General features: G+C 71.7%; 48 protein-coding genes and 1 pseudogene. 21 read left to right on the forward strand and 28 right to left on the reverse strand.

Annotation, left to right across the window (positions count from 1 at the left end; all coding sequences use genetic code 11):
• Positions 1–249 precede the first annotated feature (249 nt).
• The 6 genes from ACZ7GX_RS12915 (at position 250) to ACZ7GX_RS12940 (ending at position 6,532) form a co-directional block, all read left to right on the forward strand.
• Entirely contained in the window at positions 250–2,430 is a 2,181-nt protein-coding gene (locus tag ACZ7GX_RS12915; RefSeq protein ID WP_498776017.1) for an MMPL family transporter, read from the forward strand.
• 193 nt (positions 2,431–2,623) lie between these two features.
• A complete protein-coding gene (locus ACZ7GX_RS12920; protein WP_498776019.1) occupies positions 2,624–2,827 on the forward strand; it encodes an MbtH family protein in 204 nt (67 codons plus the stop codon).
• 1 nt (position 2,828) lies between these two features.
• Positions 2,829–3,773: an ATP-binding cassette domain-containing protein gene (locus tag ACZ7GX_RS12925; RefSeq protein WP_498776021.1), complete on the forward strand. Its 945-nt coding sequence runs from the start codon at positions 2,829–2,831 to the stop codon at positions 3,771–3,773.
• Positions 3,774–4,101: 328 nt separating this feature from the next.
• On the forward strand, positions 4,102–5,352 hold the full coding sequence (locus ACZ7GX_RS12930; RefSeq protein WP_498776024.1) for a cation:proton antiporter: 1,251 nt from the start codon (positions 4,102–4,104) through the stop codon (positions 5,350–5,352).
• Positions 5,349–5,858, forward strand: a complete 510-nt coding sequence (locus ACZ7GX_RS12935) for a flavin reductase family protein (protein ID WP_498776028.1) — start codon at positions 5,349–5,351, stop codon at positions 5,856–5,858. Before ACZ7GX_RS12930 ends, ACZ7GX_RS12935 begins: the two co-directional genes overlap by 4 nt.
• Positions 5,859–5,941: 83 nt before the next feature.
• Positions 5,942–6,532, forward strand: coding sequence for a hypothetical protein (locus tag ACZ7GX_RS12940; protein ID WP_498776031.1), 591 nt, complete (start codon positions 5,942–5,944; stop codon positions 6,530–6,532).
• Positions 6,533–6,546: 14 nt separating this feature from the next.
• On the opposite strand, the gene ACZ7GX_RS12945 is transcribed toward ACZ7GX_RS12940, so the two are convergent.
• The 5 genes from ACZ7GX_RS12945 to ACZ7GX_RS12965 all read right to left on the reverse strand — a co-directional run bounded on the left by ACZ7GX_RS12945 (position 6,547) and on the right by ACZ7GX_RS12965 (position 11,254).
• Entirely contained in the window at positions 6,547–7,440 is an 894-nt protein-coding gene (locus tag ACZ7GX_RS12945) for a hypothetical protein (protein WP_498776034.1), read from the reverse strand.
• A 235-nt stretch (positions 7,441–7,675) separates the two neighbouring features.
• Complete coding sequence (locus ACZ7GX_RS12950) at positions 7,676–8,752, reverse strand: LCP family protein (RefSeq protein WP_498776038.1); 1,077 nt, start codon at positions 8,750–8,752, stop codon at positions 7,676–7,678.
• A complete protein-coding gene (locus ACZ7GX_RS12955) occupies positions 8,749–9,252 on the reverse strand; it encodes a SigE family RNA polymerase sigma factor (protein WP_498776039.1) in 504 nt (167 codons plus the stop codon). Before ACZ7GX_RS12955 ends, ACZ7GX_RS12950 begins: the two co-directional genes overlap by 4 nt.
• Positions 9,253–10,016: 764 nt before the next feature.
• Positions 10,017–10,571, reverse strand: a complete 555-nt coding sequence (locus ACZ7GX_RS12960; protein ID WP_498776041.1) for a DUF6315 family protein — start codon at positions 10,569–10,571, stop codon at positions 10,017–10,019.
• A 2-nt stretch (positions 10,572–10,573) separates the two neighbouring features.
• Positions 10,574–11,254, reverse strand: a complete 681-nt coding sequence (locus tag ACZ7GX_RS12965; protein WP_498776043.1) for a hypothetical protein — start codon at positions 11,252–11,254, stop codon at positions 10,574–10,576.
• A gap of 163 nt (positions 11,255–11,417) precedes the next feature.
• Here ACZ7GX_RS12965 and ACZ7GX_RS12970 point away from each other — a divergent pair, with 163 nt between their 5' ends.
• Positions 11,418–12,362, forward strand: coding sequence for a hypothetical protein (locus tag ACZ7GX_RS12970; protein WP_498776045.1), 945 nt, complete (start codon positions 11,418–11,420; stop codon positions 12,360–12,362).
• Positions 12,363–12,680: 318 nt separating this feature from the next.
• Here the strand turns inward: ACZ7GX_RS12970 and ACZ7GX_RS12975 are convergent, their stop codons facing one another.
• The gene (locus ACZ7GX_RS12975) at positions 12,681–12,941 is read right to left on the reverse strand and encodes a hypothetical protein (RefSeq protein WP_498776047.1); all 261 of its coding nucleotides are present in this window, start codon (positions 12,939–12,941) and stop codon (positions 12,681–12,683) included.
• Between the two features lie 1,256 nt (positions 12,942–14,197).
• Here ACZ7GX_RS12975 and ACZ7GX_RS12980 point away from each other — a divergent pair.
• Positions 14,198–15,154 (forward strand): hypothetical protein, encoded by a 957-nt coding sequence (locus ACZ7GX_RS12980; protein ID WP_498776049.1) that lies wholly within the window; start codon positions 14,198–14,200, stop codon positions 15,152–15,154.
• On the forward strand, positions 15,154–15,696 hold the full coding sequence (locus ACZ7GX_RS12985) for a hypothetical protein (RefSeq protein ID WP_498776051.1): 543 nt from the start codon (positions 15,154–15,156) through the stop codon (positions 15,694–15,696). The genes ACZ7GX_RS12980 and ACZ7GX_RS12985 overlap by 1 nt, the downstream gene beginning before the upstream one ends.
• 116 nt (positions 15,697–15,812) lie before the next feature.
• Here ACZ7GX_RS12985 and ACZ7GX_RS12990 read toward each other — a convergent pair whose 3' ends face one another.
• The 3 genes from ACZ7GX_RS12990 to ACZ7GX_RS13000 all read right to left on the reverse strand — a co-directional run bounded on the left by ACZ7GX_RS12990 (position 15,813) and on the right by ACZ7GX_RS13000 (position 21,665).
• Positions 15,813–18,761, reverse strand: coding sequence for a tetratricopeptide repeat protein (locus tag ACZ7GX_RS12990; RefSeq protein WP_498776053.1), 2,949 nt, complete (start codon positions 18,759–18,761; stop codon positions 15,813–15,815).
• 343 nt (positions 18,762–19,104) lie between these two features.
• Complete coding sequence (locus tag ACZ7GX_RS12995) at positions 19,105–20,367, reverse strand: glycosyltransferase 87 family protein (protein ID WP_498776055.1); 1,263 nt, start codon at positions 20,365–20,367, stop codon at positions 19,105–19,107.
• A complete protein-coding gene (locus ACZ7GX_RS13000) occupies positions 20,364–21,665 on the reverse strand; it encodes a bifunctional glycosyltransferase family 2/GtrA family protein (protein WP_498776057.1) in 1,302 nt (433 codons plus the stop codon). Before ACZ7GX_RS13000 ends, ACZ7GX_RS12995 begins: the two co-directional genes overlap by 4 nt.
• 592 nt (positions 21,666–22,257) lie before the next feature.
• Between ACZ7GX_RS13000 and ACZ7GX_RS13005 the strand changes: the two genes are divergently transcribed.
• On the forward strand, positions 22,258–22,407 hold the full coding sequence (locus tag ACZ7GX_RS13005) for a hypothetical protein (RefSeq protein WP_498776139.1): 150 nt from the start codon (positions 22,258–22,260) through the stop codon (positions 22,405–22,407).
• A 97-nt stretch (positions 22,408–22,504) separates the two neighbouring features.
• Here the strand turns inward: ACZ7GX_RS13005 and ACZ7GX_RS13010 are convergent, their stop codons facing one another.
• From ACZ7GX_RS13010 to ACZ7GX_RS13025, 4 genes are all read right to left on the reverse strand, one after another.
• The gene (locus tag ACZ7GX_RS13010) at positions 22,505–22,903 is read right to left on the reverse strand and encodes a hypothetical protein (protein WP_498776059.1); all 399 of its coding nucleotides are present in this window, start codon (positions 22,901–22,903) and stop codon (positions 22,505–22,507) included.
• A gap of 272 nt (positions 22,904–23,175) precedes the next feature.
• Positions 23,176–24,513 carry a HEAT repeat domain-containing protein gene (locus ACZ7GX_RS13015; protein ID WP_498776061.1) on the reverse strand — a complete coding sequence of 446 codons (1,338 nt, stop codon included), beginning with the start codon at positions 24,511–24,513 and terminating at the stop codon, positions 23,176–23,178.
• A gap of 192 nt (positions 24,514–24,705) precedes the next feature.
• Positions 24,706–25,503: a hypothetical protein gene (locus ACZ7GX_RS13020; protein WP_498776063.1), complete on the reverse strand. Its 798-nt coding sequence runs from the start codon at positions 25,501–25,503 to the stop codon at positions 24,706–24,708.
• Complete coding sequence (locus tag ACZ7GX_RS13025; protein WP_498776065.1) at positions 25,500–25,841, reverse strand: hypothetical protein; 342 nt, start codon at positions 25,839–25,841, stop codon at positions 25,500–25,502. Before ACZ7GX_RS13025 ends, ACZ7GX_RS13020 begins: the two co-directional genes overlap by 4 nt.
• A gap of 66 nt (positions 25,842–25,907) precedes the next feature.
• Between ACZ7GX_RS13025 and ACZ7GX_RS13030 the strand changes: the two genes are divergently transcribed.
• Positions 25,908–29,825 (forward strand): CHAT domain-containing protein, encoded by a 3,918-nt coding sequence (locus ACZ7GX_RS13030; protein ID WP_498776067.1) that lies wholly within the window; start codon positions 25,908–25,910, stop codon positions 29,823–29,825.
• Between the two features lie 466 nt (positions 29,826–30,291).
• Positions 30,292–30,477 carry a hypothetical protein gene (locus tag ACZ7GX_RS13035; protein WP_498776069.1) on the forward strand — a complete coding sequence of 62 codons (186 nt, stop codon included), beginning with the start codon at positions 30,292–30,294 and terminating at the stop codon, positions 30,475–30,477.
• A 28-nt stretch (positions 30,478–30,505) separates the two neighbouring features.
• Here the strand turns inward: ACZ7GX_RS13035 and ACZ7GX_RS13040 are convergent, their stop codons facing one another.
• The 8 genes from ACZ7GX_RS13040 to ACZ7GX_RS13075 all read right to left on the reverse strand — a co-directional run bounded on the left by ACZ7GX_RS13040 (position 30,506) and on the right by ACZ7GX_RS13075 (position 38,027).
• Positions 30,506–31,831, reverse strand: a complete 1,326-nt coding sequence (locus ACZ7GX_RS13040) for an LLM class flavin-dependent oxidoreductase (protein ID WP_498776071.1) — start codon at positions 31,829–31,831, stop codon at positions 30,506–30,508.
• Positions 31,832–31,833: 2 nt separating this feature from the next.
• Positions 31,834–33,009: an ROK family protein gene (locus tag ACZ7GX_RS13045; protein ID WP_498776073.1), complete on the reverse strand. Its 1,176-nt coding sequence runs from the start codon at positions 33,007–33,009 to the stop codon at positions 31,834–31,836.
• A complete protein-coding gene (locus tag ACZ7GX_RS13050) occupies positions 33,006–33,359 on the reverse strand; it encodes a 4Fe-4S dicluster domain-containing protein (protein ID WP_498776076.1) in 354 nt (117 codons plus the stop codon). Before ACZ7GX_RS13050 ends, ACZ7GX_RS13045 begins: the two co-directional genes overlap by 4 nt.
• Positions 33,356–34,918, reverse strand: a complete 1,563-nt coding sequence (locus ACZ7GX_RS13055) for an FAD-binding protein (protein ID WP_498776078.1) — start codon at positions 34,916–34,918, stop codon at positions 33,356–33,358. The genes ACZ7GX_RS13050 and ACZ7GX_RS13055 overlap by 4 nt, the downstream gene beginning before the upstream one ends.
• A 28-nt stretch (positions 34,919–34,946) precedes the next feature.
• Positions 34,947–35,798: an ABC transporter permease gene (locus ACZ7GX_RS13060; protein ID WP_498776080.1), complete on the reverse strand. Its 852-nt coding sequence runs from the start codon at positions 35,796–35,798 to the stop codon at positions 34,947–34,949.
• On the reverse strand, positions 35,795–36,616 hold the full coding sequence (locus ACZ7GX_RS13065) for an ABC transporter ATP-binding protein (RefSeq protein ID WP_498776083.1): 822 nt from the start codon (positions 36,614–36,616) through the stop codon (positions 35,795–35,797). The genes ACZ7GX_RS13060 and ACZ7GX_RS13065 overlap by 4 nt, the downstream gene beginning before the upstream one ends.
• Positions 36,613–37,620 (reverse strand): ABC transporter substrate-binding protein, encoded by a 1,008-nt coding sequence (locus ACZ7GX_RS13070; protein ID WP_498776086.1) that lies wholly within the window; start codon positions 37,618–37,620, stop codon positions 36,613–36,615. Before ACZ7GX_RS13070 ends, ACZ7GX_RS13065 begins: the two co-directional genes overlap by 4 nt.
• Before the next feature lie 74 nt (positions 37,621–37,694).
• The gene (locus ACZ7GX_RS13075; protein ID WP_498776088.1) at positions 37,695–38,027 is read right to left on the reverse strand and encodes a putative leader peptide; all 333 of its coding nucleotides are present in this window, start codon (positions 38,025–38,027) and stop codon (positions 37,695–37,697) included.
• 5 nt (positions 38,028–38,032) lie between these two features.
• Between ACZ7GX_RS13075 and ACZ7GX_RS13080 the strand changes: the two genes are divergently transcribed.
• Positions 38,033–38,950, forward strand: a complete 918-nt coding sequence (locus ACZ7GX_RS13080; RefSeq protein WP_498776090.1) for a TauD/TfdA dioxygenase family protein — start codon at positions 38,033–38,035, stop codon at positions 38,948–38,950.
• A 54-nt stretch (positions 38,951–39,004) separates the two neighbouring features.
• Here the strand turns inward: ACZ7GX_RS13080 and ACZ7GX_RS13085 are convergent, their stop codons facing one another.
• Positions 39,005–40,357 (reverse strand): erythromycin esterase family protein, encoded by a 1,353-nt coding sequence (locus ACZ7GX_RS13085; protein ID WP_498776092.1) that lies wholly within the window; start codon positions 40,355–40,357, stop codon positions 39,005–39,007.
• A gap of 60 nt (positions 40,358–40,417) precedes the next feature.
• Here ACZ7GX_RS13085 and ACZ7GX_RS13090 point away from each other — a divergent pair, with 60 nt between their 5' ends.
• From ACZ7GX_RS13090 to ACZ7GX_RS13115, 6 genes and pseudogenes are all read left to right on the forward strand, one after another.
• Positions 40,418–40,981 carry a helix-turn-helix domain-containing protein gene (locus tag ACZ7GX_RS13090; protein ID WP_498776095.1) on the forward strand — a complete coding sequence of 188 codons (564 nt, stop codon included), beginning with the start codon at positions 40,418–40,420 and terminating at the stop codon, positions 40,979–40,981.
• Between the two features lie 238 nt (positions 40,982–41,219).
• Positions 41,220–41,321, forward strand: coding sequence for a potassium-transporting ATPase subunit F (locus ACZ7GX_RS13095; protein ID WP_498776097.1), 102 nt, complete (start codon positions 41,220–41,222; stop codon positions 41,319–41,321).
• Complete coding sequence (gene kdpA / locus ACZ7GX_RS13100; protein WP_498776099.1) at positions 41,321–42,943, forward strand: potassium-transporting ATPase subunit KdpA; 1,623 nt, start codon at positions 41,321–41,323, stop codon at positions 42,941–42,943. Before ACZ7GX_RS13095 ends, kdpA begins: the two co-directional genes overlap by 1 nt.
• A complete protein-coding gene (gene kdpB, locus ACZ7GX_RS13105; protein WP_498776101.1) occupies positions 42,940–44,994 on the forward strand; it encodes a potassium-transporting ATPase subunit KdpB in 2,055 nt (684 codons plus the stop codon). Before kdpA ends, kdpB begins: the two co-directional genes overlap by 4 nt.
• An 8-nt stretch (positions 44,995–45,002) precedes the next feature.
• Complete coding sequence (locus ACZ7GX_RS13110) at positions 45,003–45,545, forward strand: potassium-transporting ATPase subunit C (RefSeq protein WP_498776103.1); 543 nt, start codon at positions 45,003–45,005, stop codon at positions 45,543–45,545.
• A gap of 76 nt (positions 45,546–45,621) precedes the next feature.
• Positions 45,622–48,179, forward strand: a pseudogene (locus tag ACZ7GX_RS13115) (DUF4118 domain-containing protein).
• Positions 48,180–48,530: 351 nt separating this feature from the next.
• On the opposite strand, the gene ACZ7GX_RS13120 reads toward ACZ7GX_RS13115, so the two are convergent.
• The 6 genes from ACZ7GX_RS13120 to ACZ7GX_RS13145 form a co-directional block, all read right to left on the reverse strand.
• A complete protein-coding gene (locus ACZ7GX_RS13120; RefSeq protein ID WP_498776106.1) occupies positions 48,531–48,803 on the reverse strand; it encodes a GlsB/YeaQ/YmgE family stress response membrane protein in 273 nt (90 codons plus the stop codon).
• A 205-nt stretch (positions 48,804–49,008) separates the two neighbouring features.
• Positions 49,009–50,217: a PP2C family protein-serine/threonine phosphatase gene (locus ACZ7GX_RS13125; RefSeq protein WP_498776108.1), complete on the reverse strand. Its 1,209-nt coding sequence runs from the start codon at positions 50,215–50,217 to the stop codon at positions 49,009–49,011.
• A 304-nt stretch (positions 50,218–50,521) separates the two neighbouring features.
• Complete coding sequence (locus ACZ7GX_RS13130; RefSeq protein WP_498776110.1) at positions 50,522–50,938, reverse strand: DUF6892 domain-containing protein; 417 nt, start codon at positions 50,936–50,938, stop codon at positions 50,522–50,524.
• A 203-nt stretch (positions 50,939–51,141) separates the two neighbouring features.
• Positions 51,142–52,272 carry a cytochrome P450 gene (locus tag ACZ7GX_RS13135; RefSeq protein ID WP_498776112.1) on the reverse strand — a complete coding sequence of 377 codons (1,131 nt, stop codon included), beginning with the start codon at positions 52,270–52,272 and terminating at the stop codon, positions 51,142–51,144.
• Positions 52,273–52,636: 364 nt separating this feature from the next.
• Positions 52,637–53,158 (reverse strand): hypothetical protein, encoded by a 522-nt coding sequence (locus tag ACZ7GX_RS13140; protein ID WP_498776114.1) that lies wholly within the window; start codon positions 53,156–53,158, stop codon positions 52,637–52,639.
• A gap of 131 nt (positions 53,159–53,289) precedes the next feature.
• On the reverse strand, positions 53,290–53,814 hold the full coding sequence (locus ACZ7GX_RS13145; RefSeq protein WP_498776117.1) for a hypothetical protein: 525 nt from the start codon (positions 53,812–53,814) through the stop codon (positions 53,290–53,292).
• A 353-nt stretch (positions 53,815–54,167) separates the two neighbouring features.
• Between ACZ7GX_RS13145 and ACZ7GX_RS13150 the strand changes: the two genes are divergently transcribed.
• Together ACZ7GX_RS13150 and ACZ7GX_RS13155 are read left to right on the forward strand one after the other, a co-directional pair.
• A complete protein-coding gene (locus tag ACZ7GX_RS13150; RefSeq protein WP_498776118.1) occupies positions 54,168–56,117 on the forward strand; it encodes an FAD-dependent oxidoreductase in 1,950 nt (649 codons plus the stop codon).
• An 18-nt stretch (positions 56,118–56,135) separates the two neighbouring features.
• A partial coding sequence (locus ACZ7GX_RS13155) for a hypothetical protein (RefSeq protein ID WP_498776120.1) occupies positions 56,136–56,824 on the forward strand: 689 nt, incomplete at its 3' end.

The following is a 56,824-nucleotide window of genomic DNA, read 5'->3' on the forward strand; positions in this document are numbered from 1 at the left end:
GCCCTTGGGGTTGGGGGGGGGGGGGACCCTCCCCCCCCCCCCCCCCCCCCCCCCCCCCCCCCGCCCCCCCCCCCCCCCCCCCCCCCGCGGCGGGGCTTTCGCTTGTCCGCTGCGGGGATCCGCACCAGGGGGTGGGGACAGCCCTACCCCGACCCGGTGGGCACCACCAGTGTCCGCCCGGTCACGCGGCGGAAGGATTCGAGGCACAGTGCCACAACGGAGGAGTTGAGGGTCGTGGGCAGCGCGCCGGTGACCGTGTCAATCGCCAAGTGGAGCGCCACTCATCCGTGGCGCGCGATCATCGGATGGCTCGCCTTCGTCGCGGTGTGCGTCGCCGCGGGGGCCATCGTCGGCGTCCGTGACGCCTCCAGCGAGGACTACCGGGTCGGCGAGGCGGGTCGCGCCGAGACCGTGGCGGCCGAGGGCGGGCTGGTGGACCCGATCGTGGAACGGGTGCTCATCACCTCGCCGTCCGGGCCGCTCGACCAGGCTGCCGCCGACACCGCGGCGCGCGAGGTCGCCGACCGGATGCGGGCCCTGCCCGAGGTGTCCTCGGTCGGCGAGCCGACGCGGTCGCCGAACGGCGACGCGGTGCTGGTCGAGGTGACCATGACGGCCGCGGACCGCACGGCGATGGAGCAGGTGGCCGCGCTGCTGGAGCAGACGGCCGCGGTGCGCGGCGCCCACCCGGAGCTGGTGGTCGAGCAGACCGGCGGCGTGTCGATCGACGTCGGCATCGACGAGCAGCTGGCCGAGGACCTGGCGTTCGCGGAGCGGCTGACGCTGCCGGTCACCCTGCTGATCCTGCTGGTCGTGTTCGGCGCCCTGATCGCGGCCGGCGTGCCGGTGCTGCTGGGGTTGTCGTCCGTGGTGACGGCGATGGCGCTGTCGGCGGTGGCCTCGCACGTGTTCCCCGACGCGGGCGCGACGAAGAACGTGATCCTGCTGCTGGGCATGGCCGTCGGCGTGGACTACTCCCTGTTCTACCTCAAGCGGGAACGCGAGGAACGCGCGCGCGGCGGTGGCCGGGTCGACCACGTGGCCGCGGTGGAGCTGGCCGCGGCGACCTCCGGTCGGGCCATCGTGGTGTCCGGGCTGGCCGTCATGGTCTCGATGGCCGGTCTCTACCTCGTCGGGGACGTGGTGTTCTCGTCCCTGGCCACCGGCTCGATCATCGTGGTGGCGGTGGCGGTCGTCAGCTCGCTGACCGTCCTGCCCGCGCTGCTGGCCAAGTTCGGCCGCTGGGTCGACCGGCCGCGCGTGCCGCTGCTGTGGCGGCTCACCGGGCGCGGCGAGGGCCGGGTGTGGCGCCGGGCGCTGGAGCCGTCGATGCTGCGGCCGGGGCGGACGCTCCTGATCAGCACCGGCGCGATGCTGCTGCTCGCCCTGCCCGCGCTGGGCATGGAGCTGGGGTTGCCCGGCAACGACACGCTGCCCAAGCAGGTCGAGGAGATCCGCACCCACGACCGGATGGTGGCCCTGTTCCCCGGTGAGGGCGCGCGGCACGTGGTCGTGGTGCGGGCCGACCCGGCGCGGGCCGCCGAGGTGGCGTCGGCGCTGGACGGGCTGGCCGCGCGGACGCAGGGCGACCCGCTGTTCGCGCCGGGGGCCGCCGAACGGGTGTCGGAGGACGGCCGGGTGACCGTGCTGGAGCTGCCGATCCCGTTCTCACCCGAGTCGCCGCGAGCCGAGGAGTCGCTGGCGAAGCTGCGCGGCGAGCTGGTGCCCGCGGCGGTGGGCGGGTTCGAGCACGCGGTCTCCGGTGACGTCGCGCGCAACGTGGACACGGTGGCGCACCAGTCCGACAAGCTGCTGCGGGTCGTGCTGTTCGTGCTGCTGCTGACCTTCGTGATGATCGTGGTCGCGTTCCGCTCGGTGGTCATGGCGCTGCTGACGATCGCGCTCAACCTGCTCGCCACCGCGGCCACGTTCGGCGTGCTGGTGCTGGTGTTCCAGCTCGGCTGGGCCGAGGACCTGCTGGACTTCACCTCCGGCGGCTTCATCGTGTCGCGGGTGCCCCTGTTCCTGTTCGTGATCCTGTTCGGGCTGTCGATGGACTACCACGTGTTCGTGCTGAGCCGGGTCCGCGAGGTCGCGCGGACCGGCGTGCCGTCGTGGCAGGCGGTGCGCGAGGGCATCACGAGCTCCGCCGGCGTGGTGACCAGCGCGGCGGTGGTGATGGTGTCGGTGTTCGTCAGCTTCGTGTTCACCAGCCTGCTGGAGATGAAGCAGCTCGGCCTGGGGCTGGCGGTGGCCGTGGTGCTGGACGCGTTCGTGATCCGGCTGCTGGTGCTGCCCTCGGCGATGCGCCTGCTGGGCCGGGCGGCGTGGTGGCCCTCGACGTTGTCCCGCCGGTCGGACCACTCGATGGCGGGCCCGGTCGGCGAGCAGCGAGCGCAGTCGCACGAGGAGGCGCGCTTGCCGCGCTGAACCTCGTGGACGGGGGATGGCCTCCCGGGTCGTGACGTCGCCGGACGGCGCGCACGGCCCGGGAGGTCCCGCGCGTCGTCGGCCGGACGTGCCGCGCGGGGCCGGTCAGGTATCCGTCAGTGCGCTGTCAGCGGTGTTGACCAGTATCGGGAGCACCCGAGGCCGACGCCGGCGACGCGGACGGAGTACTGACGTGGTGAACCCCTTTGACGACGAGGACGGCACGTTCCTGGTGCTGGTGAACGACGAGGGCCGGCACAGCCTGTGGCCGACCTTCGCGGACGTGCCCGCGGGCTGGACCATCGCGCTCGACGCGGGTCCGCGCGCCGCCGCGCTGTCCTATGTGGAGCGGAACTGGACCGACATGCGGCCCGCGAGCCTGCGCGAGGCGGGCTGACGTGGACGCCGCGATTCGCGTTGAGGGACTCAAGAAGACCTACAAGGGCACCGAAGCCCTCCGCGGTGTCGACCTGACCGTGAAGCCGGGATCGGTGCTGGGCCTGCTGGGCCCCAACGGCGCCGGCAAGACGACCGCCGTGCGGGTCATGGCGACGCTGCTCGCGCCGGACAGCGGGCTGGTCGAGGTCGCCGGCTACGACGTGGTGAGCCGGCCGGGGGAGGTGCGCCGGCGGATCGGCCTGGCCGGGCAGTACGCGGCGGTCGACGAGCTGCTCACCGGCCGGGAGAACCTGACCCTCGTCGGCAAGCTCCTGCACCTGGGCGGCAAGGGCGCCCGGGACCGCGCCGCGGAGCTGCTGGAGCGCTTCGACCTCGTCGCGGCGGCCGACCGGCCGGTCGGCACCTACTCCGGCGGCATGCGCCGGCGGCTCGACCTGGCCGGCTGCCTGGTCGGCCGGCCGCAGGTGCTGTTCCTGGACGAGCCGACCACCGGGCTGGACCCGGCGAGCAGGCAGTCGCTGTGGAACACCGTGCGCGGCCTGGTCGCCGACGGCATGACCGTGCTGCTGACCACCCAGTACCTGGAGGAGGCCGACTACCTGGCCGACCAGGTCGTGGTGATCGCCGACGGCCAGGTGATCGCCGACGGCACGCCGGACGAGCTCAAGCGCAAGGTCGGCCAGGAGTGGCTGGAAGTGGCCGTCGCGCTGCCCGACCGGGTCGCCGCCGCGGTGGCGGTGCTCGCGCCGCTGGCCGTGGACGAACCGGCCGCCGACCCGGTCAAGGGACTGGTGAAGCTGCAACTGCGCGACGGCATGGACGGCATCGCCGCCGCCGCCGTCGCCCTCCGGGACGCGGGGGTGGACGTCGCCGACTTCGCGCTGCGCCGCCCGACCCTCGACGACGTGTTCTTCAACCTCGTCGGCCACCAGCCCCAGGGCTGACCGCCGACCACCGGGCACTGACCGCCGGGCACCGGACGGCTGAGCACACCACCCGCCGAGCACCGGCCGCCGGGCACCGGATGGCTGACCGCCGACCACCGGACGGCTGAGCACTGACAGCCGGGCACCGGGCACCGAGTCGCGGCGGCCGAGCGCGGCCGCCGGGCACCGACCTCCGCGGCGCCGACGTCCGAGGCCCGACCGCGAGAGGCGCCATTCACCGATCGGGAAGGGAACCTGCCGTGACCATGCGCATCCCCAACTTCGCGGGCAGCCGCGCGCTGTCGATGACCAGGCACGACGTCCACGGGTCGCCGGGGGCGCGACCATGACCGACCTCCTGTTGCGCGTGGGGCACGTGGCCGCCGTCCTGGCGGTCGTGCTGGTCGCGGCGTACCTGGGCCGGGTCGCGGCACGCGCCGCGCGGCAGCCCGAGGTCGTCGGCGAGATCCTGGCGGGCATCCTCGTGGTGCCGGCGGTCCTCGCGGTCGGCGGGGCGCCGACCCTCGCCGCGGTGCTGCCCACCGGCGTGGTGAGCCCGTTGAAGGTGATCGGCCAGGTCGGCCTGGTGCTGTTCCTGGTCGGCGTGGCCCACGAACTGCGGCACGGCGGCTCCGGCCTCGGCGCCCGCGCGGTCGGCTGGGTGACCGCGGGCTCGTTCCTGCCCGCCCTGCTCACCGGCCTGGTGATGGCCGCGTGGGTGGTCTGGGTGGCCGACCCGGACCTGCGCGGCGACGCGCCGGCGCCCGCGCTGGTGCTGATGGTCGCGGTCGCGTTGAGCGTGACCGCCGTGCCCGTGCTGGCCCGCGTGCTGGAGGACCGCGGCCTGGTGGACAGCCCTGCGGGCAAGCTCGCCATGGCCGCGGCCGTGGTCACCGACTCGGCGGCGTGGGTGCTGCTCGTGGTGGCCGTCGGCATCTCCGGCGGCCTCGTGGTGTCCCTGGTCCTGGTCGCCCTCGGCGTCACGGTGACCGTCGTCGGCCGCATCCTGCTGCGCGGCCGCGTGCCCATGTCGGCGGCCGAGCGCTTCCCGCGCGCCGCGGGCGTCGCCGTCGCCGGGTTGGCGCTGCTGGTGGCGTTCCAGTTCGAGCACTGGGGCCTGACCGCCGTGTTCGGCGCGTTCGTGGTCGGCCTCGCGATCCCCGGCGGGGCGTGGGCGAAGGCCGTGCGGCCCGTGATGTCGTTCGGCAGGCTGCTGGTGCCGGTGTTCTTCGTGGTGGCGGGCATGGGCGTGGCGAACGCGCCGCGCGGCTCGGTGCCGTGGACCGCCATCGCCGTCGCCATCGCGCTGGCCGTCGTCGGCAAGGTCGGCGGCGGCTACCTCGGCGGGCGGTTGGCCGGTCAGGACCGCCGCACGGCGGTGACGGTCGGCGTGCTGGTGAACACCCGCGGGCTGACCGAGATCGTCGTGCTGCAGGCCGGGTACAGCGCCGGACTGCTGTCCGTGCAGCTGTTCCTGGCCCTCGTGGTGATGGCGTTGGCGACGACCGGCATGACCGGTCCGCTGCTCTCGCTCATCGAACGCACCAGCGCCCCGAAGCCCGTGCCGGTACCCGAGTTGCCCGGGAGCAGGTCATGACCCAGTCGCTGCCCGCGATCGAGATCGCGGAGTTCCGCACCCTGATGTCGCACTTCCCGACCGGTGTCGCCATCGTCACCACGACCGGCCAGGACGACTCGCCGCGCGGCATGACCGTCTCGTCGGTGTGCAGCGTGACGTTGTCGCCGCCGACGCTGCTGGTCTGCCTGCGCAACGGCAGTCCCACCCTGGACGCGGTGCTGGCCCGCGGCGCGTTCGCGGTGAACTTCCTGCACGGCGACGCGAAACCGGTGGCGGAGCTGTTCGCCTCCGGCGCGCCGGACCGGTTCGACCTGGTCCCGTGGCGCCTGCCGGCGAGCGCGGGCGGACCGCACCTGGTGCGGGACGCGCACGCGGTGGCCGACTGCAAGGTCAGCCGGACCGAGGCCGTCGGCGACCACACGGTGGTGTTCGGCCAGGCGTTCCAGGTCTCGCGCGAACAGGGCCGGCTGCCGCTGCTCTACGGGATGCGCGAGTACCAGGTGTGGCGGCCCGACCAGAGGTAGGGCCAGCCCTACCGGCAGTTGGAGAACCGCGATCGCCCCGGCGGCCCCTGCCACCGGGGCGATCGCGCATTAGCCTCGGGAACGTGGTCCGGTTATCGCCAGTCATCACCAGGTCCGCACCGGAGGACTTCGACCTGTGGCCGGTGTCCGGCGACGGCGGCTGGCTGCACCTGGACGGGACCGTGGGCCAGGACGAGGTCGGCGCGGTGCTCTGCACGATGTACCTGCACAGCGGCGGCCGGGACGCGCGCACCGCGGCCGCGGCGGTGCACGAGCTGATCGGCTTCGACACCCTGTACGGGCGCGGCGGGCTGCTGCTCGACGGCGGTGGCGGCGTGCGCGCCGAACCCGGTGGCACGGACCTGTTCGAGTGGCGCACGTGGCTGCACGCGCTGCACCGCGCGCCGGTCGACCTCGGCCACCCGCCCGCGCCGTGGGTCGAGTACGTCGGCGCGGACGTGGTCCGCGTGTGGGTGGACGAAGGACGCGACGTGCCGCACGTGGACCTGTCCCGGACCGCGCTGCCCGCGATGCTGCGCGCCGCGCAGCGCGACCTGGTCGACTTCCTCGGCCCGCTGCGCAGCTGGGCGGGCGTCCACTCACCCCACCAGGCGGAACTCCTGGTGGCGAGCGTGGACGCCGGCCTGCAGATCACCGAGCCGTTGCCGCTGTAGCGGGCGCGGTCCGATCAGGCGTCCGCCCGTCGGGTGAAGTAGACCTTCCCGTCCGGGTGGCGCGTGAACGCCATGATCCCGGTGGCGTAATCGGTGACCGCCAACCCGTTCGTCTTGACGGCGCCGGAGACGAGGGTCCAATCGCCTCCCGAAGCGGTCGACTTGCAGCGCAGGTTGTCGGCCAGGTCCGCGGCGAACGCCAGCGATTTGCCGCGCGGCACGGCCGGTGCTCGTTTCGACAGCAGTGCCGGCTGTATCGCCGACCACGGGGCCGAATTGTCCACCGTGCCGTTCACGATGAAATGCGGCATGTGGTAGAGCTGACTGTCCTCGCCCCGGCGGACCAAGCTCAGCTCGTCGCCGAGGCCGGGGCGGAAAGCGGCTACCTGCTGATCGCTCTTGCCCGGTGCGCTGAGGAATTTCGGGACGGTCCACGACGTGGGCGAACCGTTGCCGCCCTTGCCCGTGGCCCGCAGCCAGCCGATCGACCCGTCCAGGGCGGCGGTGAAGAAGACGTACAGGTGATCGGTGGTCAGGCCGCCCTGCGGGAAGTCGACGGCGCACGGCCGGCCGCTGTTCTGGGTGCCCGGCACGAAGCTCCACGTCGGGAAGGTCCCCTGCCAGCGGGTGTTGCTGTAGATCGAGAAGTTCGGGGTCATGCCGAACAGGTGCAGGCCGTCCTCCCAGCTGACCGCGCTGAGCGACACGACCTGCTGCCCGGCCGCCACCGGCTGCCAGGCGTCCCACGATAAACCGGCATCACCCGATCTTGTCCAGTGCGCTTGCTTCGCGACGCCGTCCACGGCGAAAAGATATACTTTGTTGAAGTGGTCCACTGCGGCCAGCGCATTGTTTCCCGCGCCGTTCGGCTGATTTCCGGGCACGACTGCCCAGCCCGTCCAGGCCACGATGATCTCCTTGGGCTACCGGGGTAATCGGAATTCGCCCGTGTGACTCTGCCAGAGCTGTCGGTGGGTGTCGTCCTCGGAACGAGTGAAGCGAAGTCCTCGTTCAGCGGCAGGAGCGCGTCGTCGACCTGTCGTCGTGCTCGGCGGCGACCACCGTCACCGCCGAGCACGGGATCACGACCATCCGGTTCCGGGGGTCCCGCCCGCGACCCGGTGGACGTCCGTGGTGGACGCGCTAGCGCACGCAGTCGCCGTCCTGCGGCGTGCGGCCGGGCTTCTGGGTCTCCGTGGCGGGCAGCGGCACGGAGAAGCCGCCGGTGGGAGCGCCGGTGGCGCCCTCGGCGAAGAACCCCGCCAGGAACTCCCGCACCGCGGCCGGGTCGACCGACAGGGCCTGGCCCTGCTCGGAGTCGACCACCTCGCCGAGCGGGACGATCGCGGTCCGCACGGTCGGGGTGAGCCGCGCGGCGAACTCCACCAGGTTCCACCCCGGGTCGACGCGCAGGTGCCGCGCCGCCACCCGTGCCAGGTCGGCGACCTGCGCGGGGTCGCTCGCGACCACCTTCTTCGCCAAGGCGCGCAGGAACGTCTGCTGCCGCACGATCCGGTCCAGCTCGCCGTTCTCGAGGCCGTGGCGCTGCCGCAGGAACGCCAGCGCCTGCGCGCCCGAGAGCGACTGCGGCCCGGCGCGCAGGTCGGCGCCGGAGAGCGGGTCGCGCGACGCGCGCTTGAGGCAGACCTCGACGCCGCCGACCGCCTCGGACAGCGTGCTGAACGCGGCCATGTCGACCGCCGCGTAGTGGTCGACCTCCACGCCGGTCAGCGCCTCGACGGTCCGGGTGAGCGACTCCACGCCGGCCTCGTCGCCGTCACGCCCCTCGGCCTCGGCCGCCTGGTGGGCCCGCGCGTACGCCGAGTTCAGCTTCCCCTGGCCCACGCCGGGGATGTCGACCAGGGAGTCCCGGGGCAGCGACGCCGCGCTGACCACGCCGTCCGCGCCGACGCGCGCCAGCACGACGGAGTCGGTGTTCGCCGACCCGTCCAGGCCGATCAGCAGCACGGTCTGCGCGGTCGCCGGCGGTGCGGCCGGGTCGACCTGCGACGGCGCCGCGCTCCGGTCCACGGCCAGCGGCACGATCACCGCGACGGCCGCGGCGACGGCGGTCAGCCCGGTCGCGGCGAACAACGCGAGGGGACGCCGCCGGGACCGCGCGCCGTGCAGGTTCGCCAGCACGGTCCGGTGGTCGACGGCCTGGTCGGCCTCGGCCGCGATCGCCTCGCGGATGAGGGCTTCCTGCCGGGTGTCGGTCATCGCAGCACCTCCGAGGGCGTGTTCTCGTTGACCCGCAGCGTGTGCAGCGCGCGGGAGATGTGGCTGCGGACGGTTCCCTCCGCGCAGCCCAGGATTTCGGCGATCTCGGCGTCGGTGCTGTCCTCGTAGTAGCGCAGCACCAGCGCGGCCCGCTGCTTGCGCGGCAGCACGGCGATCCGGGCGCGCATCTCGTCCCGTTCGGCGTGGCGCACGGCCGGGTCGGCGACCGAGGGCGCGAGGTCGTCGAGCACGACGTGGGTCGAGGACACGTCCCGGGCCGCCCGGCGGCGGCGCCACGACAGGTACTCGTTGGTCACCATCCGCTTGACGTACAGGTAGGGCACGTCGACCGCGCCGATCCGCGCCCACTTCTGCCGCGCGCGCAGCAGCACGTCCTGGACGATGTCCTGGGCCAGGTGCTTGTCGCACGTCAACGCCGTGGCGTAGCGCAGCAGTCGATCAAGACGCTCGGTGACGAACTGGTCGTAGTCGGCCGGCACGTCGCCCCTTTCCTCCGCTGTCGGTTTCCGTTGCGGACGGGAAACCCTTCAGAGGACGTCTCACGTTGAGCCACTCGGGTGTGATCTCCGACACATGTCGTCCATCGCCCCTCATTCGGGTTGGTCGGGATCGAGGGACGGGCGTCCTGTCGAAGATCAACGCGCACCTGCCGGACGACCTGGCCGAGCAGGTCGAGGAGGCAGGTGTGCCGTGTCGGCCGTGAGCCGCTGAGCTGTGGAGTAGACCGTGAGGCGGATCGGCACGATCAGACTGGACGAACCGGCCTCGCAGAACGCGGCGGGGTCCGCGGCGCTCACCCAGCCCGCGGGCACCGGCTTGGTGGGCGACGCCGCAGGACTACTCGACCTGAGGCGCGAACAGATCACCGAGCAGCGGAGCCTGATCGCCGTCGGTTACGCCGTCACCTACCTGCTCGGCACGGTCCTGTGCGCGCTGCTGTTGGCCAAAGCGCTGCTGCGGCCGGTCGGCTGCTGGCCGCAAGAGCGCCGAATGGCCCCAAGGAGTTGGACGTGCACGGAGACGACCCCGGTCTCGGCCGGTGTACTGCGGGTAGTGCTGCGTTCACCGTCGTGTGCCCCGACGTCACCGGAAGAGCATCGCCGAGTTCGAGCGCGCCAAGCCGACCACGGCCGCCGCATCTGCATCACGCGCGTGCGGCGGACGTCTCGTAGAGGGCGACGTGGTGGTGGTGCACGCGGCGGGGTGCACGGAAACCGGGGAAGTGATCTCCGTGCGCCCCTGGCTACCACCTCACACCCACGTCGGGCACTTCGAAGACGCAGAACGCGCCAGGCTCGACCGGTAATCCTGTGGGCACGACGCACCACGACGCACTCGCTGCAGGGCGTTCCAGGACCTGAACCACCTGCTCCAAGACCAGCAGGAGTACGCGGGCCTCCTGGCCTGGCGCAAGAACCAGCAGGAACGTCCCGTCGCCGAGTCGGTGCCGAAGCACCGCACCGACCCGTGTAACCGCGTTCATGTCGTCCCACACGACTTCCACCCCGCGGTCCGACAACCAGTCCAACGCATACTTGACCTGAAGTCGTGCGACGACGTCGTCCGCCGTGCGTACGGTGTCAACCTCGACCAGCAGTCGTTCCAACTCGTCGCGGTCATCGTCTGCACGCAGGTAGGCATGGGCCGTCACCGCCGCGCACACCGCGCACTTGCGCCACACCAGACACCGGGGGTAGCTGTAGGTGTCGAAGATGTCCCAGTCGTCAGGTGCCTCACCCCACGATTGCCACGTCGACGTTCGCCGTACGTTTCCGCATTCGCAGCACAGCGCGGACACGGTTACGGAACCGGTTCCATGAACCGACCGGCTTCCACCCGTTTCTGCCCTGCGAAGGTGATCAGCACGCTGTCGCCGGCGCAGTGCACCAATGCCTTGGCTTCCAGCGTCCGCACTGTTCGTCGCAGGTTGGCGCGCATGCCCTCCGGCATCCACTTCTGCAGTTCGACGAACCGGGCGCCCGCCGACCCGACGTGGTAGAGGAGTACGAGCAGGTGGTCCCCCGCACGCAGGTCGGCCCGCAGCACCTTCGGTTGGTCGCCGAACACTTGTACGGTCGGCAACTCCCGTGTCACCAGAGAGTCCACCATCTTCTGGGCCACGTCGGGCGACACGTTTCCGCTCAACCGGACGAACTCGGCCAGCGCCCCTGGCTGATGAAGATCCGTGGCGACGGCACGCCGTCCGAGCCCGTGCCGGTCGCCGTGGCGGAAGTATCGGAAGGCACGGAGGGTGTGCTCGGCATCAACCCGCACACCTCCCCGAGCCACTGGTAGGCCCGCTGCATCGACTCTCGGTCCAAGACCTGCGAACAATTGGTAGGAGTTCGCCATGGCCCGCAACTCCGCGAATCGGCTCCCGGTGCCGTCGTCGACGCCTCCGGGCAGCGAGTGTGCCTCGTGCTCGGTGTTGGTCGGCAAGGGTTCGATCAAACCTAGGTGGCGATCTTCGATGTTGCTCATCATGCGGTCCTCGTCCTCTCGGGTCCGAAGCGATGTTGACGAGACGAGTGAACAAGGCGTTTGTCGCCGTTATGTCGCCGAACGGCCCGGCGATGAGCCCAACGGGTGATTAATCGCAGGGCTGACCTGCGGAGCTCACTCGTTCGGGTAACCATTGGCGCGGATGGCGGGCACCGTGGTGACCTGGGAGGCGGAGACGGTGAGCTTGCGGAAGTCGAACGTCCACGACACCTGCGCGTTGCTCTGCTCGCTGCTCCTGCGCGACGGGTACCGCGAGGTGTGGGAGAAGTACGCCGATCGGACGAGTGAGGGGCTCAACCAGGCCGCAATCGCCCGCGTGCTCGCACGGCAGAAGGTGAAGAATGGTGAGCTCAGTGAGCGGCGCCAGGAGTCACATCGGATGGTCAAGGACGTGATATCACGCATGGTGCGCCGGGAACGGCTCACCGGAACTACCCTCGCGCTGTTCGTCCAGGCGTTCAGGATCAATGAAAATGACGAAAAGCGGCTGTGGCGCGCATTTACCGGGATTGTGTTCCCGGCCGAAATTGCGAATACTATTCGCTGTAAGCCGCGCCTAGCGGTCCCGCAGTGTCATCGAACGATTTCTGTGTTCGAGAGATATACGATCGATCCGCGAGGTGTGCCGCTTTCTCGCAACGTCAGGCACGCCATCCGGGCGGTTGAGGACGGCGTAGGGTCGTATATCTTCGGCCACGAGCGAGCGGTCGCGGCCGTCACTGTGCGGCACGGCGGCGTCGCGGGACCACAGCACGAGTACGGCGACGGGCTACTCGCCACCGAGATCATCCTTGATCGCCCGTTGCGCAACGCCGAGGCGACCGCACTGGAGTACGAAGCGACTTACCCGGCAAACATCGAGCCGTTCACCGAGGTGCGTCGGCTCGTGTGCGCCAGGGCCGAGCACGTCGATATCGGCATCGAGTTCACCGGACAGCTTCCAGGGCAAGCATGGTGGTGCGTCTGGGCCGATCCCAATCGCGGGCGACCAGTCCACGAGGAGGAGATCGACTGCCGGAACGGCTCGATCCGGAAGTTCTTCCCCGCGCTCGAGAACGCCGTGGCGGGCGTGAGGTGGCGTTGTTGACCGAGTCGTGGACGCCGAACACCGGACCGTCAGGACGTAGCGGTAGCGGGCTCCCCGTACAAGCGCCATGCCACGCGGCCGCCGGTGGCACGCGGTCAGAAGACGGTCAACCGGGACACGCCCGCTGCGAACGCGCCGTGTCGCTGCTCAACGGGAGGAAGGTCCAGGGCAAGGCGGCGTCGTGTCTGTACTCGTTGACGAGTCCGCCGAGGATGCGGGTGTGGCGCGGTCCGCGGGTGTCGAGGTTGTGTGCTCCGGTGGGTGCTGAGCTTCGGGGTGGTAGCTGGTCACGGGCTTGGTGGGGTTCGGGGTCGGTTGTTAGTGGTCCTCGTAGGTTGCGAGGCCCCGAGGCGGCGCACTGGTGATGGCGCACGGATCATCGGACTGGATGACGGCGTCGAACGCCTTGCCGTACTTGCCGTCGCGGTCGCTTAGCAGGAAGCGCAAACTCCGTCGGGCTTCCGAGGTCGACGGCGAGGTCTGGTCTGTCGCGTCGTCGATGCCAGGGTCGAGTGGGCGGTACGGGTGCCGGGTGTGGTGTTCGAGGAACGCCGGCGCGTCGAGGCGTGTGTCGAGCACGGTGTCGAGGTGGAGGAAGTCCGCTGCGGTGATGTTGTGGGCCTGGGCGGTGAGGAACTCTTGCCAGGTCGGGCCGCTTTGTCGTGGTGTCGGGTCGATACCCGCATCGTGCGGAACCTGCCAGACCGTCGAGACGGCGATGTGGTGGCCGGTTCACCTTGGATCCGGCGGTGATTCCCCTGCGGGTTCTGGCGAGTCACGGGATGAGCGTTTTGAGCGCGGACCCGGCCCTGCGAGTTGCCGACGGAGGACGGTGCCCTCCTGTGGCAGCACGAGCAGTTCGGCGAACCTAGTCGTCTCGTTGCGCAGCACCACCGACGGCCCTGCCAAGATCACCCAGGTGGCCTGCGGTTCTCGGGGTCCTCGTCTTGCGTTGTGGGTTCGCCGGTCCCGTAGAAATTGACGTCGCCATTAATCGTATGGGCTTGAACGAAGTTCCCGGAACCGCTGTTCGTGATCAGATTGTCGACACCTGCTGCGGGTGGCGCTGCGGTTGCTCTCTCGCGCACTCGCTGGTCAAGGAGTCTGAGAGCGATGCCGGCGAGCCCGAGAAAGAATTTTACCGCGAATGCGATCAACCCGATTATGAGGGCGAGAATCGCGCCGTGAAGTATCAGTCTCGCCGGATTTTGGGCAGCCTGGCTATACGACTCTTGCGGTAACGAAAAGGCTGATTAGGCCCTTCACGTGTGCACCGACCGGAACCTCCTGCTGACGGCTGCTGCCAAGGTGCCTGTTCCTACCGTGCCACCGACCTGATCTCCAGGAGGACAACCTCCTCGGCGGGCACCTCCGGCTCAGGCATGAGGTGTTGAAGCAGATCGCGAAGCCGTTGACCGGGCCGTCGACCCGTGGGTTCGTGGTATTGGATCCGGCGAGTGCCGGCGGTCGACGGCGCCCACCTTCGACACTTCGGACACGCCGAAGAACCTGGACCGGTTCGGTCGCCGTCGGTGCCCGCTCCGCGCAGGAAGTGGTCGGGCGGCGTTTCCGCCGGTGGTGGCCATCCCGGGCCCGGTCCTCGTGCGGCCCGCTCGATCCGGACCACGACCTCCGGGAGCAGCGGTGGGCCGCCGGCGCGGCGCTGGGGCGGTCGGCCGGGCCGGCCTCGCCGGAACGGCGATCGTCACAGCCGGGTGACTCCGCGGTGGCGACGCCGCACCGGGGTCGGCGATCATCGGGACGGCGTGGTTTGCCGGTTTGTGCGCATGAGGTTTCAAGGTCGTCGCTATCGTGACGTCGGCTTGGGGGTCTGGATGATCGATGCTTCACCCGACGACGGGGTTGAGAGTCGTGCCGCGACGGCGAACACGCAGAGCGGTGCGGCGGGCAACGTCGTGCAGGCACGGGACATCCACGGCGACGTCCGGCTGGACACGCCTTCAGTGCCGCGTTCGTGGGCGCCCGCCGCGGTGCTCGCCGTGGCGGTGATCGTCGGAGCGTTGATCATCGCCTGGCCGAGGTCGTCGGACGACCCCGCGGCCGGTGCGCCCGCGGAGTTGGGCGTAGTGGTCGACATGTCCCACAACGACCAGGCCCCGTGGGGGTACGTCTCCGAGTCCCCCGACTTCCCCGGCCGCGCCATCGTCCGCCGACTGGCCGAACCGATGGCCGCGGTGGATCGTGACCTGGTGCGGGAGATCCGCACGTCGGACGGGGCGATCAGCCTCCACCGCCACCTGGTCCGGCTGCACCTGGTGGGCCCCGTCGGGGGCACGAGGGTGACTGACATCCGGCCGGTCGTCCGGCGGACGGCACCGCCGCCCTCCGGAAGCCTCGTCCACGTGCCGCCCCAAGGCAGTGAGGAGTCCTCGGAAGTACTGCTGCTGCTGGACGAGGGGTTCCCGGTGCTGCAGAGCTCCGAACCGATGCCGTCACCCCCGCCGGGAGAGGCGGGCCGTCGGATACCCACTGGCCCGTACTTCCCCCGGCACACGATCAACCTCGCCGCCGGTGAAACCCATGAGGTCGTGCTGACCACCATTGCGCGGTCCCGCAGTTACGAGTACGACCTCACGATCACCCATCAGACCGGGACCGAGATCCGGGAGACCGTGGTCGACAACAACGGCCAACCGTTCCGGGTCGCCGGTCGCTCGTGCAGCAGCGAACACGTCGCGAGCTACCAAGCCGCCTATGGGTTGGTCACGGGCTTGAGCGTGGTCGCCGAGTTCGACCCCGCTCGCATCGATCTCGGCCCGATCCGCTGCTGATGACCACGCCCGACGCCAACCGCAACCGGCTCGTGGTGAGCATCGTTGCCGCCGTGCTGATCATCCTGGCCGCCCTGGCCGTCCGTTCCTCGCTCGACTCCCCGGACACCGGGCAAGGACAAGCGCCAACGACCACGACACCGTCGTCGACGACCACCCCGCCCGCCGGCCGGACGTGCGGCGAGATCAAGAGCGTGGACGCGGACGGCCGACCAGTGCCCGCGGCCCTGCTCGCCCAGGCCCGCGCGATTCACGAGGCAGCGTGTCGAACGGACCCCCGCACATTGCTCGACATCCTCACCTCACCAGGCCACGAACTCCCCGAAATGACCCTCGAACACCTGCAGACAGACCCCGGGGCCAGGGCATCCCTCGCCCTCACCTTGGAAACGGCTCCACGCACGAACCAGGGCGGCCACACCTACTGCGCGCCAACCGGCGCCGCTGCGGTCTTCGGACGCGGAACCCATGACCGCCCGGGTGGCCTGACAGCGTTCACCACACGGCCCACTGGCATGACCGAAGGACTCTGCCCAGCTTGACGGCACGTCCAGGCCGCTGACCACCTACCTGGTTCGTCGGCACACCTCGCCCACGGTGCGCAGGGCGCGGCGGTGTGTGAGGAGCGAAGCAACAGGTGGGCGCCGCAGCGAGGCCGTCAGCTTGACCACAGGTCGAGGTTTCGGCGGACGCGGGCGGTTTCCGGGTGGTCGTCGCCGTGGACGGCCCGCATGTCGCGGAGCAGGGCGGTCAGGATCGTCGTCGCCGTCGCGCGGTCTCCGGATTCGCCGACCACCGTGGCCAGGTTGTGGCGCGACGCCAGTGTCGTGGGGTGGTCAGCGCCGAGAGTTCGGGCCAGTTCCGGTACCAGCGCGCGCAGGTGGCCGGGATCGCCGGCTCGTCCTTGCCAGAACGCCAGGTTGGCGCGGACGGCCAAGAGCTCCGGGTTGTCGGGGCGACGGTGTGCCGACAAGGAATCGGCGACGACGGCAAGGGCGTCGACCGCGGTGGTGTGGTCGCCCGTCGTGCCTGCCCAGTGCGCGAGCTCCATGTGCCAGTGGTGGGTGTCTTCGTGGTGAGGGCCGTTGATGCGGAGGCTGGTCGCGGCGAGGGCTTTGCAGGTGGCGGCAGCGGCGCGTGCGTCGCCGGCGCGACCGAGCCACCGGGCGAGTTGGGCGCGGGCCTGGATCGTCTGCGGGTGGTCGACGCCGGACAGGCGTTCACGCTCGGCGGTGACCTTGGTGAACAGCATCGCGGCGGCTGCCGGGTCGCCGTCCTCGCCCCGGGCGTCGGCGAGGTTGTGGAAGGCGGCGATGGTGTCCGGGTGCTCGTCGCCCTGGACCCGCAGGCGGTCGGCGGCAAGTCGTTCGAAGGCAGCACGTGCGGCACGCGTGTCGCCGGCGGCGCCGAGGAACGACGCCGCGTTGTTGCGCGCGGTCAGGGTGTCCGGGTGGTCGGGACCGACGACCTCGGCCAGGTCCTCGGCGATCGCGGTCATCTCCCGGGCGGCGGCCGCCGGGTCGGTGCGCCCGCGTGCCTGCGCGAGGTTGGTCCGGGTGATCAGGGTGTGGGGGTGGCGTGGACCGTGGCTGCGGGTCAGGTCGGTGACGAGGTCGGTGAACTCCGCGACCGCTCCGGCGTGATCACCGGCTTCCGATCGCTGCAACGCGAGGTTGTTCCGCGCGCTGAGGACCTGGGGGTGTTCCTCGCCGAGTGCCTCGGTGAGGCGACCGAGCACGGCGGCCGAGTCCTCGGCGGACGCCGTCCACGTCGCCAACTCGTGTCGAGCGCCCAGCACGTCGGGGTCGCCCGGGTCGGCCGCGCGTGGGTGCTGGGCCAGCAGTTCGGTGAGCAAGCGGACCGCGCCCGCGACGTCGCCCGCCTTGCCGACCCAGTGGGCGTGGCCGACGCGCAACGTCAGGGAGAGCGGGTGGTGCGGGCCGAAGCGGCGCTCGTGCTCGGCCACCACCTCGCCCAGTTCCCGGGCCGCCTGGGCGGCTTCTCCGAGCGCGCCCCGCGCCTGGGCCAGGTTGAACCTGGTCTGGAGGGTGTCGGGGTGGTCGGCGGGTAACCGCCGCAAGCGCTCCAGCAGGACGTCGCGCAGCCGGGCCATGGCCGCGGCGGACCGGTCGAGGTTCGCGCGCGCCGTCACGGCGTCCACGTGCGCGCGGTCGGTGTCGGGGTGGTGCGGTCCCAGGTGGTCCAGGGAGAGGGAGTGCAGCCGGTCGGCGAACTCCGCCGCGGCCCGCGCTTGGCCGGCGGCGAAGTAGCTCGGGCCGACGTCGGTCAGCAGGGGGTGCAGGCCACCTCCCCATAGCGCGGGGCCCGCGTTGCCCAGCAGGCGCTCCGCGTTGGCGCGCAGGGCTCTGGACTCGTCGCGATCACGTTCGACGGCGGGCCAGAGGTCGTGCAGCGCCCCCGCGGCGCTCATCGCCGACGCGGCGAACCGGGTCTGGTCCGCCCGCTCGAGGTGCTCCCTCGTCGCCCGCTGGACGAGCACGTGCGTGCGCACCGCGCGGTGCGGGTCGGTGCTGTCCAGGTCCAGCAGGCTCAGCCTGCTCAGGTTGCCCAACGCGGTCACGGCGTCGTGCTCGTCCACGGGCGACCCGGCGGCCACCGAGAGGAACTCACGGCTCAGCTGGTGGGTGAACACGGACCTGGGCATCCCGTCCGGGTCGAGCAGCGCGGCCAGCTCCAGCGTCGGTCGGGCCAGGCCGGGCGGGGTCAGCCGGTCGGCCAGCTCCACCGACAGGGACCAGGTGACGGCCACGGCGGCGTGGTAGTCGTCCGGCGGCGGGTCGGCGGGCAGCAACCGGGCCAGGGCGCGCCGGCGGTCGGCGAGCAGGTTCAGGTACTCCTCGCAGGTCAACAGCGGTTGGTGGGCGAGGTACGCGGCGGCGTGGGCCAGTGCGAGCGGCAGGTGGCCCAACTCGGCCGCCAGTGACCAGAGCGTGCCCACCCCGTCGGTCGTCACCCGGTCGGGCAGGCGCGCGACGAGGTAGGAGAGGGACTCCTCCGCCGTGTAACAGCCAAGCTCGACGGTCCTGCGGCCCGGTCCGGACAGCGCCGCGTCGCGGCGCCGGGTCGTGACGACGGTCGTGCCGGCCGCGTCGACCGGTGGCCACAGCCCGGCGAGGTCGGCCGGGTCGCGCACGTCGTCCAGGACCAGCAGCCACCGCCGGTCACCCGCCAGCCACCCCAGCAGCCGGCGCGCGCCCGCCTCGGCGTCGGGATCGTGCCGGCCGTCGAGGTCGGCGGCCAGCGCCGCGAACCCCGCGACCACTTCCGCTCGGGACCGCGCGGGCAGCCACGCCACCAAGTCCGCCTCCCGACGTCCCCAAACACCCATGGCCAAGTCGACGGCCAGCTGGGTCTTGCCCACGCCGCCGAGCCCGGTCAGCACCACCATCCGGTCGTCCGGCCACGACAGCGGCCGGCGCTGGAAGCAGTGCGCCAGAGGCGGGAACGCGCCCCAGCGGTGCGGTAGCGGCAGGGGATCGCGCGGCGCGGCGTAGATGTTCACGTCACCGCTGATCACGCCGGCCTGCACCACCGAGTGCGCCACCCCGAAGAACCGGTTGCCGTAGAACCCGTCCGCTGTGCTCACCGATCACCCCTCGCCGTCGCGACCGCCCGAACCGGCCTGTCCCGGGCGCGGCCGTCGGAGAACACCCGCCCTGGATCACATCGCTCCAGTCCTCGTGATGTGACACCGGACCCGAAGGACCACGACGCTCGCCGACGCCGATGCGACCTCGGGTCGTCAGGCACCCGCGCAGATCCGGCAAGTCGACGTTCTTGGCTCGCCGTGCCGCGCGGGGCGAGGTCGTGCTTTGCGGACGTCCGGCGCGTGGCGCGGCCCGGTCGCGACAGGCCGTGTGGGTGGACCGGCAGGCTCGGCGCGCACCGCAGGACGCGCCTGGACCGCCTCGCCGACCGCTGAGACCTGGTCAGCCCGACCGCGTGGCCGCCTCCGCGACGGGTCGGCCGGTCCGTCGCAGGACGACGGCGAGCGCGCAGAGGAAGCCGATGGCGGTGAGCAACTGCACGGCGTGCAGCAGCACGATGGTCGTCAGGCTGCCCGGCAGCACGGTGTTCGCCACGGACAGGTCCGGTGAGACGACCACGATGACGTACGTCAGCACGCCCGCGGCGGACGACGTCAGCCACAGGGCGGCCAACCCCACCCGGTGCGCCACGCCGCGCCGCCTGGCCCACCACATCCACATCGCGAACCCGGGGACCAGCCAGACCCAGTGCTGCGGCCACGAGAGCGGGGACACCAGCAAACCGGTCACGGCACAGGCCAGGACACCGGCGGCCTCCACACCACGCCGACTGGCCCACGTCGCGATCGCCAGCCCGGCGACGCCCACCACGGCCGCCAGCAGGAGCCACAGCCCCTGCGCGGACAGCACTCCTGGCAATTGCCCGAGCACGCCCTTCAGCGACTGGTTGAAGGCGCCGGCCGGGCCGGTCATCTCGGTCCGCTCGGTGGCCAGCATGAGCCCGCCCCACCAGGCGACGGACGGTCCGGGCAGCACGACGAAGCCGACGAGCACCGTGCCCAGGAACGACGCCGTGGACACCGCGGCGGCGCGGAACCGGCGGGTGAGCACGAGGTAGACGATGAAGATGAGCGGGGTCAGCTTGATCCCGGCCGCGATGCCGATGCCGACGCCCTGGAAGCGCCCCGGCCGCCGGGCCAGGTCGGCGAGGACCAGGAGCATGAGGAACACGCTCACCTGGCCGACGTTGAGGTGCATCACCAGCGCGCCTGACGGCAGGGCGACGACCGTGGCCAACAGGGCGTACTTGGCCCGACGGCGCGGTGACTCCCGTTCCACCAGTCCCATCGCGAGCCAGGCCGCCGCTTCCAGCGCGAGCACCGAGAGGAACGTCCAGAGGACGAACCCGACGTGCAGGCTGGTCAGCGCGAGCGGGATGAACAGCAGCGCGGCGAACGGCGGGTAGATGAACTGGAACCCGTTGTCGGTGGCGATGTCGTAGGGCGAGACGCCGTCGAGCACGGCCGAGCCGGTGATGTCGTAGACCTTGAAGTCCACCTCCAGCATCCAGATCGAGCCGCCGATCGGGATGGTGGCCGCGAGGGCGGCGGTCACCATCGCCGCGATGGCGACCGCCGCGAGCACCATGCCGGGCGGTGGCCGGTGGGGTCGCGCCGAACGCGCTGGTGCGCCTGCCGCGGTCATGTCCGGGGTTCCTTCCTGGGTGCGGGGATCGATACCGGCCGCAGCCGGAAGATCCACGTGTTGAGCAGGACGAACCGGCCGAGCGTGCCCAGGGCCGACGAGGCCAGGAGCACCACCAGTTCGACCAGCCTCGACGGGTGGTCGGTGACGGCGTCGAGCACCAGCAGCGCTCCGGAGGTGAACCCGCAGTACAGGGCGAACACGACCAGGGACTGCAGGTGCACCAGCACGAGCGGCCCCCGCGGCCGGTCCCGGAAGGTGAGCCGCCGGTTCGCCTCGGTGTTCAGCAGCAGGCTCAGCGTCATCGCGACCAGGTTCGCCGCCAACGGCGGCCACCAGGTGCGGAACACGGTGTACAGCACCAGGGTCGTCACGGTGGCCATGAGGCCGATCACGGAGAACATCACCAGGTGGCGCAGCCGCGGGGTGTCCCGCACGGCCAGCACGGCGTCGGGGTGGACCGCGTTGGGCTCGGGCCGGGGTGCCAGCTCCGCGATGTCCGCGCCACCGGAGAGCTTGGTCCACACCATCCGGATCAGGCCGCGCAGGTTCGTCGCGGCGGTGCCGGTGACGTTCACCCGGCTGTCCACGTCCTCCACCCAGTCGACCGGTATTTCGAGCACCCGCAGGCCGTTGTGCTCGGCCAGCAGGAGCAGTTCGGTGTCGAAGAACCACGTGTTGTCCTCGACCCGTTGGAGCAGTGGGCGCACCACCTCGGCCCTGGCCGCCTTGAAACCGCATTGCGCGTCCCGGAACTGGGCTCCGTGGGTGAGTCGGAGAAGCGTGTTGTAGCCGCGGGAGGCCAGTTCCCGTTTGATGCTCCGCACCGCACGGGCCCCCGGCGCCAGTCGCGATCCGATGGCGATGTCCGAATGGCCGACGGCCAATGCGGCCACCAGCGGAATGGTCGCGTCGAGGGCGGTGGACAGGTCCACGTCCATGTAGGCGACGACGTCGGCCCGACTGGCCGACCAGGCGGCCCGCACCGCGTTTCCCTTGCCGCGTAGCTCCACGGACATGACGCGCACCCGGGGCCACTGCTTGGCCAGCCTCTTCGCGACCAGCAGCGTGCCGTCGGTGCTGGCGTTGTCGACGATGGTGATCGTCCAGTCGAACGGCATCCGCGCGGTCAGGAAATCGTGCAACGTGGCGACGCAACCGGGTAACGCGCGCTCCTCGTCGAAAACCGGAATGATGATCTCGACGGTGGTGGTGACGAGGGGAGCGCTCGACGGGACGTCGGACGGCGCCGGCTCTTCGCCGGACAGGGGCAGTTGCTCCGGCAGGGGACCATCCATGTCCGCACCTCTCCGCAAATGCCGCGGCGTCAACCGTAGCTCCGATCGCGGTGGGGAAACTTGTTCTGGAGTGCGGAATGTGCAGCGCACGTCGACGCCGCGAGCCGGGCGCGGCGCACCGCGTACTCGTGGTCGGCGAGCTCGGCGCCCGCGCCGTCGCGGCGTCGAGCACGACCAGGCGCACCCGCTCGCGCGGCGGTCGCCCGTGCCACCGCCCTGGGCGCACGGCTGGGGGAGTTCCTGCGCTCGCTGATCACCCCAGCGTGGACCAGGTCGTGGAGTCCTCCGCCACCGGGCCCGTGCGCGGCCCCAAAGGTCGATGGCGTTCCAGACCGGTCTGACCGCTGCGGGGATCCGAAGCTGCTGCTGCGGTGCGGAGACCTCGCCGAACACTGACCTGCTTCAAACGACTCGCGGAAGTCACCACGTGAGACGTGGTCTGGGCACTTCACCCGCCGCGGGTTCAACGGCAGCCCGATCATCTCGGCCAGCGTCTTGCGTCCGCCGAACTCCACGAACCGCAGGTGCCGGCAGTGATTTGCGGCCCGCTCCGTGATCCGAGCGTTCTCGTGCCCCAGCTCGACGCGGCAACCTGGCCCACGCCTCCATGTCGGTCGGCGACCTGGGTCGGGCGATCCGGCTGTACGAGGCTGCCGTCGCCGACAGCGAGCGGGTGCGGGGACCCGACCACTCCACGACCAGGACGATCCGGTCAAGCCTGAGAACCGCGAGATCGTCGTGAACGCTCACGCCTCGCGGCTACGGACCGGCCGCCGGCGTGGAACCACCGCTCATCGGCAGTAGCGGTCAGCGCAGTTCAGGGCAACAGGCAGCTCGGGTCACAGTCCGGCGGCCTTGAGCAGGTAGGCGCGTTCGTAGTCGCGCAACTCGGCTCCCGGCAGGCTGGTGTCGGCCAGCAGCCGGCTCACCCAGTTCGCGTCGGCGGCGAACGCCGACCGGCACAGGGCTCGTTCGGGGTGGTCTTCCTCACGACCGCTGATCGCCAGGGCCGCCGCGTTCTCGGGGTCGGTCGGCTCGGACAGGGCAGCGGCCACCAGCACCAGACCGAACAGCTCGCCCCGCCGGGGCACCGAGGGATCGGCCGCCAAGCGCAACAGGAACGGCACCACCGCCGGCATCACGGCGCTGATGTGCATGGGCCCCGACATCACCAGCCACCCCAACACCCGTTCGGCTTCCTCGGCCGCATCGGGGTCGAGCAGACCGCGCAGCAACACCGGGACCCCCTCCGGGCAGCCGGGGATCGCCGACCACGCCACATCGTCACAACCGGCCAACGCCGGATGCGGCAGAGCCTCCTGTGCGAAGTGCGGGCACGCCGCTGTCAGAGCCGCGATCGCCGCTGCGGCGGCCCCGCCATCCACCTGGCACACCGACGCGCCCCCCGTCATGCCCGAACCGAACCGCGAGACAAGCGAACTCCGCCCAACCGACGCCTCGAGCCTATCCGCGGCGAGCGTCGTCCCGATCCCCGCATGAGCGCATACCGTCAGGCCGGCTCGTCCGAGCCCTGTTCGCGCAGCCAAGCCGCAGCTTCTTCACGTACTTCCGCCGCCGGGTCCTCCAATGCCTCGCGGACGACGTCCGCCACGTGCCGGGAATCCCTGCGCCACCACAGCAGCGACAGAATCGCCAGGCGCCGTACGGAGGCGTCCGGGTCCTGCCGAATGCTCTGGCAGAGCAGCGGCAACACCCGCGGGCCGACGTCCCGACCGAGCCGGCGTCGGCCGAGGACGGTCACGGCGTGCCGGCGGACGATGACGTGCGGCGAGGTCAAGCCGACAACCGCGGCGTCCACCTCGTCCGCCGCGATGTCGCAGTATCCGTGCCCGGGCTCGAGCCGCCGATTCAGCGCCGGCACGTATGCCGGCCAACGCTCGATGAACTCCACCAGGGGCCGGTAGTCCAGCGACGGCGGGGTGACCGCGTCGTCGCGGAAGCTGGTGTACGGCGCGGCGACAGCGCTCACCACCACGTCCGGTGGGAGACTTCCGACCTGGTCGAGAACGAGGTCGAGCCGACCGAGGCGGGACAGCGCCACCGCGATCCACTCCTGGTTCGGCCCGTCGGTCTGCCTCAGGCCGGCTCGCAACGCTCGGATGACGTCGTCATCGGGTCGGCCGATGTCGGCCAACAGCTTCGCCGCCTGCCACGCGCGGTCCGGCGTGCCGAGCAGGGAGATCAGGGACGGGAAGCCCGCCGGGCCGAGATCACGCAGAGTCGATTCGACGGTGTCGGGGTCGAGGAGACCGTCGAACGTTCCCAGCAGGGAAGCCAGGTGTGCGGCGCGCTCGGCGGGCGGGAGCGCGGCGATGGCGGCCGCCGCGGCTGACCGCTCGTCCAGTTCAGGGAAGTGGCGACGCACCTCGGTGGTCGTCAAGACGCGCCTGATCAGCGTTTCGTGGTATTCGTCGTCGAGGAGCAGCACCACGAAGTCCGGGTGGACGTCCTCGTTCTGTCGCAGCGTCGTTCGTGCTTGCCGGCAGATGCGAACCAGCATCGTCAGGTACCGGTCGAAGGTCGTCCGCCACTGGCGGGTCGTTCCGGAGCACGCCTCCGCGGTGAGCGCTTTCTCCCAGCGTCCGGTCGAGTCCTCCGGGAGCCAGCGGTCGTGGTAGGTGCCCCAGTCCGGGGCACTCCAGCGCAGGTCCGCCTGGTGCTCGGCGGGCTCTCGAGCCAACGCCTCGACGCTGTTGATCCCGAGTAGCGGGAGTGCGATCGGACCGTCTTCCTCCCGGTAGAGGTGATCCAGCACCGCCACGTAGAGCCGCTCGCCTGGATGATCACCCATCGCCGAGATGACGGACCGCACCACGCCCTCGTGCACGGCCCGTTCGAACCCAGGCCAATCCAAGTCCACCGCCACGCCGCCATCGTGGCAGACGACCCCCGCCCGACATCCGCTCATCGGCAGGAGCGGACGTCCGTCGCGGCGCTCGGTCCGCGGCATGAGCGGATGTCGGTCATCACGTGAACGAGCGTTGCGCCGGCGGATATCGGCGGTGTTGGCCGTGTTCTCTCAGGTTCCCTTGCGGAACGCTGCCGTGACCTCCTCGCCGGTGGTCAACGGTGCGCCGAGCTCGCGCGCCAGGCGGCCCGCGTGCACGTCGACGACCGCTTCCAGCAGGTCCGCGTACACCTCGACCGCTCCGCGCACCCGCACCCACCCGACGACCGCGACGCACACCGCCACCACCACCGCCGGCCACCAGAACGCCCCGACGACCGCGTAGGGCACGCACCACGTGGTCGTCGCGACCGCTGCCTCCGCCTCCGCCCGTGCCGACCGCAGCTCGGCCCGCCCGGAATCGTCGAGCACCAACCACAACCGCGCCCACCACGACTTGAGATCGACGGCGTACTGGTGGTGCACCCGGTCCTCGACGGCCGCCAGCCGGTCGCCGGTCCACGTCGCTCTGGTCGGCGCGGCGAGCGCGATCCGGTTGCGCTTCGCCGCCTCACCCCGTTCGTGCGCCCGCACCCATCGCCGCCGCCGGCTCCGTGCCGCCCAACGCGGGCGCGTGCCGAGGAAGCAGCGCCACGTCACCGGGCACAGCGCCCGCACCACGAGCCCCGCCGCCACCGATCCCAGCAGCACGGCGGCCGGCGCGAGGAGTTGGGCCGCCGGCGGCCGGGTGCCGAGGTCGCGGGTGGCCCCGTCCACCCGGGCGACCAACCTCGTCACGTCCAGCGCGTGCGCGTGCCCCAGCAGCGCGCCCACCGCCGCGGTGGCGAGGAACAGCACGCCGGGCAGCACGAGCAGCGACACCCACCGCTCGGCCACCCGCTTGCCCAGCTCGCCGAAGAACGCGTTCACGCCGGTCGCCGCCTCAGCGGCTCGTCGCGCAACCAGCACCGCTCCGCCGGCACCGGACCGCCCGGCTCCCGGGGCACCTGCCGCGCGCACGCGTCCGACGGGCACGCGTACACCTCGCCGAACGGCCGACCCCGCATCCCGGGCAGCACCAGGTCGCGGCCGCGCAGCACGTCGGCGGGGATGCCCAGGCGCGGTAACTCGTCCTGCAGCGGGTGACCCGCGCGCACCCTCGCCAGCACGTCGTCCAGCACCCGCCCCAACCCCTGGCGCGTCACGGCGGCGCGCAGTTCGGGCAAGGTGGTGCAGAAGGCGGCGAGGTGTTCGTCGGCGTGCGGCACGACGTTCCTCCTCTTCGTCGGGGACCCCCCAGCCTGTCAGGAATACACGGAGATCGAGGTGGGTGGGTGCGGGACGAGCTGGTCCAGGACGTTCTCGGCCGGATCGCGCGCGCCGACGACGGCGACGCGGAGGCGGTGCTCGCTTCGGAGGCGGAGGCGGCGGGAGAGGCGTTGTTGGCGTTCCTGTCCCCGGAGGGCAAGCTCGACTTCGAGGTGCTGCACGTCGTCGGCACCCTGCACCTGGCGCGTTCGATGTGGCGGGAAGGACCGGCGGCGACCGAGTCGCGCACCCTCGCCGAGATCCTGCTCGCGCCGGTCTTCCTGCTCCGCCCCGACCTCGCGCCGCCGATCTGGGAGGGCGACCCCGCGGCCCCGGAGGGCCGGCGTCGGCGCGACCTCGGGTCCGCGTTGGTGCGGGTCGGCATGGTGCTCGGCAACCCGACCGCGTTCCTCGTCGCCGTCGACGTCCTCGCCCCGACGGCCAACGATCCGGCCGACCCGTTCGCCGCCGGGTGCGGTGTCGTGCTCGCCGCCGCCGCACGCCTGCTGTCCTGGCACACCGGCGATGCCGGAGCGTTGACGACCGCCCAGGTCGCCGCGCAGCGCGTCCTCGACGCGGAGCCCACCGACGCCACGCCGGCGGCCCGTGCCGAACTGGTCCGCGCGCTGCTCCTGGAGCACACCCGCACCGGCGACCAGGCCGTGCTCGACCGCGCGGTCGAGCACGCCCGGCAGGCACCGCCCGACGACCCCGAAGCCCTGGGGGTCGCGGGGATGGCGCTCGCGCTGTCCGCCGAGCGCACCGGGGACCGCGCACTGGCGCGGGAGGCCGTCGCGCTGGGCCGCGACGCCGTGGCCCGCCGGCGCGAACCCGACCAGCTCGGCGCGCTGGCGACCGCCCTGCACACCACCGCCGGGTTGACCGACGACCCCGCCCCGCTCGTCGAGATCACCGACCTGTTGCGCCCGCTCCTCGACTCCGGCTCGCAGCAACTGCTGCACCTGCACGGCAGCGCCCTGTTCCGGCTGGCCTCGACCGATCCGGCCGCCCTGGACGAGACGGTGACCGTGCTGGCCGGAGCCCTCGCGCAGCTCCCGCCGACCCACCCCGACCACCCGGTCCGCACGGGCATGTACGCGGAGGCGCTGTGGCGACGGTGGAAGCACACCGGTGACCGGGACAGCCGTGACGCCGCGCTCGCCGTCCTGGAAGGCGGCGCCGACCCGCGCCTGCGCGCCACCCGCGTGGGCTACCTCGTGGACCTCGCCGCGTCGGGCCACGACGTCGCGGACGTCGACTCCGCCCTCGCCGCCGAACCGGACTGGAACGGCCGGGCGACCCTCCTCGGGCACCGCTACGACCTGGTCGGCGACCGCGCCGCCCTCCTGGAGGCGATCGCCCTGAACCGGGCACACCTCGCCGACCCGGACGATCCCGAGGACGAGGCCCGCATCGCGCACAACGCCGCCATGCTGCTGCGCAAGCTGCACGACCTCGAGCGCACGCCCGAGGCGCTCGCCGACGCGCTGGACCTGGCCCGGCGCGGTGCGACCGCCCACCCCGCGCCGACGGGCCGGCAGGCCGCACGCGTCGCCCTGCTGGCCCTGCTCACCGCCGAGAGCGGGCAGGTCGAGGAAGGCGCCCGGCTCGCCACCCAGGCCGTCGCCGACTGCCCGCCGGACCACCCGAGCCGGTCGACGGTCCTGACCCGCGCCGCCGAGGCCCACCTCCGACACCACGACGCGACAGGCGCGCGCACCTCCCTCGACACCGCGATCGCCGTGGGCCGCGCCGTCCTCGCCGACGAGGACCGGACCCAGGTGCTGGACCTGCTCACGGTGGCGTTGCGGCGGCGCGCGGAACTGTCACCCGACCTGCACACCCTGGACGAGGCGGTCGACTTCGGGCTGCGCGCGGTCGAGTCGCAGCCCTTCTCGCGGCTCCGGGCGTCCACGGCGCTCAACCTGGCGGGCGCGCTGGCCGACCGCTACCGCCGCACCCGGGACGTGGACGACCTGCACCGCGCACTCCAGGTGATCCGCGACCACCTCGGGGCCGTCCAGCCGACCGACGACCTGAAAACCCGGCTGACGGACCAGATGGGCGTCGTGATGATGTTGCTGTACCAGCACACGGGCGAGAAGGACACGTTGCGCGAACGGGTGCGGATCGCCGAGCGCGGCGCCGAACGGTTCGGCCCGCACGACCCGACCCGCCCCCAGGTGCTCAACAACCTGTGCTCCTCGTTGATGGAGCGCTACTTCGTGGACGGCGACCGAGCCGACGCGGAGCGGGCCGTCGCCGCCGCCCGTGAAGCCGTCGCCCTGACCCCCGCCGGCCTGGCCATCCGCGGCTCCCGGCTGCTCAACCTCGCGATCGCGCTGGGAGTCCTGGGCAACGCGACTGGCGCCACAGGCCCCCTGCGAGAGGCCGTCCGCGTCGCCGAGGCGAGTGCGGGCGTGCTCAACGCACCGCCCGCGACCCGCATCCGCGCCCACCGGGTGTGGGGTGGCTGGGCGGTGATCCTCGGGCAGTGGAGCACCGCACTGGCGGCCTTCGCCGGCGGCGTGGACCTGGTGGCCCAGGTCGCGCCCCGGCACGTGCGCCGGGCGGACCGCGAGTTCCGCCTGGCCGACCTGCGCGGGGTGCACACCGACGCGGCCGCCGCCGCCCTCGCGACCGGCGACCCGGTCCGCGCCGTCGAGCTGCTGGAGCAGGCCCGCGGCGTGCTCCTCGTCGACGAGCTCGACGCCCGGGCGGGTTCGCTCGCGCTGCGCGACCGCGCGCCGCACCTCGCGACCGAGTGGGACGCGGTGCTGGAGGAGCTGGCCGACGAGTCCCAGTCGACTGACGAGCGGCAGGCGTTGTCACAGCGGTGGCAGGACGTGCTGGACCGGATCCGCGCGGTTCCCGGTCTCGACGCCTTCCTGCGCCCACCGAGCGCGCTGGACCTGCGCGTCGCCGACGGCGCGATCGTGCTGGTGAACATCAGCCGGTGGCGCTGCGACGCCCTGCTGATCACCTCCCGCGGCGTGCGCTCGAAGCGGTTGCGGCGCGTCACCCTCGAGGAGGTCGAAGAGCGTGCCGGCGCCTACCTCTCGGCGCTCGACACGCTCGACGGCGGCGACCTGGTCGCCCGGTTCCACGCGCAGACCGTGGTCCGCGAAACGCTGGTCTGGCTGTGGGACACGGTCGCCGGACCGGTCCTGAAGGCGCTCGGCCACACCCGCGCGCCCCGCGCCACGTGGCCCCGTGTGTGGTGGTGCCCGACCGGCGCGCTCACCCACCTCCCGCTGCACGCCGCAGGTCGGCACGACATCCCCGGCGAGGCCGTGCTCGACCGCGTGGTGTCGTCCTACACACCCACCGCCCGCACCCTGAGCCACACCCGGTCCCGCCCGCCGACGACGCGGCGCGACCTCCTCGCCGTCGCCATGCCCACCACCCCCGACCACGCCGACCTGCCCGCGACCGACGCCGAGGCGACCGACCTCGCCGCGCTCCTCGCCGCCGAACCGCTGCGCGGTCCCGCCGCGACCCGGGCCGCCGTGCTCACCGCGTTGCCCCACGCGACGTGGGCCCACTTCGCCTGCCACGCGCACAGCGACCCGCTCGTCCCGTCCGCCGGCCACCTGCGGCTCGCCGACGGCACGCTGACCGTCGCCGACATCGGCGCCCTGCGCCTGGAGAACGCCGAGCTGGCCTACCTGTCGGCGTGCTCCACCGCCCGCGCTGCCCGCACCACGCCGGACGAGGTGATCACGCTCGCGTCGGCGTTCCAGCTCGCCGGGTTCCGACACGTCGTCGGTGCGCTGTGGCCGATCCAGGACGCCGTCGCGGCCCGCGTCGCAGCCGCCTTCCACCGCCGCGTACACGCCGGCACGCCACCAGCCGAGGCCCTGCACCACGTGTTGCGCGAACTGCGCACCGAGTTCCCGCTCGCGGTGTCGCAGTGGGCCGGGTACGTGCACGTCGGCTCCTGACCGCCGTTCCCGCCACGGCCACTCGTGCGAGGCGAGCGGGTCGGGCGCGGACGTCCCACGGCTGGTCTCACGGATCAACCTGGCCCACCTCTACCGTCGGCAGGTGATCCGGATCAGGTGATCCCGCTCTACGAAGCCTCCATCGCTCACTCTGAGCGGGTGCCGGGCTCGGGCCACCCCGCAACGAAAATCGTCCGAGGTCACCGGTCCGCGCAGGAACGCCCACCCCATCCCGGGTCGGACTGGCACAGATGACCCGGCAGTGGGCGGCCTGGGCCGAGCAGCAGGTCCGCGACTGGCCCGACACCCACAACGGCCCCACCCCCGCCGACCTGCTGACCCGACTGGGCACCGGCCGCACACCCTGGTGACACGGCGACCTGCAGCTCTCGGCACAGCCACTTCGGCACACCCTCGGCACAGGCGCCGCAGAACCTCAACCGCAGCAGGTGTCCGGCCGCCTGGCGTGCCTCCAGAACGCAGCCACGGCGACCGACGATGGGAGGACGCGGTCAACGAATTCGTCGACCGCGCCTACCTCAGGCTCGTCGACAACGGCACCAGGCTCAGGGTGGCGGTGCCCGTCCACCACGCCTTCCTGCGTGCGAGGGTGTCGGAGCTGCCGGCGGTTCTCGACGAGCGCGGCCGTTGACCGGAGGCGGCGTCGGGCCGAACGTCGTTCAGACCACCGTGGCGTAGCGGCCGGCCGGGCGCGGCAGGCCGTAGTGCTCGCGCAGGGTGCGGCCGGTGTACTCGGTGCGGAACAGGCCGCGGGTCCGCAGCAGCGGCACGACGTGGTCCACGAAGTCCTCCAGGCCGGACGGCAGCAGGGGCGCCATCACGTTGAAGCCGTCCGCCGCGCCCGTGGTGAACCACAGTTCGATGTGGTCGGCGATCTGCTCGGGCGTGCCGGCGACGACCTGGTGCCCGCGCCCGCCGCCGAGGCGACCGAGGAGTTGCCGCAACGTGAGCTCCTCCCGCCGCGCCAGGTCGCGCACCAGCTCGAACCGGCTCTTCGCGCCGTTGACGCGGCTGACCGGGGGGAACGGTGGCAACCGCTCGTCCAGCGGGTGGTCGGTCAGGTCGAGGCCGATCAGCTCGCCGAGCTGCCGGACCGCCCGCACCGGGATGATCAACGCGTCGAGCTCGTCGGCCAGCCCTCGCGCCTCGGCCTCGGTGCCGCCGAGCACCGGGACGATCCCGGGCAGCACCTTGACGCCGTCGGCGTCACGCCCCCGGGCCCTGGCACGCCGCTTGAGGTCGGCGTAGAACGCGGCCGCGTCGCCGTGCGTCTGGTGGGCGGTGAACACCGCCTCCGCCCACGCCGACGCGAACGCCCGGCCGTCCTCGCTCGACCCGGCCTGCACGAGCAGCGGGTGCCCCTGCGGGCTTCGCACGGCGTTCAGCGGCCCGCGCACGGAGAAGAACCGACCCTTGTGGTTGATCTCGTGCACCTTGGCGTCCTCGGCGAACACACCGGATTCCGGGTCCACCACCAGCGCGTCGTCCTCCCACGAGTCCCACAGCGCGGTGACCACGTCGAGGAACTCGTCGGCCCGCCGGTAGCGCTCGGCGTGCTCGGCGTTGACCTCGCGGTTGAAGTTCTGCGCCGCCCGGTCGCCCGCCGTGGTCACGATGTTCCACCCGGCCCGCCCACCGCTGAGGTGGTCGAGCGAGGAGAACAGCCGCGCCAGGTTGTACGGCTCGCTGAACCCGGTCGACGCGGTCGCGATCAGCCCGATGCGGTCGGTGGCCTGCGAGATCGCGGTCAGCAGCGTGATCGGCTCGAACCGGTTGGCGGCCGTGTGCCGCACGTCGCCCCAGACCTGCACGCCGTCGGCGAGGAACACCGAGTCGAACGTCCCGCGCTCGGCGGTCCGCGCCAGGTGCTGGAAGTGCGCCACGTCGTCGAGGGCGCGCGGGTCGGTGCGGGGGTGCCGCCAGGCGGCTTCGTGGTGGCCGACGCCCATGAGGAACGCGTTGAGGTGGAGCTCGCGTGCGGACAACTTCAGACTCCCAGTCGGATCGGGTTGCGGAGGTCGAGCGGGTCGGCGTAGATCGCGTCCAGCTGGACGGCGCCGGCCGCCACGCCGAGGACGTCCAGGCCGAAGCTGCTCGGCAGCACGGCCGAGGGCGACGGGCACGCGCGCGACGTCGCGGCCACCTCGGCGCGCAACGCCTCCGCGCACTCGGGCAGCCGGGTGACGCCCAGTTCGGTGACCACGACGACGTCGGGGTTCACGATGTCGAACAGCAGCGCCGCGGCACGGGCGACGATCCTGGCGCGCTCGACCAGCAGCGCGGTGGCGGCGGCATTCCGGGCCGCGGCGGCGTCACCCAGCTCGGTGATCGACGGCCGGGGGATCACGCCCGCCCGGTAGGCGCGCCACGCCCACGCGCGGTCGGACACGGTGGCTTCCAGGCACCCGGCTCGGCCGCACGGGCACTCGATCGCCGGGTCGCCCAGCGCCAGGTGCGCGACACCGCCCGCCGCCGACCGCGCGCCCCGGTGCGTGCCGCCGCCGGTGATGATCGCCGCGTCGACCACGTTGCCGACGAACAGGTGCACCAGCGACTCGTGGTGACCCGCGGCGCCGAACAGCTGCTCGGCCCTGGCCAACGCCCGGGCGTGGCCGTCCACCAGCACCGGCAGCCCGGTGCGCGCCGCGAGCAGGTCCCGCACCGGCACGTCCCGCCAGCCCAGCGAGGCGTGCTCGACCAGCACACCGGCCTCGGTGTCGACCCACCCGCCCGCGGCCATGCCGAGGCCGAGCGGCACCTGCCCCGGCAGGTGCTCGGCGTGCAGCCGCACCAAGCGGTCGGCGGCGGTCGCCAGCACCTCCTCGTGGTCGTCGGGGTCGCGGTGCGGCACCCGCAGCCTGGCCCTGACGCGACCGCGCAGGTCCAGCAACGCCAGCGTGCAGAACTCGTGGGCGATGTGGATCCCGGCCACCAGGTGGCGACCGGTCTCCACGTCCACCGGCGTGTGCGGGCGTCCCATGCCCCGGTACGGCAGGGAGCCCGCCACCTCGGTGAGCAGGCCGAGGCCGGCCAGCGCCGCGCAGTTGCGCGTCACCGCCGCCGGGCTCAGGCCGGTCAGCCGGGCGATCGTGGTGCGCGCGACCGGTCCGTGCCGCAGCACGGCCCCCAACAACGCCGACGCCGCCGTGCCGCGGGGGTTCACGAGATCAGCGGCGGGCCGGCCGGCGACAGCGCGGGGCCCACCGCCCGTGCCGCGCCCGGGGTGCGCCCGCGACCCCACCCGATGTCACGGCGGTAGCTGCCCAGCAGCCCCGTCCGCCGCAGGTGCTCCTCGTCGTGGGCGAACGACTCCGCCGGCAACGGGTGGGTGTGCGGCGCCACGAACAACGCGTCGGTCGGGCAGTTCGCCTCGCACTGGAAGCAGGTCTGGCAGTCCTGCTGCCTGCTGATCACCGGCACGCCGTCCGCGCCCCGGTCGAACACGTTCGTGGGGCACACGACGACGCACTTGTCGCAGGTGACGCACTGCGCGGCCGACACCAGCTCGATCACGCCGCCACCTCCTGCGGGCGGGCCCACACCTCGTCCAAGCCGCCCGAGGTGATCCGGAAGTGCTGGGCGGGGTCCAGTTCGGGGAAGTCGAGCCGCTTGGCCATGCCCCGGCTCTCGCTGCGCACCAGCGCCGAGCCGTACATCCACCGGGCGTGCGCGGCCATCGCCGCGGCCTGGCGCGCCCGCACCGCGTCCGGGCCCTCGGCGCGCAGACCGGAGCGCAGCGCCGACCACGTGGCGTCGAGCTGCCCCAACGCCGTGCGCAGCACGTCACCGTGCCGCAAGTAGTTCTTGTCGTACGGCAGCACTTCGGCCTGCACGGCGCTCACCACATCCGCGGACGACACCGACGACGTCGTCCCGGTCGGGCGCAGCCCCGCACCACCGGCGGCGTGGAGGCGGCGCCCCGAAGCGGACGCGCCGAGTGCACGCGCGAACCGCGCCGCCGCTCGCCCCGACCACGACCCGGACGAGATCGCCCACGCCGCGTTGTGGCTGCCGCCGCCGGTGAACCCGCCGCAGATCAGCTCCCGGGTCGCCGCGTCACCGGCCGCGTACAGGCCCGGCACGGTGGTCGCGCACCCGTCGTCCACGATCCGGATGCCGCCGGTGCCGCGCACCGTCCCCTCGGCCAGCAGCGTCACCGCGAACGGCTGGGTGAACGGGTCGATGCCCAGCCGGTCGAAGGTGAGGAAGAAGTTCGGCTGCGCCAGCCGCATCGCCGTGCGGGCGGCCTCGTCGGCACGGTCGAGCTTGCAGAACACCTTCTCCGACGCCAGCAGCGTCCGCGCGATCACCGAACGGCCGCGTTGGCTGCCCGCGCCGTCGAGCACCGATCCGTCCGCCCGGTAGAACGTGGCGTAGTTGTAGAACGCGGTCTTGGTGACCGACGTGTGCTCGGGCGCGATGCCGTAGGCGTTGGAGAACTCCATGCCGGACAGCTCCGCCCCGACCTCCGCGGCGAACAGCGCGCCGTCACCGGTGTTGACGTTGCAGCCCAACGCCTTGCTCAGGAACGCGCAGCCGCCCGTGGCCAGCACCACCGCACCGGCACGCACCCGGAACGCCCGGTCGGCCTGCCGCTGGTACCCCGCCGCACCCGCCACCACGCCGTCGTCGGTCGCGAGCAGCTCGGTGACGGGGCTGTGGTCGAGGACCCGCACGCCCGCCCGGCGCACCCGGACGCGCTGCCGCCGCATGTACTCCGGCCCTTGCAGGCCGTTGCGCAGCGGTCGGCCGTCCGGACCGACCGGGAACGGGTAGCGGGCCAGCTCGTTGATCCGCTCGTAGGTCTCGTCCAGCACCCGGGCCATCCAGCGCCGGTCCGCGAGGTGACCGCCCAGCGCCTCCCGGCTCGCCATGGCCCGCTCCCGCGCCTCGGGCTCCGGCGGCACGTACCACACACCGGTGCCACCGGACGCCGTCGCGCCGCTGGTGCCGCAGTACCCCTTGTCGGCCAGCACCACCGCGGCGCCGTCCTCGGCCGCCTTGAGCGCGGCCCACGTCGCGGCGGGCCCACCGCCGACGACCAGCACGTCCGCGTCGAGTTCGAGCGTCATGCGAAGCTCCTTTCCGTACTCCGGGGGATCAGGAACCGACGGGAACCCGCCAGGACGTGAACCGGCGCTCCAGCGCTACCAGCAACTGGTTGAACACCACGCCGATGGCCGAGATGGTGATGATGCCCGCGTACATCTGCGGGATGGCGAAGTTGAACTGCGAGGCGTTGATCAGGTAGCCGAGCCCGGCCTTGGCGCCCACCATCTCCGCGGCCACCAGCACCAGGATCGACACCGCGCCGGCCAACCGGATGCCGGTGAACACCGTGGGCACCGCGGCGGGCAGGATCACCTTCTGGAAGAGCCGGAACCCCGACAGGTCCACCGACCGGGCCAGCCGCAGCAGGGTCGGGTCGACACCGCGCACCGCGCTGATCGTGTTGAGCAGGATCGGCCAGGTGCACGCGTAGAACACGATGGCGATCTTCGACGTCTCACCGATGCCGAGCAGCAGCACGAACACGGGCAGCAGGGCCAGCGCCGCCGTGTTGCGGAAGACCTCCAGCAGCGGCCCGAGCAGCGACGCCACCGACTTGTACCAGCCGATCACCAGCCCCAGCGGCACGGCCACCGCCACCGCGAGGCCGAACCCGGACAGCGACCGGGCCAGGCTCGCCCCGGTGTTGTCCAGCAGCTGACCGTCGGCGGCCAGGCGCCACCACGCGTCGAGCACGGTGGAGAACGGCGGCAGGAACGTGTCGTCGACCAGGCCCAGCCGGGGCGCGGTCTCCCACAGCGCGAGCAGCAGCACGATCGCCGCGACCTTGCCGACCGACGTCACCAGCGCGTCGACCACCCGGCGTGCGACCGACGGCCCGGCCACCCGGCTCGCGGGCCCCTCCTCGTCCACGGACGGTCGTGACTCCAGCAACGCGGTCATACCGCGGCCACCTCCTTCTCCTGTTGCTGCGCGCGGGAGACCTCGTCGTGCAGCAGCTCCCAGATCCGGTGCCGGTAGCGCGCGAACCCGGTGCCGGAGCGCAGGTCGGCCTGGCCGGTGCGGTCACCGAGGTCGATCGGGACCACCTCCTTGACCCGGCCGGGCCGCGAGGTCAGCACCGCCACCCGCTGACCCAGGTAGACCGCCTCGTCGATGGAGTGCGTGATGAACACGACCGTCTTGCCGGTGCGCTGCCAGATGCGCAGCAGCTCGTCCTGCAGGGACTCGCGGGTCTGCGCGTCCAGCGCCGCGAACGGCTCGTCCATCAGCAGCACGGCCGGGTCGTAGGCCAGGCTGCGGGCGATCGCGACCCGCTGCCGCATACCGCCCGAGAGCTGGTGCGGGTGCCGGTCCTCGAAACCGCCCAGCCCCACCAGGTCCAGGAACTCCCGGGCCCGCCCGGACCGCTCCCGGCGTGGCACACCGGCCGCCTCCAGCCCGAACTCGACGTTGCCCTGCGCGGTGCGCCACGGCAGCAGCGCGTACTGCTGGAACACCACGCCCCGGTCCAGGCCGGGCCCGGTGATCGGGACGCCGTCCAGCAGCACCTGGCCCTCGCTCGGCTCGGCCAGCCCACCGAGCAGGTCCAGCAACGTGGACTTGCCGCAGCCGCTCGGCCCGACCAGGACCAGGAACTCGCCGCGCTCCACGTCCAGGTCGACACCCCGCACGGCGGTGAACTCGGTGCGCCGCCGGGACGCCCGGTCGCGGACCACGAACCGCTTGGTCACGTCGCGGAAGCTGATGTGGGTGCTCACGCCGCCACCCCGTTGAACTCGTTGGTGTAGAGGTCGGCGAGCGTGACCTGGTCCTCGGTGATCTCGCCGCGCTCGGCGAGCCAGTCGACCCACAGCGCCAGCTCCTCGTCCACGATCCGGCCGCCCTTCCCGGCGACACCGGTGGACTTCCAGTACCGCAGCGCGGCCGGGTCCTCGTTGCGCCCGCGCTTGGTGAGGATGTCGACCTTGCGCGCCACCACCTCGTCGCGCGGCGTGGTGCGGCTCCACTCGATGGCCTTCGCGACGCCGGTGACGAAGGTCCGCACGGTGTTCGGGTTGTCCCTCAGGAACTTCTCGGTGAACACGTACGTGCCCGCGGTGAACGCGCCCAGCAGGTCGAAGTCGGAGAACAGCTTGCGCAGACCGCCCTTCTCCAACGCCTTGTCGCGCAGGATCCCGCCCAGCACGCCGACCTCGAGCTGACCCTGCCGCACGGACTGCTCGATGTTGACCGGCGGCACCGCGATCGGCTCCACCTTCCCGATCTCGTCGGGGGACAGGCCGTTGCGCTTGAGGTAGATGCCGAGCATGGCCTCGTGGTGCGCGCCCAGGGTGTTCATCCCGACCTTCTTGCCGACCAGGTCGCGCGCGGAGGAGATCGGGCTGTCCTCCAGCACGTAGAAGCCGCTGAAGGCGGCCTCGTCGGAGCCGTAGTAGCCGATCACCGACTTGATCGGGGCGCCGGCGGCCTTGAGCTTGACCACCGCGCCGTTGAACGCGCCGCCGAAGTCGACCTGGCCCGTGGCGGCGGACTGGATGTCCTGCGGGCCGCTGGTGGTGTTGCCGACCCACTCCAGCGTCACGTCGCCGAGGTGACCGAGGTCGGCGGCCAGTTCGGGCAAGGTCACGTCACCCGCCCAGCCCTGGTAGCGCAGCGTCTTGGTCTCGACGCCGCCACCGGCGCCCGCGGTGGAGCAGCCGACCGCGGCCGCCGTCAGGCCGAGGAGGGTGAGGCCGAGGAAGTTCCGTCGCGTGCTGATCACGGCGAATCCTTTGTTGGGAAAACGGGCAGGCCGAACCACCGGGCAGCCGCGCCCGGGGTGGAAAGGAAGAGGGGTCAGCGACCGCCGCGACAGAGGGCGCCGGCTTGCCGTCGGAGATCGACGTGCCGGCGAGAGGTGAGGGTGACGGCTTGGCTCACGTGCCAGAGCCTCACACCGAGGTCAGGCGGGGTCAACGGGCTCGGCGACCGTCCCACATCATGGAGTCGGTCGTCCGCCGAGCTGGACACCGGCCACTTTCTTGCGCAGCGCAAGGAAGTGCCGAGTCGTCCCGCCGGCGTCAACCGCGTCCGCGTGCTGGGACGACTTAATTCACCACCGCGCAATGTTGTGCCCGCACCGCCCGGATCTCCATCGTGAAGTGCGAACGCATTCCCACGAGAGGACATCGACGATGACCGCACAGCTTTCCGACACGATCACCGTCCACCGGCTCGGCGCGGGTATCGGCGCGCGGATCGACGGCGTCCGGCTGGGCGGCGACCTGTCCGAGGGCGCCGTCGCGACCGTCCGGGACGCGCTGCTGGCGAACAAGGTGGTCTTCTTCCGCGGCCAGGAGCACCTGGACGACGCGGGTCAGCTCGCCTTCGCCCGGCTGCTCGGCGAGCCGACGCTGGCCCACCCGACCGTCAAGGGCCGCGAGCACACCAACGTGCTGCCGATCGACTCCGACTACGGCAAGGCCAACAGCTGGCACACCGACGTCACGTTCGTCGACCGCGTGCCCGCGATCAGCATCCTGCGCGCCGTCGAGCTGCCGCCCTACGGCGGCAACACGGTGTGGGCCAACACCGTGCGCGCCTACGAGGAGCTGCCGCCGGCGCTGAAGGCGTTGGCGGACCGGCTGTGGGCGGTGCACAGCAACGTCTACGACTACGCCGGGGACGTGGACTCGACCCGCATCGGCGGGGTGGACGTGAAGGAGGAGTCCTACCGCGAGGAGTTCGAGTCCCAGCGCTACGAGACCGAGCACCCCGTGGTGCGCGTGCACCCGGAGACCGGTGAGCGGGCGCTGCTGCTCGGCCACTTCGTCAAGCGGATCGTCGGCCTGACGAGCGCCGAGTCGCACACCGTCTACCGCCTGCTCCAGGACCGGGTGACCCGGCTGGAGAACACGGTGCGCTGGCAGTGGGCCGACGGCGACGTGGCGATCTGGGACAACCGCGCCACCCAGCACTACGGCGTCGCCGACTACGACGACGCACGCCGTCGCCTGCACCGCATCACCATCGCGGGCGACGTCCCGGTCAGCGTGGACGGCGTCACGAGCACCACGGTCGTCGGCGACGCGGCCCACTTCTCCGCGCTCTGACCCGATCGTCCCGCGTGTGGAGGCGGGAAAGACGTCCCGCTCGCGATTCGGCTGTCAGAGGTCGCCGTGGGGAGAACGTTCCGCTTTCCTCCACTGCGAGAACGCTTCCCGCACCTCGTCGGGCGAGTGGGCGAGGGCGTCGGGGTCGGGTTCGGCCGCGGTGACGTGGGGTAGGTGGATCAGGGCGTCGTAGGCGTCGAGAGGGCTGATGTCGGAGTACGAGGTGCCGAGCCGTTGCCTGGTCGCGGCTCGCACGGTCTCGGCGTCGGTCGGGGACAGGCGGTGGAGGTCGACGGCGAAGGGGCCGTCGTGGCCCGCGTGCATGAGCCCGTCGAGGCTGCCCGGCTCGGGTGCGCCCAGGTCGGTGAACAACGTGCCCGTGTAGAAGTCGGGGCTGGTGTCGAGGGTCTGGCCGGTGCCGGTGGTCGTGCCGATGGCGCGGTAGCTCCCGCCGAGGCGGTCGGCCAGGTGCAGGCCCAGCGGGGTGAACGCGGGCATGCCGGGCAGGGTGGCGGGCCATCGCTGGATGTGTGCGTCGTGGGCGGCCAGCACGATCCGGTCCTCGCGGCGCAGGATCCACTCCACGGTGTCGGCCATCGCGGCGTCGCGGTTGAACATCGCGGTTCGCATGTCGCCGCGGCCCATCGCGCGGACGACGGTGTCGAGGGTGATGAGCAGGTGCAGGCATTGCAGCGCGCGCTCGTAGGCGTCGACCCCGGTCCGCTGCCGGTAGTCCAGGCGCCGTCCGCCCATGCGGGCGGCGAGTTCGGCCAGGCCGGCGGTCAGCGCGTCCCGGGCCTCGGTCGGCAGGCCGCCGTAGGTGGCGAAGGCGGCGGGTGCGGAGAACGGCGACGGCGGCGCGAAGGACGCGGCGGTCTCCCGCAGGGCCGGGTCCACCTCGAACTCGGGATCGGCCTGGGCGAGGTAGGCGGTCACCGCGTCCACGCCGTTGAGCAGGGACGCGTTCGCGCCGCCCAGGTCGATGCCGTAGTAGCCCACCGGGAGCGTGGCGGTGGCGTTGTGCCGGCGCATCCACTCCAGGTGGGCCCGCACCTGCGTCCACATCAGCATCAGGCTGACCATGCCGTCGCCCATCAGCCGGCCGGGCTGGTCGGGGTCGCTCGCGCCGCGGACCCAGGCGTCGACCGCCCAGCCCTCGGTGAACCCGGGTTCCAGGGCGTAGGCGCCGAACCCGTGCCGTTCGACCAGGTAGCGGCACAGGCGGTGGCGCAGCAGGTAGGACTCGGCGTTGTAGTGCGCGCTCTCCCCGATGGCCACCACCCGCGCGTCGCCGACCACCTCGTCCAGCCACTCCAGGTCGTCCATCGGCGCGGCCGGGTCCAGGGTCTCCAGCGGGATCACCGCCTCAGCGCTCAGCCGCGCCGGTGCCGTGGTGCTCGTGGTCATGCCGCCCCTCTCGATTGTTCCCAAGTTTGGGAACGGTATCACTCGTGGGAACATCGGTGGGTGGACACGCTCGAACTGCTCCTGCACCCGGTCCGGCTCCGCGTCGTGTGGGCCATGTCCGGCGACCGCGCCCGGACCACCTCGGAGCTGTGCGCGGCCCTGCCCGACGTCCCCAAGACCAGCGTGTACCGGCACGTCGGCCTGCTGGCCGAGGCGGGGCTGTTGGAGGTCGTGGACGAGCAGCGGGTGCGCGGCGCCGTCGAGCGCCACTACCGGCTGCGCCGCGAGCGGGCGGTGGTCGACCCCGACGCGGGCGCGTCGATGTCGCTGGAGGACCACCGCCACGGCTTCGCCGCGGCCATGGCCGCCCTGCTGGCCGAGTTCAACGCCTACCTCGACCGACCAGGGGCCGACCCGGTGGCCGACTCCATCGGCTACCGCCAGGGCACCCTCTGGCTCACCCCCGACGAGCTCACCGGGCTGGTCGGCGAGCTGATGGGGATCTTCCGGGCCCGCGCCGCCGACGGACCCGCGCCGGGCCGCCGCCCGTACCTGCTCAGCCCGGTCTTCTTCCCGATCGGGACGGCGCCGGATGCCGAGGACGGGTCGCCGCAGGACGAGTGATGAGGCCGGGATCTCTCGGCCGTCAACAACGCGTAAGGGACCCCATCGGGGGTGTCAAAGACGCATCAGGCGCCCATTGAGCAGCCACTTCCGGATGCATCCTTCCCGGCATCGCGGTCCCGCGTCCGGGACCGCTCGGAGTCGGGAAGGGGCGCGGGATGGCCGATCTGGCCTACGTGCTGCTGATCATGGGTGTGTTCCTGGTGCCGGCGCTCGGTGTGCGCGGTCTGGGGCGGTTGTGAGCGGCACCGGTGTGGTGGCCAACGCCGTCGCCGGTGTGCCGGCCCTGCTGCTGATCGGGTACCTGTTCGTCGCGCTGATCCGACCGGGGAAGTTCTGATGTCCCCGACCCTCGCCGGCCTGGCGCAGGTCGGTCTGCTCGTCGTCGCCTTGGCGGTGGCGCACCGGCCGTTCGGCGACTACATGGCCCGCGTCTACACCAGTGCCCGGCACTCCGGGGTCGAACGCGCGGTGTACCGGGTCGCGCGCGTAGACCCGGACTCCGAGCAGCGCTGGGGCACCTACGCGTTGGGCGTGCTCGGTTTCTCGTTCGTCGGCGTGGTCCTGCTCTACGTGCTCCAACGGGTGCAGTCGGTGCTGCCCTGGGACTTCGACCGCGGGAACGTGCCGCCGGGGATGGCGTTCAACACCGCGGTCAGCTTCGTGACCAACACGAACTGGCAGTCCTACGTGCCCGAGACCGTCATGGGCCACGCTGTGCAGATGATCGGTCTGACGGTGCAGAACTTCGTCTCCGCCGCGGTGGGCATGGCGGTGGCCGTGGCCCTGGTGCGCGGGTTCGTGCGGCACCGCACCGACCGGCTGGGCAACTTCTGGGTCGACCTGACCCGCGGTGTGGTGCGCGTGCTGCTGCCGGTGGCGTTCGTGTTCGCGATCGTGCTCGTGGCCACCGGCGTGGTGATGAGCCTGAAGTCCGGTGTGGACGTCGACGGGCAGACCGTGGCGACCGCGCCGGTGGCGAGCCAGGAGGCGATCAAGGAGCTGGGGACCAACGGTGGTGGGGTGCTCAACGCCAACTCCGCTCACCCGTTCGAGAACCCCAACGCCTGGTCCAACCTGATCGAGGTCTTCCTGATCCTGCTCATCCCGGTCTCGCTCACCCGCACCTTCGGCACCATGGTCGGCGACCGCCGGCAGGGGCACGTCCTGCTGGGCGTGATGGGTGCTTTGTGGACGGTCATGCTCACCGTCATCTGGGTGGCCGAGGCGAATGGCCTGCGCCCGCTGGAGGGCAAGGAACTGCGGTTCGGCATCCCGGGCAGCGCGCTGTTCGCCAACAGCACCACGGCCACGTCGACCGGCGCGGTGAACTCGATGCACGACAGCTTCACCGGTCTGGGCGGTGGGGGCGCGATGCTGAACATGCTGTTCGGCGAGATGACCCCGGGCGGTGTCGGCACCGGCCTCTACAGCATCCTGGTCATGGCCGTGATCGCGATGTTCCTCGCGGGGCTGATGGTCGGTCGCACGCCGGAGTACCTGGGCAAGAAGCTGGGCCGCCGTGAGGTCACGGCCGCCGCGGTGTCGATCCTGGCCATGCCGACCGTGCTGCTGCTCGGCGCGGGCATCGCCGCGATCCTGCCTTCCACGCGGGACGCGGTGAACAACCCGGGTGCGCACGGCCTGTCGGAGGTCCTCTACGCCTACGCCTCGGCGTCGAACAACAACGGCAGCGCGTTCGCCGGCATCACGGTCACCGGCGACTGGTTCCAGGCGTCGCTGGGGGTGTGCATGGCGGTGGGCCGGTTCGTGCCGATCGTCGCCGTGCTGTGCCTGGCCGGTTCGCTGGCCGCGCAGCGGAAGGTGCCGGTCACGGCGGGCACGCTGCCCACCACCGGCCCGCTGTTCGCCACCCTGCTCGGCGGGGCGGTCGTGCTGGTCGCCGCGCTGACCTTCGTTCCCGCCCTCGCCCTCGGTCCCATCGCGGAGGCCCTGCTGTGAGCACCACCACCGAACACCCGCCGCGGACTCCGGAGGAGATCCGCGAGCGCCACGCGCACAACCCGGGCCACCAGGTCGCCGCGGGCATCTTCAACCCACGCCAACTGCTCGTCTCCTTCCCGGACGCGCTGCGCAAGCTCGACCCCCGCCACCAGGCGCGCAACCCCGTCATGTTCGTCGTGTGGGTCGGCTCGCTGCTGGTCACGGTGTTCGCCATCGGCGACCCCGGCGTGTTCACCACCGCCGTGGCGGTGTGGCTGTGGCTGACCGTGCTGTTCGCCAACCTCGCCGAGGCCGTCGCCGAGGGTCGGGGCAAGGCCCAGGCCGACTCGCTGCGCAAGGCCAAGACCGACGCCGTCGCGCACCTGACCGACGGCCGCACCGTGCCGGGCACCGAGCTGGAGGTCGGAGACCTCGTGGTCGTCGAGGCCGGACAGGTGATCCCCGGTGACGGCGACGTGGTCGAGGGCATCGCCACCGTGGACGAGTCCGCGATCACCGGCGAGTCCGCGCCCGTCATCCGCGAGTCCGGCGGCGACCGGTCGGCCGTCACCGGCGGCACGACCGTGCTGTCGGACCGGGTCGTCGTGCGCATCACCGCGAAACCGGGGGAGACGTTCGTCGACCGGATGATCGCCCTCGTCGAGGGGGCTCAGCGGCAGAAGACGCCCAATGAGATCGCCCTGACGATCCTGCTCTCGACGTTGACGATCATCTTCCTGCTCGCCGTGGTAGCGCTGCAGCCGTTCGCGGTGTACTCCGGCGGTGAGCAGTCCGTGATCGTGCTGACCGCGCTGCTGGTCTGCCTGATCCCGACGACGATCGGCGCGCTGCTGTCGGCCATCGGCATCGCGGGCATGGACCGGCTGGTGCAGCGCAACGTGCTGGCCACCTCCGGCAAGGCGGTCGAAGCCGCCGGGGACGTGGACACGCTGCTGCTGGACAAGACCGGCACCATCACCTGGGGCAACCGGCGCGCCACCGAGCTGATCCCGGCGCGCGGCACGTCGTTGGACGCGCTCGTGGACGCCGCCCGGTTGTCGTCGCTGGCCGACGGCACCCCGGAGGGCCGCAGCGTGGTCGAGCTGTGCGCCGAGCGCCACGGCCGCCCGGCCGAGGCGGACGAGCACGAGAAGACCGGCGAGTTCGTGCCGTTCACCGCTCAGACCCGGGTCAGCGGCATCGACCTCGACGGGCGGCGCGTGCGCAAGGGCGCGGCGAGCGCCTTCACCCTCGACGGGGCCACCAGGGCAGTGGTCGACGGGATCAGCGCCGAGGGCGGCACACCGCTGGTGGTCGCCGTGGACGACCGGGTGCTGGGCGTGATCAGGCTGTCCGACGTGGTCAAGCCCGGCATGAAGGAGCGCTTCGCCGAGCTGCGCGCCATGGGCATCCGCACCGTCATGGTGACCGGCGACAACCCGCTCACCGCCCGCGCCATCGCCGCCGAGGCCGGGGTCGACGACTTCCTCGCCGAGGCCAAGCCCGAGGACAAGATGGCGCTGATCCGGCGCGAGCAGGAGGGCGGCAAGCTGGTCGCGATGACCGGCGACGGCACCAACGACGCCCCCGCCCTCGCGCAGGCCGACGTGGGCGTGGCCATGAACACCGGCACCTCGGCCGCCAAGGAGGCCGGGAACATGGTCGACCTGGACTCCGATCCCACCAAGCTGATCGAGGTCGTGGCGATCGGCAAGCAGTTGCTCATCACCCGCGGCGCGCTGACCACCTTCTCGGTGGCCAACGACCTGGCCAAGTACTTCGCCATCCTCCCGGCCATGTTCGCCGCCATCCACCCCCAGCTGGACGAGCTCGACATCATGCACCTGGCTTCGCCGCGGTCGGCGATCCTCTCCGCGGTGATCTTCAACGCGATGGTCATCGTCGTGCTGATCCCGCTCGCGCTGCGCGGCGTGCGGTACGAGCCCACCAGCGCCGCCGCGCTGCTGCGGCGCAACCTGCTGGTCTACGGCCTCGGCGGCGTCGTCACGCCGTTCGCGGGCATCTGGCTGATCGACCTCCTCGTCCGCCTCATCCCCGGAATCGGGTGACCCGCTCCATGAACGCACTCGCCAAGCAGACCTTCGCCGGACTGCGCGTCCTGCTCGTGCTCACCGCGCTCACCGGCGTGCTCTACCCGGCGGCCGTGTGGGCCGTCTCCCGTCTGCCCGGCCTGCACGCCAACGCCGAGGCCGTCCACACCACGCTGGTCGGTGTGGACCGTGACGGCGATCAGTGGTTCCACACCCGGCCCTCGGCCGCGACGCTCCCGGCGTCCGGCGGTTCCAACAAGGGCGAGCTCAACCCCGACTACGACGCCGTCGTCGCCGCGCGCCGCACCGAGATCGCCCGACGCGAGGGCGTGGCCGAGGACCGCGTGCCGCAGGACGCGGTCACCGCCTCGGCGTCCGGTCTGGACCCGCACATCAGCCCCTCCTACGCCGAGCTCCAGGTGCCCCGCGTGGCCCGGGAGAACGGACTGGCCGACGACGAGGTTCGGAAGTTGGTCGCCGAGCACACGGACGGTCGCGCCCTCGGCTTCCTCGGTGAACCGGGGGTCGACGTGACCGCCCTGAACCGGGCGCTCGACGCGGCGGCATGACGATCGGGAGGCGATCACCGCCACGGTGGTCGCCTCCGCACTCGCGGCCGGCGGGATCGCGGAGAGGCAGGCTGACGTGGTGCAGGGCAAGCGCGGTGAGCTGAGGATCTACCTGGGCGCCGCGCCGGGGGTCGGCAAGACCTTCGCGATGCTCGGAGAGGCGCACCGACGCCGTGAGCGCGGCACCGACGTGGTCGTCGGGCTGGTCGAGACGCACGGCCGGGACAGGACCGCGGCCCTGGTCGAAGGGCTGGAGGTGGTCCCGCGTCGCCGGTCGCACCACCGCGGGGTGCAGGTCGACGAGATGGACGTCGACGGCCTGCTGTCCCGTCGGCCGGAGGTGGCTGTGGTCGACGAGCTCGCGCACACCAACGTCCCGGGGTCGCGCAACGCCAGGCGGTGGCAGGACGTCGAGGAGCTGCTCGACGCGGGGATCGACGTGTTGTCGACGGTCAACGTGCAGCACCTGGAGTCGCTCAACGACGTGGTCGAGCGCATCACCGGTGTGCGGCAGCGCGAGACCGTGCCCGACGAGGTGGTGCGGCGTGCGGGGCAGGTGGAGTTGGTCGACCTCACGCCGGAGGCGCTGCGCCGCCGCCTGGCGCACGGCAACGTGTACGCCGCGCACAGGATCGACGCGGCGTTGGGCAACTACTTCCGGGTCGGCAACCTCACCGCGTTGCGCGAGCTGGCCCTGCTGTGGGTCGCAGACCAGGTCGACGTGGCGTTGCAGCGCTACCGCTCGGAGCAGAGCATCACCGACACCTGGGAGACCAGGGAACGGGTGGTCGTCGCGATCAGCGGCGGTCCGGAAGGCGAAACCCTGATCCGCCGAGCGCGGCGCATCGCCGTGCGGGCGGGCGCTGAACTGCTGGTGGTGCACGTCCTGCGCGGTGACGGCCTCGCCGGTGCACCGCCGGACTCGATCGCGAGATCGCGCAGGACCACCGAGGACGTCGGCGCGACGTTCCACACCGTGGTCGGCGACGACGTGCCGACCGCGCTGCTCGACTTCGCCCGCGGCGTGAACGCCACCCAGCTCGTGCTGGGCACGTCCCGCCGGTCGCGGCTGGCCAGGGTGTTCGACGAGGGCATCGGCTCGGCCGTCGTCCAGGACTCCGGGCCGATCGACGTGCACATGGTCACCCACGCGCAGGCCCGGCGCGGCGTCAGCCGGCGAGTCAACCGGGGTGCGCTGACCCCGTCACGTCGACTACTGGGATGGGCGTTGGCGACGGTGCTGCCCGCCGTGGTCACCGGACTGGGCGTGCTCACCCGGGACGAAATCTCCTTCTCCACCGACCTCATCGGGTTCTTCCTGGTCACGGTGGTCGTGGCGCTGGTCGGTGGGCTGGGGCCGGCGCTCGGCGCGGCGCTGCTGGGCGCGGGCCTGCTGAACTTCTTCTTCACCCCGCCGTACTACAGCCTGGCGGTCGCGACCCCGGAGAACCTGGTCACCCTGCTGGCCATGCTCCTGGTCGCGACCCTCGTCGCCCTGGTCGTGGACCGGGCCGCCCGGCTCGCCGAGCAGGGCGCACGGGCCCGCACCGAGGCCGCGCTGCTCGCCTCCTACGCCCGCACCGTGCTGACCAGCCCGTTCCCCCTCGCCCGACTGCTGGAGAAGGTGCGGGAGAACTTCGGCCTGGAATCGGTGGCGTTGCTGGAACGCGGCGACGGCGAGTGGGCACGCGTCGCCTGCGTGGGCCCCGGCCGTGCGACGAGCCCGACGAGGCCGATGTCGACGTGCCGGTCACCGCGGACGTGCACCTGGCCTTGCGCGGCCGCGCCCTGCCGGCGAGCGACCAGCAGGCGTTGGAAGCCGCCGCGGGCCAGGCGCTGCTCGCCCTGCGGCAGCAGCGCCTGGCCGCCCAGACCGCCGAAGCCCAGCGGCGCGCCGAGACGACCGAACTGCGCACCGCGATCCTGTCCGCCGTCGGTCACGACCTGCGCACCCCGCTGACGTCGATCAAAGCCGCCATCGGCAGCCTGCGCGACCCCGACCTGCGGCTCTCGCCCGAGGACACCGCCGAACTGCTGGACACCGTCGAGGTCTCCACCGACCGGCTCGCCGGTCTGGTCGACAACCTGCTCGACTCCTCCCGCCTGGCCACCGGCGCCGTCGCGCCCCTGATCAAAGCCGTCACCTACGACGAGGCCGTCGCCCGCGCCCTGACCGGACTCGACGAGCGCCGACTGATCTCGGTCGACGTCCCCGAGGACCTGCCGCCGGTGCTGGCCGACGTCGGCCTGTTGGAACGGGTGGTCGCCAACGTCGTGGACAACGCCCTGCGGCACGGCCGCCTCACCCCGCGCCGCCCGGTCGACGTGGACGGTGACGGCGCCATCACCCCCGACGAACCCGAGATCGCCGTCCGCGCCAGCGCCCACGGCGACCACGTCGAACTCCGCGTGGTCGACCACGGCCACGGGCTGCCCAAGAACACCGCCGACACCGTCTTCGCCCCGTTCCAACGGCTCGGCGACCGGGGCAACACCCCCGGCGTCGGCCTGGGGCTCAGCGTCGCCAAGGGCTTCACCGACGCCATGGACGGCACCATCACCGCCGAGGACACCCCCGGCGGCGGCCTGACCATCGTCATCTCGCTGCCCACGGCCAAGGCGGCGCCGGCCTGACCTCGTGGCCCAACCGCGCCGCAAGCCCGAACCGAGGAAGGCGCCCCGGGCGTCAAGACGCTTGAAGCCCCGGACCCGCGATCCGGTTCGAACCCGGGATGTGTGAGCGTGGCCGGGTGCGCGCGGTGGTGACCTGAAGGGACGATGCGACTGCGTCGGTGGTGACGTCGCTCCGCCGGTCGGGCAGCCAGGCCAGGACCGTGGCCGCGGTACGACGGGCGGTTGACGTGTCCGGAGTGGACATCGATGAGCCGGTCGGTTGACCCGAAGTTCGTCCCGCTGCGTGTCCCAGGAAATGGTCGGGCCCGCCGGTGGGTGACCGGCGGGCCCGAGTGGTTCGGTGGTGTCGTGTCAGCCGTGTACGCGGTGGCCCCGCTTGGTCACGACGTGGTAGATGCCGAGCACGATCAGCGAGCCGAGGATGGCCAGCAACCAGGTGCTCAGGTCGAAGAAGCTGCCGATGTCGGAGCCGAAGACGGCGCGGCCGATGAATCCGCCGATGATGGCGCCGACGATGCCCAGCAGCATGGTGATGATGATGCCGCCCGGGTCCTTGCCGGGCATGATGGCCTTGGCGATGGCGCCGGCGATGAGACCCAGAACGATCCAACCCAGGATGCCCACGGTGCTTCCTTGTCCTCGTGCCACGGCGCCTTCCGCGACGCGGCGTGATCGCTACAGGCACCGGGTTGCCCAACTCGCACCCATTTCACACCTGGGTGAGCTCCTCGCTGTCACCGCGCCGACCGGTCCCGCCCGGGCGCCGACCTGTCCCGGGGGTGCGGCCCTGTCACGCCGATCCGGCAGGTGGCGGGTCCGGGCAGGCGGGTCAGGGGCGGTGGCGGGTCACGAGCACGGCGATGTCGTCGGTGGCGGGTTGGGCGCCGACGAGGCTCGCCATGACCTCGGCGCAGACCATCTCCGCGGTGGCCGGCACCACGTGCCCGAGCAGCTGCTCGAGTCGGCTGTCGAGGTCGATACCGCGGCGTTCGACCAGCCCGTCGGTGTAGAACGCCAGCAGCGCGCCGGGTGGCAGGTCGAGGGTCGTGCCCTGGCGGCCGGTGACGGCCAGGTGGTGTCCGATAGGCGGTCCGACCGGAGCCGGGACCAGGTGGGACGGTTCGCCGGGGATGGCCAGCACGGGTGGCAGGTGGCCGGCCAGCGCCAGGTCGACGCGGGCGGTGGTGGTGTCGATCACGGCGTAGGCGACCGTGGCCATGGTGTGGGCCTCGAAGTGGCTGGCCTTGCGGTCGAGCTTGCCGAGCACCTCCGCCGGGTCGGGGAACTCCAGGGCGTAGGCGCGCAGGGCGCTGCGCAGTCGTCCCATGACGATGGCGGCCGGTAGCCCGCTGCCGACCACGTCACCGATGACCACGCCGATGCGATCGCCGGGCAGCGTGAACACGTCGTACCAGTCGCCGCCCACACCGTTCTCCGCGCCCGGCACGTAGCGCGCGGCGAACTCCCAGTCGGGAGTGGTCGGCAGCCGGCCGGGCAGGAGGCTCTCCTGGAGCAGGGCCGCCGCCGCCAGTTCGGACCGCGAGCGGTGCAGGTGCGCCGCGGTCGCCAGTCGATCGGCCGCGAGTTGGAGCAGGTCGACGTCTTCGTCGGTGAACCGGCGTGCGGCCGTGCTGCCGATGTGCAACACACCGATCAGTCTGCCTTCGGCCACCATCGGCACGCCGAGCATGACCTGCAGACCGCGCTCCCACAGCAGGGGGTTGACCACGGTGGTGGGATCGACGTGGTCGATCTGCACCGGCTCCCGACGGCCGGCGACCATGCCGGCGAAGCCCGAGCCCACCGGTATCCGCACGCCTTGGAGGACTTCTTCCTCCAGGCCGGAGGTCGCCCTGGCCACCAAGTGCCCGCCGTCGGAGTCCACCAGGAGCACCGTGGCGGTGTCGACCGCGAACAGCGACCGCAATTGCTGCAGCAGCACGTCGAACAGCTTGTCCAGGTCGAGTTCGCGCAGCCCGCTGTCGGTGATCGCCTCCAACACCTGCAGCCGCCGAGGCAACCGCCCGGCATCCATCATCCGCCCACTCCGTCCTGATCGTCGAGCACACCCGAAGGACAGCACGAGCGTGTGACAGAGGCCATGCGAGCCGGCGCGGAACGACTGGGTGTACCCGTGACCGTAATACGGCCCGCGGACGAGTACCACCGCTGTCGACGCCGGGCGGAGAACCGGTGGCTTCGAGGCCACCCGACACCGCCGGCCCCGCGCCACAGGCCTGGGGAAGAGCACTAGGATGCACACCGCCGTCCCCGAGGCGACAGCGACGCCTGTGCCGGCGGCTCCCACGCTTGCCGGACGTGCCCGAGCGGTAGCGGCCGGGTCAGAGCCAGCCTGCTTCGATTCCGCGGGCGCGCAGCGTCTCCAGCGCCTCCTCGTTGCCCGTGTAGAACAGCGTCATCGACTTCAGGTTGGGGAAGTGCCGCAGGTCGGCGAACTCGTCGACGTCGAACAGCCCGTCCTCGCCGTCCCAGTTCGGCGCGATCTCGAGGTAGATCTCGTTGCCGCCGTCCATCTCGATCTCGGTGATCTTCTCCGCGAGCTCGGCGGGGACCTCGAGCGCCTCGAAGTAGGCCAGAGCCTCAGGCACCGCCTCAACGCTCCCGTCGTCGTAGGTGAAGCCCTGCTCGGCGGCGTGCTCGCGCAGGTCGAACCTCGGCAAGAGGCCCTGGTCGTACATCAGCTCTTGCACGACGGCGAGCTTGAAGTTGACGTCGGCGAACGGAATGGGCCGGCTCATACCCGAACCATATAGGCGGCGATCACACCGCCGTCCGCAAGTCATCTTGTTCTCGTACCAGTGGTCGGAGCCGCGAAGCGTGGCGGCAGGGATCTGGTGCAGCAGTCCGCGAGGAACGCCCGGTCGCCGGGGGAGCCGCGGACGGGAGTTGCCCGGGTTCGCCGTTCACCGACCGGATCAACGCCGTCCACGTCCCGGATCGGTTATGCCGTGAGCACGCGCAACCGCAGGTCGCGCGGAGCGTGGAGGGCGCCGAAGGTCGGTGCGGGATCGCGGTGAGGAGTCAGGCGGCGGTTCTTCAGAACGGCCGCGAGGACGACGGTCAGCTGCGTGAGCGCCAGTTGCGAGGCAGGGCAGGTGCGAGGGCCGAGCGCGAAGGGCAGGTAGCTGCCCGGCGCCGGGTGGAAGCCCGGGCTCCAGCGCCGCGGGTGGAATCGCGAGGGCTCCGGGTAGGCGTCCGGGTCGTGCTGGTTGAGGTAGGGGCTGAACAGCAGGGTCGTCCCCGTCGGCAGGCCGCGGGTCGGCGCGGTGAGCTGCCGCCGCAGTTGCCACACCGGTGGGTGCAGGCGCAGGGTTTCGCGGATCACCGCCCGGCACAGCGGGAGGTCCGCCGTCGGGTCCGGGTGCGCGGTGGCCTCGGCCCGGGCCCGCTCCTGCACGTCGGGGTGGGTGGACAGTTCGTGCAAGGCCCAGGCCAGTGCGGTGGCGGGGACGTGGTGGCCCGACAGCAGCATGGTGCGCAGCGCCAGCGTCACGGTGTGCTCGCCGAACCCGCGGTCGGTCAGGACCGCACGCAGGCCCCCGGGTGAAGGGTGGGTGCGGATGTGCTGCCGGATGGCGTTGTAGGTGGCGCGCTGGGCGTGTCGCAGACGAGGGCGTCCGAGCGGGAGCGGCCAACGGGTCCGCCCGGCCAGGACCAGTTCGCGTTCGACCAGAGCGGACAACGCCTCGGACGTCTCGCCCAGCAGGTGTCGGGTGTTGACGGCGGAGATCAGGCTGACGGTTGCGTCCCCGGCGTCGACGACGCCGGGTGACGGCCAGGCGGACACGGCACGCTCGGCCTGTTCCGCGATCACGGGGATGGCCGGCGTCAGTCGCGAAGCGGTCAGGAAGGGGCGCGTGGCACGGCGCACCGCCATCCAGGTGTCCAAGCCGTTCGGTCCCCATGAGGTGATGCCGGTGCGCCGCGCGGACCTGACCGTCGACGTGTCCTTGCTCGCCAGCAGGCGTTCGGTCTCGGTGGGGTCGGTCACCAGCCGCAGGCCGTGCTCGAGCTCGGCGACGCCTCCACCGGACCTCGCTGCCGCGGTCAGTGCGTCGAGTGGCCCGGTCATCGCGTCTCACCTGCGAGTGGGCGACGGCACCGCCCGGACCACCGGTGACGGGCGGCCCGGGCGAAGGGGGTCACACCGGCGGGTAGGCGTAGTAGCCGGTGGTGGCCGGGCGACGACGACGCAGGATCATTCTCAAGAGTTTCATCGCATCCGTCCTTGCGTGGAGGAAAGCCAGTATTGCCAGGCGTTTCCGCAGAGGTCAAGGAGGGACGGGCCTGGTTCACCCCGATGCGGCGGGCGCGCCCGGTTCGAGGGGGACGGGTCGACTTTCCGGCGGTCAGGCGCCGATGCCCTCGTCGATTGATCAGTCGCCGAGCCGGTCTCGACCTCCTCGGCCGCCGACGACCGATGCGGGACGGGCACGTCAGGCGAAGACGTAGGTGCCGCTGCCGGAGGCCGTGGTGAGCCCGGGTTCGGCAAGGCAGGCCAGGAGGTTGAGGGTGAGCAGTTCGACGACGTGCGTGGTGGAGTCACCGGTGAACTTGCCCGCGGTCACCGTCCCGTTCTCCACGATGACCAGCGTTCCCAGGACGTAGTTGGCGGACCGGTTGTAGTTGATCGTGCTGGTTTCACCGGTGTTCCAGGTGATGGTGTACGAGCCACTGCCTGACGCCGCGAGGTCGCTGCACGAGCGGTTGAGGCCGCGGATGGCCGCCTGCACGTGCCCTCCCGTCACGGCCGGATCGGAGAGGGACGTGCACGAGAGGACGTTGTACACGCTGACGTCCACCGGCCGCGGTGTGGTGAGCAGGCCGGGGGAATAGGTGACCGACTCGTTCTCGGCGCAGGTGAGATCGCCCGGCGCCGCGTGCGCGAGGGACGGTGGGAACAGCAGGGACGACGTGATCAGTGCGACCGGGGCGAGCAGGCCTCGGATGCGTCCCACCGCCGGCACCTCCACAGGATGGGCCCCCGAACGCACGCAACGCCCGGGCGCGTGAGAAGACCGCGATCGATGACGACATCGGCCGGTGCGCGGGCGCCGTAACGCCTGCGCCGCCCACGCTATCCGTCGAGTCAAAGGACGGCGGTGAAGGTGGCGGTGCCGCTGACGCTCGTCAGGCCTTGTGGGGTCAGGCAGGCGGTGAGGTCGGTGGCGGGCAGGACCTTGGTCTGGACGACGGTGGCGCCCTGGAACAGCCCGTCGACCACGGTGCCGGTCAGGACCAGGACGGTGGTGCCGCCGGGCTTCAGGTTGATCTCGAAGCCGCCCTGGACGGTGCTGCTGTGCCCGGTGTTCCAGTGGTAGGTCGAGGTGTTGGTGGTGGAGCCGGACAGACAGCTGAACGTGCCGCTCACCAGGGCGGTGAAGGTCGCGCCGGTGATGTCGGGGTGGCCGGGCGACACGCAGCCACCCAGCGTGCCGGTGGCGCTGAAGGTGATGTGCCTGGGCAGCAGCGTCATGCCGGGGGAGTAGGTGCCGACCTGGGTTCCCAGCGCGCAGTTGACGTCCACTACGGCTGCGGAAGCGGGCACGTGGAACAGCCCCGTGGCACCGAGCAGGGCGCCGACCGCAGCGACGATCGATGAACGCAGACGCATGAGGATTCCCGTTCTTCGGAAGTGTGATGGGGGACGAGTCTCGCGGCTCGACCCTCCGTCCTCAATCGGCTGAAAGGCTTGCGGCGGAACACTGTCCGTGGATGTCCCTTGCCACACGCCGCAGAACTGCGGAGTCGATTGGCGGGCGCGATCGACGATCACGCTGACCGCGGCCCACACGATCCGTCAGCACCGGCACTGCCCCGCGGCATCCGACACCGGATCAACCCGCACTTCGCGGGAACATGCCCACTGAGGATTCGCCACGGTCTCCGGGGCAACTCGGAGGGAGCAACCGGAAGCACTCGATTCGGGACTGTCCGCGGCCGTGTCGACTGCCGGAGAATCAAGCGATGTCTCGAAAAGCTGACGCCCTGCCCAGCGTCATCGTCGTGGGCGCCGGGATGTCCGGGTTGGCCGCCGCGCGGGCGCTGCGTGGACTCGGCCACCCCGTCACCGTCCTGGAAGCACGCGACCGGGTCGGCGGGCGGATCTGGACCGACGAGCACGGGGTCGACCTGGGCGCGCACTGGATCCACGGCACGGACGGCAACCCGATCACCGAGCTGGTCGAGAACCTGGGCATCCCCTACAGCTACGTGGGCGGTGACAGCGCCTACACCGGGGGCTTCGACAGCCTGGACCTGTTCGGCGCGGACCGCCGCCTGACGAACCACCGCCGTAAGAGCCGCACCCTGGAACTGGCCGACGACGTGCTGCACGAGATCGAGCGGCAGGCCTCGATCGCGCGCAAGGAGCAGCACCCGGACATCCCGCTCGGCGAGGCCGTGCGCGAGGTCCTCGCCGCGCGCCGGTTGCCGCCGGAGGACGAGCAGGCGGTCCGCTACCACCTCAACGTGCTCCTGCGGGAGGACATCGCCGAGGACCCCGACAGGCTGTCCCTGCAGTTCTGGGAGGACGGCTATCTGGTCTACGGCTACGGTGACAGCACCCTGCACCAGGGTTACCAGTCGGTGGTCGACGCCCTCGCCGAAGGGCTGGACGTCCGGCTGGGCCACGTGGTCGTGCGGATCGACACCACCACCGGACCGGTGCGGGTCACGACCGACCGGGGTGACTTCGAGGCCGACAGGGTGCTCGTGACCGTGCCGCTCGGGGTGCTGAAGTCCGAGGTAGTGCGCTTCGATCCGCCGCTGCCGGAGATCAAGCGGTCGGCGATCGCCCGGTTGGGGTTCGGCACACTCAACAAGATCGCCCTGCACTACCGCGAGCCCTTCTGGCCGACGGAGCAGTACGTCTTCGGCTACCTGTGCCGCGACACCGACCGCTATCCCACGGTCGTCATCAGCATGTGGAAGTCCCACGGCAAGCCGGTCCTGGTGATGCTGCTGGGCGCTTCGCTCGGCCGCGAGGCGGAGACCTGGTCCGATCAGGGGGTCGCCACCTACGCCCGCACCATCGTCGAGGACCTGTTCGGCGCCGCCGCGCCGGTGCCTGAGCACATCTCCCGCACCGCGTGGTCGTCCGACCCCTTCGCCTTGGGCTCGTACACCTGCATCGGCGTCGACTCCTCGTCGAAGGACATCGGCACGCTCGCCGAACCGGTCGGTGACCGGCTGTACTTCGCCGGTGAGGGCACCAACCCCTACCACTGGGGTTGCGTGCACAGCGCCTACGAGTCCGGCCTGCGTGAAGCCGCGCGGATCAGCGGGGACGCCACCCTCTACACCCCGCCGAGTGCCGGGATCTCCCGCCGTCAGTCGCGCAACACCGACCGCGTGCTGCGCTTCGCGCGGCTGCGGATGACGCACATCGACGAGCGTGATCTGAGCGAGAGGGTGGCGTGCCTGCGCGAGGGCGTCGATCCGCACGGCGTGCGGCTCTTCGCCTCGCTGGCCGACTCCGAACTGGAGACGCTCGCCTCGATGTTCGACGAGATCCCGTTCACCGCGGGCGATGCCGTCTGCCGCGAGGACGACCCGGCGCACGGGGTGTTCCTCGTCGCCCACGGCCAGGTCGAGGTCGACTTCGGCGGCATCTACGACCGCGCGATCGTGGGTCGCGGGGCCGTGCTCGGCCACCACGACCTGTTCTTCAACGCCCGCACCACGTCGGTGACGGCACTCGGCGACGTGGTCCTGTTCTACCTCGACCACTACCGGTACCAGAGCTTCCTCCACGCCTTCCCCGACGTGCTGATGCTGATGATGTCGGACCTGGTCACGCGGTGGGAGCAGCTGGAGAACACGCTCGGTTCCACGATCCTGTCCGCTGCCGTGGGGGAGACCGGAGCGGCCGCGTGGGGTGCCAAGAGCCGGCCGCACGACCCGACCTGCGGTTAGGCACCGGGCGGTGATCCGGTGCTGCACGCGCAGGCGCTGTCGCCGCTGTGCCATGATCTGGTCGTGGGGGACTCCTTCAAGGTCGCACCGAAGGCCGTCGAGCTGCTGGGCGGGCTTGTGCAGCGCCAGAGCTCAGGCATCGCCGCGCACCTGAAGGCACTGGAGCACAACCAGGTCGACGACCTGGGCCAGGGGGTCTTCCTGGAGCTCTCCGGCCACTTGGAGAACCTGCGCTTCCACGCGCAGGACAACACCCGGCGCGCACTGAGCCTCGCCGGCTCGTCGGCGGTCGAACTGACCAAAGCGGCCGAGTTCTACCGCACCACGGACCGCTACCAGGCCGGCCGGCTGGACCAGGTGTACCCGGCGGTGCCGACGTACCCGAGGAACGTCGAGGCGAGCGAACTGCCGCCGGGCGTCGCGTCGAGCGGATTCGGCGACGTGGTCGAGACCAGGTACTACAACGGCCCCGGCGAGACGAGCGTCGAGAACGAAGTGCTGCGGGACAAGTGGCCGATGGGGGTCGAGGACAAGCTGGGCAAGTGGCTCGAGGTCGGCGACTTCGGCTCGGTGGCCGCGACGGCCGACAAGATCGCGCAGAAGATCCTCGGTTGGAGCCCGCTGGACCGCATCACCGAGGTCTACAGCGGCGACTGGAACGGCATCTACCGGGAGAGCGTCGTCATCGCCGACACGGGCACCGCGTT

It is taken from the genome of Actinosynnema sp. NPDC037264 (genome assembly GCF_055603705.1).

What these genes read in the sequence shown, in the direction of transcription:
- ACZ7GX_RS12930 (WP_498776024.1), top strand. Translation starts at nt 4,102, where the DNA reads ATGACCGACCTCCTGTTGCGCGTGGGGCACGTGGCCGCCGTCCTGGCG.
- ACZ7GX_RS12935 (WP_498776028.1), top strand. Translation starts at nt 5,349, where the DNA reads ATGACCCAGTCGCTGCCCGCGATCGAGATCGCGGAGTTCCGCACCCTG.
- ACZ7GX_RS12950 (WP_498776038.1), bottom strand. Translation starts at nt 8,752, where the DNA reads ATGACCGACACCCGGCAGGAAGCCCTCATCCGCGAGGCGATCGCGGCC.
- ACZ7GX_RS12965 (WP_498776043.1), bottom strand. Translation starts at nt 11,254, where the DNA reads ATGAGCAACATCGAAGATCGCCACCTAGGTTTGATCGAACCCTTGCCG.
- ACZ7GX_RS12970 (WP_498776045.1), top strand. Translation starts at nt 11,418, where the DNA reads ATGGCGGGCACCGTGGTGACCTGGGAGGCGGAGACGGTGAGCTTGCGG.
- ACZ7GX_RS12980 (WP_498776049.1), top strand. Translation starts at nt 14,198, where the DNA reads ATGATCGATGCTTCACCCGACGACGGGGTTGAGAGTCGTGCCGCGACG.
- ACZ7GX_RS12985 (WP_498776051.1), top strand. Translation starts at nt 15,154, where the DNA reads ATGACCACGCCCGACGCCAACCGCAACCGGCTCGTGGTGAGCATCGTT.
- ACZ7GX_RS12995 (WP_498776055.1), bottom strand. Translation starts at nt 20,367, where the DNA reads ATGACCGCGGCAGGCGCACCAGCGCGTTCGGCGCGACCCCACCGGCCA.
- ACZ7GX_RS13000 (WP_498776057.1), bottom strand. Translation starts at nt 21,665, where the DNA reads ATGGATGGTCCCCTGCCGGAGCAACTGCCCCTGTCCGGCGAAGAGCCG.
- ACZ7GX_RS13055 (WP_498776078.1), bottom strand. Translation starts at nt 34,918, where the DNA reads ATGACGCTCGAACTCGACGCGGACGTGCTGGTCGTCGGCGGTGGGCCC.
- ACZ7GX_RS13060 (WP_498776080.1), bottom strand. Translation starts at nt 35,798, where the DNA reads ATGACCGCGTTGCTGGAGTCACGACCGTCCGTGGACGAGGAGGGGCCC.
- ACZ7GX_RS13075 (WP_498776088.1), bottom strand. Translation starts at nt 38,027, where the DNA reads ATGTCCTCTCGTGGGAATGCGTTCGCACTTCACGATGGAGATCCGGGC.
- ACZ7GX_RS13080 (WP_498776090.1), top strand. Translation starts at nt 38,033, where the DNA reads ATGACCGCACAGCTTTCCGACACGATCACCGTCCACCGGCTCGGCGCG.
- ACZ7GX_RS13085 (WP_498776092.1), bottom strand. Translation starts at nt 40,357, where the DNA reads ATGACCACGAGCACCACGGCACCGGCGCGGCTGAGCGCTGAGGCGGTG.
- kdpA (WP_498776099.1), top strand. Translation starts at nt 41,321, where the DNA reads ATGTCCCCGACCCTCGCCGGCCTGGCGCAGGTCGGTCTGCTCGTCGTC.
- ACZ7GX_RS13110 (WP_498776103.1), top strand. Translation starts at nt 45,003, where the DNA reads ATGAACGCACTCGCCAAGCAGACCTTCGCCGGACTGCGCGTCCTGCTC.
- ACZ7GX_RS13125 (WP_498776108.1), bottom strand. Translation starts at nt 50,217, where the DNA reads ATGATGGATGCCGGGCGGTTGCCTCGGCGGCTGCAGGTGTTGGAGGCG.
- ACZ7GX_RS13130 (WP_498776110.1), bottom strand. Translation starts at nt 50,938, where the DNA reads ATGAGCCGGCCCATTCCGTTCGCCGACGTCAACTTCAAGCTCGCCGTC.
- ACZ7GX_RS13135 (WP_498776112.1), bottom strand. Translation starts at nt 52,272, where the DNA reads ATGACCGGGCCACTCGACGCACTGACCGCGGCAGCGAGGTCCGGTGGA.
- ACZ7GX_RS13145 (WP_498776117.1), bottom strand. Translation starts at nt 53,814, where the DNA reads ATGCGTCTGCGTTCATCGATCGTCGCTGCGGTCGGCGCCCTGCTCGGT.
- ACZ7GX_RS13150 (WP_498776118.1), top strand. Translation starts at nt 54,168, where the DNA reads ATGTCTCGAAAAGCTGACGCCCTGCCCAGCGTCATCGTCGTGGGCGCC.